General features: G+C 68.6%; 51 protein-coding genes and 1 riboswitch (1 of these 52 only partly in view). Of the genes, 22 read left to right on the top strand and 29 right to left on the bottom strand.

What is annotated here, in order from left to right; all coding sequences use genetic code 11:
- The 4 genes from AB8K43_RS10910 to AB8K43_RS10895 form a co-directional block, all read right to left on the bottom strand.
- Positions 1 to 743 carry the 5' portion of an ABC transporter permease gene (locus tag AB8K43_RS10910; protein ID WP_370894226.1) on the bottom strand. 85 nt of this gene lie to the left of the window's left edge, so the window shows 743 of its 828 coding nt (coding positions 1–743); it begins with the start codon at positions 741 to 743; its stop codon lies off the left edge, out of view.
- A complete protein-coding gene (locus AB8K43_RS10905; RefSeq protein WP_370894225.1) occupies positions 740 to 1,555 on the bottom strand; it encodes an ABC transporter permease in 816 nt (271 codons plus the stop codon). The genes AB8K43_RS10910 and AB8K43_RS10905 overlap by 4 nt, the downstream gene beginning before the upstream one ends.
- Positions 1,556 to 1,668: 113 nt before the next feature.
- Positions 1,669 to 2,595 carry an ABC transporter ATP-binding protein gene (locus AB8K43_RS10900; protein ID WP_370894224.1) on the bottom strand — a complete coding sequence of 309 codons (927 nt, stop codon included), beginning with the start codon at positions 2,593 to 2,595 and terminating at the stop codon, positions 1,669 to 1,671.
- Complete coding sequence (locus AB8K43_RS10895) at positions 2,592 to 2,831, bottom strand: DUF3046 domain-containing protein (protein WP_370894223.1); 240 nt, start codon at positions 2,829 to 2,831, stop codon at positions 2,592 to 2,594. The genes AB8K43_RS10900 and AB8K43_RS10895 overlap by 4 nt, the downstream gene beginning before the upstream one ends.
- Before the next feature lie 164 nt (positions 2,832 to 2,995).
- Here AB8K43_RS10895 and AB8K43_RS10890 point away from each other — a divergent pair, with 164 nt between their 5' ends.
- Positions 2,996 to 4,015: a nitrilase-related carbon-nitrogen hydrolase gene (locus tag AB8K43_RS10890; RefSeq protein ID WP_370894222.1), complete on the top strand. Its 1,020-nt coding sequence runs from the start codon at positions 2,996 to 2,998 to the stop codon at positions 4,013 to 4,015.
- A 20-nt stretch (positions 4,016 to 4,035) separates the two neighbouring features.
- A complete protein-coding gene (locus tag AB8K43_RS10885) occupies positions 4,036 to 5,070 on the top strand; it encodes an agmatine/peptidylarginine deiminase (RefSeq protein WP_370894272.1) in 1,035 nt (344 codons plus the stop codon).
- Positions 5,071 to 5,074: 4 nt separating this feature from the next.
- On the opposite strand, the gene AB8K43_RS10880 is transcribed toward AB8K43_RS10885, so the two are convergent.
- Entirely contained in the window at positions 5,075 to 6,355 is a 1,281-nt protein-coding gene (locus AB8K43_RS10880) for a DUF4921 family protein (RefSeq protein WP_370894221.1), read from the bottom strand.
- Positions 6,356 to 6,417: 62 nt separating this feature from the next.
- Between AB8K43_RS10880 and AB8K43_RS10875 the strand changes: the two genes are divergently transcribed.
- The 4 genes from AB8K43_RS10875 to AB8K43_RS10860 all read left to right on the top strand — a co-directional run bounded on the left by AB8K43_RS10875 (position 6,418) and on the right by AB8K43_RS10860 (position 13,497).
- Positions 6,418 to 7,311, top strand: coding sequence for an SDR family NAD(P)-dependent oxidoreductase (locus AB8K43_RS10875; RefSeq protein WP_370894220.1), 894 nt, complete (start codon positions 6,418 to 6,420; stop codon positions 7,309 to 7,311).
- Complete coding sequence (locus AB8K43_RS10870; protein WP_370894219.1) at positions 7,308 to 7,859, top strand: carboxymuconolactone decarboxylase family protein; 552 nt, start codon at positions 7,308 to 7,310, stop codon at positions 7,857 to 7,859. Before AB8K43_RS10875 ends, AB8K43_RS10870 begins: the two co-directional genes overlap by 4 nt.
- 90 nt (positions 7,860 to 7,949) lie before the next feature.
- Positions 7,950 to 12,635: an ATP-dependent helicase gene (locus tag AB8K43_RS10865; protein WP_370894218.1), complete on the top strand. Its 4,686-nt coding sequence runs from the start codon at positions 7,950 to 7,952 to the stop codon at positions 12,633 to 12,635.
- On the top strand, positions 12,628 to 13,497 hold the full coding sequence (locus AB8K43_RS10860) for a DNA-formamidopyrimidine glycosylase family protein (protein WP_370894217.1): 870 nt from the start codon (positions 12,628 to 12,630) through the stop codon (positions 13,495 to 13,497). The genes AB8K43_RS10865 and AB8K43_RS10860 overlap by 8 nt, the downstream gene beginning before the upstream one ends.
- 55 nt (positions 13,498 to 13,552) lie before the next feature.
- Here the strand turns inward: AB8K43_RS10860 and AB8K43_RS10855 are convergent, their stop codons facing one another.
- The 7 genes from AB8K43_RS10855 to AB8K43_RS10825 form a co-directional block, all read right to left on the bottom strand.
- Positions 13,553 to 14,557 (bottom strand): hypothetical protein, encoded by a 1,005-nt coding sequence (locus AB8K43_RS10855; RefSeq protein WP_370894216.1) that lies wholly within the window; start codon positions 14,555 to 14,557, stop codon positions 13,553 to 13,555.
- A 44-nt stretch (positions 14,558 to 14,601) separates the two neighbouring features.
- Complete coding sequence (locus tag AB8K43_RS10850; protein WP_370894215.1) at positions 14,602 to 14,895, bottom strand: helix-turn-helix domain-containing protein; 294 nt, start codon at positions 14,893 to 14,895, stop codon at positions 14,602 to 14,604.
- A 59-nt stretch (positions 14,896 to 14,954) separates the two neighbouring features.
- A complete protein-coding gene (locus AB8K43_RS10845) occupies positions 14,955 to 15,452 on the bottom strand; it encodes a CinA family protein (RefSeq protein WP_370894214.1) in 498 nt (165 codons plus the stop codon).
- Between the two features lie 4 nt (positions 15,453 to 15,456).
- A complete protein-coding gene (gene pgsA, locus AB8K43_RS10840) occupies positions 15,457 to 16,083 on the bottom strand; it encodes a CDP-diacylglycerol--glycerol-3-phosphate 3-phosphatidyltransferase (RefSeq protein ID WP_370894213.1) in 627 nt (208 codons plus the stop codon).
- An 80-nt stretch (positions 16,084 to 16,163) separates the two neighbouring features.
- On the bottom strand, positions 16,164 to 17,579 hold the full coding sequence (gene rimO / locus AB8K43_RS10835) for a 30S ribosomal protein S12 methylthiotransferase RimO (RefSeq protein WP_370894212.1): 1,416 nt from the start codon (positions 17,577 to 17,579) through the stop codon (positions 16,164 to 16,166).
- A 192-nt stretch (positions 17,580 to 17,771) separates the two neighbouring features.
- A complete protein-coding gene (locus tag AB8K43_RS10830; RefSeq protein WP_370894211.1) occupies positions 17,772 to 18,476 on the bottom strand; it encodes an ion channel in 705 nt (234 codons plus the stop codon).
- Between the two features lie 42 nt (positions 18,477 to 18,518).
- Entirely contained in the window at positions 18,519 to 18,914 is a 396-nt protein-coding gene (locus AB8K43_RS10825; protein ID WP_370894210.1) for a hypothetical protein, read from the bottom strand.
- Positions 18,915 to 19,150: 236 nt separating this feature from the next.
- Between AB8K43_RS10825 and AB8K43_RS10820 the strand changes: the two genes are divergently transcribed.
- Entirely contained in the window at positions 19,151 to 20,173 is a 1,023-nt protein-coding gene (locus AB8K43_RS10820) for a TlpA family protein disulfide reductase (RefSeq protein WP_370894209.1), read from the top strand.
- Positions 20,174 to 20,182: 9 nt separating this feature from the next.
- Here AB8K43_RS10820 and AB8K43_RS10815 read toward each other — a convergent pair whose 3' ends face one another.
- From AB8K43_RS10815 to AB8K43_RS10800, 4 genes are all read right to left on the bottom strand, one after another.
- Complete coding sequence (locus AB8K43_RS10815) at positions 20,183 to 22,960, bottom strand: DNA translocase FtsK 4TM domain-containing protein (protein ID WP_370894208.1); 2,778 nt, start codon at positions 22,958 to 22,960, stop codon at positions 20,183 to 20,185.
- 176 nt (positions 22,961 to 23,136) lie between these two features.
- A complete protein-coding gene (locus AB8K43_RS10810) occupies positions 23,137 to 23,589 on the bottom strand; it encodes an HIT family protein (RefSeq protein ID WP_370894207.1) in 453 nt (150 codons plus the stop codon).
- The gene (locus AB8K43_RS10805; protein ID WP_370894206.1) at positions 23,573 to 23,788 is read right to left on the bottom strand and encodes a hypothetical protein; all 216 of its coding nucleotides are present in this window, start codon (positions 23,786 to 23,788) and stop codon (positions 23,573 to 23,575) included. Before AB8K43_RS10805 ends, AB8K43_RS10810 begins: the two co-directional genes overlap by 17 nt.
- A 57-nt stretch (positions 23,789 to 23,845) precedes the next feature.
- Positions 23,846 to 24,874, bottom strand: coding sequence for a nucleotidyltransferase domain-containing protein (locus tag AB8K43_RS10800; RefSeq protein ID WP_370894204.1), 1,029 nt, complete (start codon positions 24,872 to 24,874; stop codon positions 23,846 to 23,848).
- A gap of 244 nt (positions 24,875 to 25,118) precedes the next feature.
- A riboswitch (SAM riboswitch) is annotated at positions 25,119 to 25,236 on the top strand.
- Between the two features lie 44 nt (positions 25,237 to 25,280).
- Here AB8K43_RS10800 and AB8K43_RS10795 point away from each other — a divergent pair.
- Together AB8K43_RS10795 and AB8K43_RS10790 are read left to right on the top strand one after the other, a co-directional pair.
- Entirely contained in the window at positions 25,281 to 26,705 is a 1,425-nt protein-coding gene (locus AB8K43_RS10795; RefSeq protein ID WP_370894202.1) for an aminotransferase class V-fold PLP-dependent enzyme, read from the top strand.
- A gap of 305 nt (positions 26,706 to 27,010) precedes the next feature.
- Complete coding sequence (locus AB8K43_RS10790; RefSeq protein WP_370894201.1) at positions 27,011 to 27,700, top strand: hypothetical protein; 690 nt, start codon at positions 27,011 to 27,013, stop codon at positions 27,698 to 27,700.
- 84 nt (positions 27,701 to 27,784) lie between these two features.
- On the opposite strand, the gene AB8K43_RS10785 is transcribed toward AB8K43_RS10790, so the two are convergent.
- Positions 27,785 to 29,473, bottom strand: coding sequence for a ribonuclease J (locus tag AB8K43_RS10785; RefSeq protein ID WP_370894199.1), 1,689 nt, complete (start codon positions 29,471 to 29,473; stop codon positions 27,785 to 27,787).
- Positions 29,470 to 30,369 (bottom strand): 4-hydroxy-tetrahydrodipicolinate synthase, encoded by a 900-nt coding sequence (gene dapA, locus AB8K43_RS10780; RefSeq protein ID WP_370894197.1) that lies wholly within the window; start codon positions 30,367 to 30,369, stop codon positions 29,470 to 29,472. Before dapA ends, AB8K43_RS10785 begins: the two co-directional genes overlap by 4 nt.
- 149 nt (positions 30,370 to 30,518) lie before the next feature.
- Here dapA and AB8K43_RS10775 point away from each other — a divergent pair, with 149 nt between their 5' ends.
- Genes AB8K43_RS10775 through AB8K43_RS10760 form a run of 4 tightly spaced genes read left to right on the top strand, consistent with a single transcriptional unit; the run spans position 30,519 to position 33,837 of the window.
- Positions 30,519 to 31,328: a thymidylate synthase gene (locus AB8K43_RS10775; protein WP_370894195.1), complete on the top strand. Its 810-nt coding sequence runs from the start codon at positions 30,519 to 30,521 to the stop codon at positions 31,326 to 31,328.
- Positions 31,325 to 32,317, top strand: a complete 993-nt coding sequence (locus AB8K43_RS10770) for a dihydrofolate reductase (protein WP_370894193.1) — start codon at positions 31,325 to 31,327, stop codon at positions 32,315 to 32,317. Before AB8K43_RS10775 ends, AB8K43_RS10770 begins: the two co-directional genes overlap by 4 nt.
- An 18-nt stretch (positions 32,318 to 32,335) precedes the next feature.
- The gene (locus AB8K43_RS10765) at positions 32,336 to 32,962 is read left to right on the top strand and encodes a SatD family protein (protein ID WP_370894191.1); all 627 of its coding nucleotides are present in this window, start codon (positions 32,336 to 32,338) and stop codon (positions 32,960 to 32,962) included.
- The gene (locus tag AB8K43_RS10760; RefSeq protein ID WP_370894189.1) at positions 32,959 to 33,837 is read left to right on the top strand and encodes a hypothetical protein; all 879 of its coding nucleotides are present in this window, start codon (positions 32,959 to 32,961) and stop codon (positions 33,835 to 33,837) included. The genes AB8K43_RS10765 and AB8K43_RS10760 overlap by 4 nt, the downstream gene beginning before the upstream one ends.
- A 45-nt stretch (positions 33,838 to 33,882) precedes the next feature.
- On the opposite strand, the gene AB8K43_RS10755 is transcribed toward AB8K43_RS10760, so the two are convergent.
- Together AB8K43_RS10755 and AB8K43_RS10750 are read right to left on the bottom strand one after the other, a co-directional pair.
- Entirely contained in the window at positions 33,883 to 34,848 is a 966-nt protein-coding gene (locus tag AB8K43_RS10755; RefSeq protein WP_370894188.1) for an SMP-30/gluconolactonase/LRE family protein, read from the bottom strand.
- A 133-nt stretch (positions 34,849 to 34,981) separates the two neighbouring features.
- On the bottom strand, positions 34,982 to 35,818 hold the full coding sequence (locus AB8K43_RS10750; protein WP_370894186.1) for an FAD-binding oxidoreductase: 837 nt from the start codon (positions 35,816 to 35,818) through the stop codon (positions 34,982 to 34,984).
- A 31-nt stretch (positions 35,819 to 35,849) separates the two neighbouring features.
- Between AB8K43_RS10750 and AB8K43_RS10745 the strand changes: the two genes are divergently transcribed.
- The 6 genes from AB8K43_RS10745 to AB8K43_RS10720 all read left to right on the top strand — a co-directional run bounded on the left by AB8K43_RS10745 (position 35,850) and on the right by AB8K43_RS10720 (position 41,233).
- Positions 35,850 to 36,596 carry an enoyl-CoA hydratase-related protein gene (locus tag AB8K43_RS10745; RefSeq protein WP_370894185.1) on the top strand — a complete coding sequence of 249 codons (747 nt, stop codon included), beginning with the start codon at positions 35,850 to 35,852 and terminating at the stop codon, positions 36,594 to 36,596.
- Positions 36,593 to 37,300 carry an N-acetyltransferase family protein gene (locus AB8K43_RS10740; RefSeq protein ID WP_370894183.1) on the top strand — a complete coding sequence of 236 codons (708 nt, stop codon included), beginning with the start codon at positions 36,593 to 36,595 and terminating at the stop codon, positions 37,298 to 37,300. Before AB8K43_RS10745 ends, AB8K43_RS10740 begins: the two co-directional genes overlap by 4 nt.
- Positions 37,297 to 38,082: an AzlC family ABC transporter permease gene (locus tag AB8K43_RS10735; protein ID WP_370894181.1), complete on the top strand. Its 786-nt coding sequence runs from the start codon at positions 37,297 to 37,299 to the stop codon at positions 38,080 to 38,082. Before AB8K43_RS10740 ends, AB8K43_RS10735 begins: the two co-directional genes overlap by 4 nt.
- Positions 38,079 to 38,393 (top strand): AzlD domain-containing protein, encoded by a 315-nt coding sequence (locus tag AB8K43_RS10730; protein WP_370894179.1) that lies wholly within the window; start codon positions 38,079 to 38,081, stop codon positions 38,391 to 38,393. The genes AB8K43_RS10735 and AB8K43_RS10730 overlap by 4 nt, the downstream gene beginning before the upstream one ends.
- A 24-nt stretch (positions 38,394 to 38,417) precedes the next feature.
- Positions 38,418 to 39,203 (top strand): 4-hydroxy-tetrahydrodipicolinate reductase, encoded by a 786-nt coding sequence (gene dapB / locus AB8K43_RS10725; RefSeq protein WP_370894177.1) that lies wholly within the window; start codon positions 38,418 to 38,420, stop codon positions 39,201 to 39,203.
- A 1,025-nt stretch (positions 39,204 to 40,228) separates the two neighbouring features.
- Positions 40,229 to 41,233, top strand: a complete 1,005-nt coding sequence (locus AB8K43_RS10720) for an IS30 family transposase (protein WP_370894271.1) — start codon at positions 40,229 to 40,231, stop codon at positions 41,231 to 41,233.
- Between the two features lie 155 nt (positions 41,234 to 41,388).
- Here AB8K43_RS10720 and AB8K43_RS10715 read toward each other — a convergent pair whose 3' ends face one another.
- Both AB8K43_RS10715 and rpsO read right to left on the bottom strand, forming a co-directional pair.
- Entirely contained in the window at positions 41,389 to 43,866 is a 2,478-nt protein-coding gene (locus tag AB8K43_RS10715; RefSeq protein WP_370894175.1) for a polyribonucleotide nucleotidyltransferase, read from the bottom strand.
- 180 nt (positions 43,867 to 44,046) lie between these two features.
- Positions 44,047 to 44,316: a 30S ribosomal protein S15 gene (rpsO, locus tag AB8K43_RS10710; RefSeq protein ID WP_370894174.1), complete on the bottom strand. Its 270-nt coding sequence runs from the start codon at positions 44,314 to 44,316 to the stop codon at positions 44,047 to 44,049.
- A gap of 223 nt (positions 44,317 to 44,539) precedes the next feature.
- Between rpsO and AB8K43_RS10705 the strand changes: the two genes are divergently transcribed.
- Together AB8K43_RS10705 and AB8K43_RS10700 are read left to right on the top strand one after the other, a co-directional pair.
- The gene (locus tag AB8K43_RS10705) at positions 44,540 to 45,781 is read left to right on the top strand and encodes a class I SAM-dependent methyltransferase (protein WP_370894172.1); all 1,242 of its coding nucleotides are present in this window, start codon (positions 44,540 to 44,542) and stop codon (positions 45,779 to 45,781) included.
- A 105-nt stretch (positions 45,782 to 45,886) separates the two neighbouring features.
- Complete coding sequence (locus AB8K43_RS10700; RefSeq protein ID WP_370894170.1) at positions 45,887 to 47,341, top strand: sugar porter family MFS transporter; 1,455 nt, start codon at positions 45,887 to 45,889, stop codon at positions 47,339 to 47,341.
- Positions 47,342 to 47,542: 201 nt separating this feature from the next.
- Here the strand turns inward: AB8K43_RS10700 and AB8K43_RS10695 are convergent, their stop codons facing one another.
- On the bottom strand, positions 47,543 to 48,490 hold the full coding sequence (locus AB8K43_RS10695) for a type IV toxin-antitoxin system AbiEi family antitoxin domain-containing protein (protein WP_370894168.1): 948 nt from the start codon (positions 48,488 to 48,490) through the stop codon (positions 47,543 to 47,545).
- 330 nt (positions 48,491 to 48,820) lie between these two features.
- Between AB8K43_RS10695 and AB8K43_RS10690 the strand changes: the two genes are divergently transcribed.
- The gene (locus tag AB8K43_RS10690) at positions 48,821 to 49,651 is read left to right on the top strand and encodes a universal stress protein (RefSeq protein ID WP_370894166.1); all 831 of its coding nucleotides are present in this window, start codon (positions 48,821 to 48,823) and stop codon (positions 49,649 to 49,651) included.
- A gap of 244 nt (positions 49,652 to 49,895) precedes the next feature.
- On the opposite strand, the gene lpdA is transcribed toward AB8K43_RS10690, so the two are convergent.
- The 6 genes from lpdA to AB8K43_RS10660 form a co-directional block, all read right to left on the bottom strand.
- Entirely contained in the window at positions 49,896 to 51,287 is a 1,392-nt protein-coding gene (lpdA, locus tag AB8K43_RS10685) for a dihydrolipoyl dehydrogenase (RefSeq protein WP_370894164.1), read from the bottom strand.
- 98 nt (positions 51,288 to 51,385) lie between these two features.
- Positions 51,386 to 53,500, bottom strand: coding sequence for a M14 family zinc carboxypeptidase (locus AB8K43_RS10680; RefSeq protein WP_370894163.1), 2,115 nt, complete (start codon positions 53,498 to 53,500; stop codon positions 51,386 to 51,388).
- Between the two features lie 124 nt (positions 53,501 to 53,624).
- Positions 53,625 to 54,050 (bottom strand): nucleoside-diphosphate kinase, encoded by a 426-nt coding sequence (ndk, locus tag AB8K43_RS10675; RefSeq protein ID WP_370894162.1) that lies wholly within the window; start codon positions 54,048 to 54,050, stop codon positions 53,625 to 53,627.
- A 15-nt stretch (positions 54,051 to 54,065) separates the two neighbouring features.
- Positions 54,066 to 54,440: a DUF4233 domain-containing protein gene (locus AB8K43_RS10670; protein ID WP_370894160.1), complete on the bottom strand. Its 375-nt coding sequence runs from the start codon at positions 54,438 to 54,440 to the stop codon at positions 54,066 to 54,068.
- Positions 54,441 to 54,493: 53 nt separating this feature from the next.
- Positions 54,494 to 55,267 (bottom strand): isocitrate lyase/phosphoenolpyruvate mutase family protein, encoded by a 774-nt coding sequence (locus AB8K43_RS10665; protein WP_370894158.1) that lies wholly within the window; start codon positions 55,265 to 55,267, stop codon positions 54,494 to 54,496.
- A gap of 35 nt (positions 55,268 to 55,302) precedes the next feature.
- Complete coding sequence (locus tag AB8K43_RS10660) at positions 55,303 to 56,703, bottom strand: folylpolyglutamate synthase/dihydrofolate synthase family protein (RefSeq protein ID WP_370894156.1); 1,401 nt, start codon at positions 56,701 to 56,703, stop codon at positions 55,303 to 55,305.
- Positions 56,704 to 56,773 lie beyond the last annotated feature (70 nt).

The raw sequence follows: 56,773 nt of genomic DNA, 5'->3' as shown, positions 1-56,773 counted from the left end.
AGCAGATCCCAGCTCACCTCACCGAGGAGCAGGCCCCGCTCGAGCGCCACGCCGTGGTAGAGCGGCGTCGCCATGACGATCGGCTGGACCCAGTCCGGGTAGGTGGCGAGCGGGAAGAAGGTCGCCGAGAAGAGGAAGAGCGGCTGGATCGCGAGCATGATGTAGTCGAAATCGACCCAGTTGCGCATGAAGGTCGTCGCCCACATCCCGACCCCGGAGAAGGCCAGTCCGATGAAGGTCGCCGCCGGCACCGCGAGCAGGGCCCACCACGACTGCACGACCCCCACCGCGACGGCGACGATCAAGAACATCGAGGCGTAGAGCGCGCCGCGCAGTTGCGACCAGAGGATCTCGCCGACCGCGATATCGCGCGGCTCCACGGGCGTTGCGAGCATCGCGTCATAGAGCTTGGCGTAGCGCAGCTTGAAGAAGACATTAAAGGTCGAGTCCATCACCGCGCCGTTCATCGCCGACGACGCGAGGAGCGCGGGCGCGACGAAGGCCGCGTAGGTGACCTGGGCTCCGGTGTCGGTCGTGACGTACGGGATCAGCGCGCCGAGACCAAGGCCGAGCGAGAAGAGGTAAAAGACCGGCTCGGCGAAGCCGGTGAGCAGCGCCACCCAGCCGCGCCGGAAGGCGACCACATTGCGACCGAAGACGGCCGCCGCGAGGCCCAGACCAAACGGGGGCACGAAGTGGGCGCCGCGCACCGGCGCGCTGGTGTCTTTCACGGGCGCGCTCATACGATCAGCCGCTTCTTAAACCCAGTGAGCGCAAACCACACCCCGCCGGCGACGAAGGCGATGAGCACGAGGAGATGCAGCCAGAGGATGCCGGAGTCGCTGCCGCCGAGAGAGGCCGCGCGGCTGAGTTCCACCCCGTGCCAAAGAGGCGTCGCCCAGGCGATCGGTTGGAACCAGGTGGGCAGTTGAGCGACCGGGAAGAACGCCCCGGAGAAGAGCATGAGCGGGGTGACGACGAGGCGGTAGAGGACGTTGAAGCCGTTATCGCTCTTCAGGCGGGCCGAGAAGCCGAAGATCGGGGCCGCGAAGGCCAGGCAGGTGAGCGTGCCGATCGGGATACAGAGCAGAGCCCACCACGACCCGAGCGCCCCGAAGGCCGCGCAGATCGCGACGAAGACCGTCGAGGCGACGAAGCCGTGGAAGCCGACCACGAGGAGTTGGCCGAGCACGATGTCGCGGATTCGCAGTGGCGTGGCGAGCATCGAGTGGTACATGCGATTCCACTTAAAGAGGCCGTAGACCGGGTAGGTCGACTCCCCCACGGCGACCATCATCGCCTGGACGGCGACCATCGCGGGCGCGACGTACATCAGGTACGGGACGCCGTCGATCCCGCCAGCTGCTCCGTCGACGAGGCTGCCGAGCGCAACCCCCATCGCGAGGAGGAAGAGCAGCGGCGAGAGGAAGCGCGAGAAGATCGAGCCGCGCCAGGTCCGGGCGTAGACCCGCCAGTGGTATTCGGCGACGACGCGCAGGCCTTCGCCGAAGGGGAGGCTGCGCGGCTCCCCCTTCACCTCCGTCACGGCCTGCACCCGCGCGAGTCTGCCACGGCTCTCGCGGACGCCGCGACGCGGAAGCGGCCATCGGGCGCGGAAATATCCCCGCCCGATGACCACAACCCCGTCCCTCGGCGAAGGGGGACCCGCTAGTCGATCAGCGAGCGCCCGGTCAGGTGGAGGAAGACATCTTCGAGGGTGCTGCGCCGCACCAGCGCCGAGACCGGTTCGAGGCCCCGGGCGCGCGCGCGTTCGAGGGCGGCGTCGCCGTCGTCGGCGTAGACAAAGACCCGATCGGGCAGGGTTTCGGCCCGCTCCCCGATCCCCTCCACCAGGCCCGCGACCTCAAGATGATCCTCGACATCGAGTCGCAGCTCGAGCACCTCGCGAGTCGAGTGCTCGGCGATGAGGGCCCGCGGGGAGCCCTCGGCGACGATCCGGCCGTGGTCCATCACGACCAAGCGGTCGCAGAGTTGCTCGGCCTCGTCCATGTAGTGGGTCGTGAGGATCAAGGTGACGCCGCTCCTCTTCAACCGGAAGAGGCGATCCCAGAGGATGTGCCGCGCCTGCGGATCCAGGCCGGTCGTCGGCTCGTCAAGGAGCAGGATCTGCGGATCGTTGATCAGCGAGCGCGCGATCGTGAGGCGCCTCTTCATCCCGCCGGAGAGGGGTTCGACCCGCGAATGCCGCCGCTCGGTGAGTTGGGCGAAGTCGAGCAGTTCCTCGGTCCGGGCGCGCACCTGGGCCTTCGGCAAGCCGAAATAGCGTCCGTAGATGAGCAGGTTCTCCTCGACCGTGAGGTCCTCGTCGAGGTTGTCTTGCTGTGGGCAGGATCCGATCTGCGCGCGGATCGCCGGGCCGTCGGTCCGCGGGTCGAGGCCGAGGACGCGCAGTTCGCCGCTACTCGGTGGTGAGGTCGCGGCGATCATCCGCATCGTGGAGGACTTGCCGGCGCCATTGGGGCCGAGGAAGCCGAAGGCCTCGCCGGGCGCGACGTCGACGTCGATCCCGGCGACGGCGGTGAAGTCACCGAACCGCTTGGTGAGGCCCCGCGCGGTGAGGAGAGGCTCGCTCACGGGAGGTCCTTCGGCACGGGAAGGGGGTCACGGTCGCGTCCGAGCCAGCGCTCGCGCGGGACCTGGAGGTCTTCGACGAGCGCCAGCCACACCTCGCGCGGCGGTACGCCCTCGGCGAGCGCCTGATCGACCGTGCGGTCACCGAGTGCGGACAGGTGGTGGCCCCGGGCGAGGGTCGGCGCTTCCTGCGCTCCGAACTCGTCCTCCATCAACACCCAGAACTGGCTGATCCGCACCGCCCGAGTCAACCACGCCCGTCCCGACTTTGCTTAAGCACGTCCTCGATGCCGACCCTGGAGGGTGAGCACCTAGGCGGTGCTTAAGCAAAGTCGGGAGGAAGGGGGTAAGGAGGGGGCGGAAGGGAGCGCGCGTGACCCCCTTCGTGGCATGCTCACGATTTGTGAAGCTGATCACCTCCACCGATGTCCCCACCTCCCTGGCCCGGGTCGAGGACCCGCAGCGCCCGACCGTGCGGATCGGGCTGATCCAGCACCGGTGGCGCGAGGACCGCACCGAACTCATCGAGGCCCTGCGCGACGGGATCCGACAGGCCGCCGAGGCCGGGGCGCAGATCGTCTTCCTCCCTGAAATCACCCTGCTGCGCTACCCCGCCGACACCCTCCCGACCGGCACCCCGTCGCAGATCGCGGAGTCCCTCACCGATGGCCCGACGATCACCTTCGCCCGCGACGCCGCCCGTGATTTCGGCGTCCACGTGCACACCTCCCTCTACGAGCGCGCCGATGCCGCCGACGGCGATGACGTGGTCGACGGGCTCGGCTACAACACCGCGGTCGTGGTCTCCCCCGACGGCGAGGTCGTCGCGAGGACCCGCAAGACCCACATCCCGGTGACCGCCGGGTACTACGAGGACAAGTACTTCCGTGCCGGGCCCGCTGCGGGCGCCTACCCAGTGCACGATGTGGCCCTCGGCGAAGGGGGCGAAGTGCGCCTCGGCCTGCCGACCTGCTGGGACGAGTGGTTCCCCGAGGTCGCTCGCGCCTATTCCATCGAGGGCGCCGAGGTGCTCTGCTACCCCACCGCTATCGGCTCCGAACCCGATCACCCCGAGTTCGACACCCAGCCCCTCTGGCAGCAAGTGATCACCGGCCACGCGATCGCGAACGGGCTCTTCATCGTGGTCCCCAACCGCCTGGGCGCCGAGGGCCTCATCACCTTCTACGGCTCGAGTTTCGTCGTCGATCCGTACGGCCGAGTGCTGGTGCAGGGTCCGCGGGACGAAGAGGCGGTGCTGGTGACCGATCTCGATCTCGCCCAGCGCAAGGATTGGCTGGACCTCTTCCCCTTCCTCTCGACCCGACGCCCGGACTCCTACGACATCCTCACCGAACCGATCCGCCCGGAGCATGTGCGCATCGACCCCAACGCCATGACCCACGGCACCGAGGTCGAGCGTTGATCGACGCGCCGGACTGGCGGATGCCCGCCGAATGGGCGCCGCACGAGCGGACGTGGATGGCGTGGCCGAGTGCTGGGTACACCCTCGGTGACACCGACGAAGAGGTCGAGTCAGCCCGCCGCACCTGGGCTGCCGTGGCTCGGGCGGTCGCCGGTTTCGAACCCGTCACCGTGGTCGCGACGCCCGATGACGCCGACCTCGCGCGCCGCTACCTGACGGAGGGCACGGACACCCCCTTCGCCATCGAGATCGTCACCGCTGCCCTCGACGACGCCTGGATGCGTGACATCGGGCCGAGTTTCGTCCTTGGACGCGGCGGCGAGCTCGGCGCGGTCAACTGGGTCTTCAACGGTTGGGGCGGCCAGCACTGGGCGAGCTGGGAGCACGACGCACAGATCGCGACCTTCGTCGGCGAACAGGCCGGCGCCTCGGTGATCGACTCCCCGCTCGTCAATGAAGGAGGCGGCATCCACGTCGACGGAGAGGGCACGGTGCTGCTCACCGAGACCGTGCAACTCGACGCGGGCCGCAACCCGGGCATGTCCCACGCCGAGGTCGAGGCCGAGCTCGAGCGCACCATCGGCGCGACCACCGCGATCTGGCTGCCGCGCGGGCTGACCCGCGACTACGACGAGTTCGGCACCCGCGGGCACGTCGACATCGTCGCCTGCTTCAGCGAGCCCGGCACGGTGCTGCTGCATTGGCAGGAGGACCCCGACCACCCCGACTACGAGGTGAGTCGCGCGGCCGAAGAGGTTTTGCGCGCCTCCCGCGACGCCGCCGGGCACCCCCTCACCGTGGTCAAGGTCGCCGCACCGCGCACGCTGGCCGATGACGAGGGCCCCGTCGACTGGTCCTATATCAACCATCTGGTCTGCAATGGCGGCGTCGTGGCGTGCGTCTTCGACGACCCGAACGACGAGCAGGCCCTGGCCACCCTGAGCGCCGCCTACCCAGGGCGCCGGGTCGTGGGCGTCGACGCTCGCCCCCTCTTCGACCGCGGCGGCGGCATCCACTGCATCACCCAGCAGCAGCCTCTTCGCCCCCTGACCTAAGGGGTCAGCGGGCGATGTCGAGGTCGCCGAGCGATCCCTGACGCTGGAGTTCGCGCAGGCGGCGCGCCACCCGATCCCGCAGGGTCCACGGGTCGATCGTGTTGAGGTAGATGCGGGTACCCCCTTCGAAGCCCGCGAGCGTCGAGATCCGCCACTTGAGCACCGCCCGCAGCGGCATGTCCTCCGCCACGTCGCGAGGCTGGTGGTGCCACTCCTCGTTGCACGGGACTGCTGACCCGGTGGCGGCATGAGCCGCGTGGAGCAGATCGGAGAAGTCGCGGCGCACCTGCTGCGACAACTCCCATGGCCGGCCCGGGACGCTGGACCACACCTCGATCGCGGGATAGCGATGACCCACTCCGGCGGTCATCACGGCGTGCTGGTTCCGCGCGATCACGAGGTCGTGGGTCGCGGCATAGCGCGGGCCCCACCGGTCGTAGAGATTGGGTTCGCTGCGAAGTCGATCGATCTGCACCTGAAGGTCGGGGCCGTGATCGTCGACGGCGACCAGTTGCTTGTGCAGGTGGTCGAAGGAGGCACCGGCCGGGCGGAGCCAATTCTGGAAGACCGAGACCTGCCGCGCATACGGATTCGCGGCGTAGAGGTGTTCGAGCGCGTGGATGGTGAGGCCGATGTACTGGTCGTGCTCGTCGGGGGTGAGGGTCCCCGATGAGGCGAGTTCGTCGTCGTAGGCAGCCCCATCGACATAGTGGCGCCGGGCGACAACGACATCGTGGCAGCCGGCAAACAGGCCCATCGTTCGCTCCCCCAGGTCCTGCCCGTCCCAGTCCTCGGGGCGCTCCCCCGCCGCGCGCATCCTCGTGCGCACCAGGGCATCGAGGTGGGCCCTACCCGCGCTGGAGGCGAGATAGGCGCGATGGCGACGTTGCGCGGCCGGAGTCGGTTCGTAGCCGTGATTGAGCCGCCAGTACTCGTACGAGACGATCTCGAAGAGGTTCGGGAAGACCCGGAACTCGGCGAGGGTGTCGAAGAGGCGCTCCGCTGGCACCCCGTCCAGCGCGGTGAAACGCTCGCCGCGGCGCACGATCCGGCGCCGCTCGGGCGTGGTCTCCAGGTACCGGCGCGAGCAGAAGGCGCACCACCGGCCATCCTGAGCCGGGTCAAGGCGCTCGCGCGCTTCGCGAGGGGGCGCCAAGGGGCGGTTGGCACGCCCCGGCACGGTCCACACCTGGGTCCCGGTGAAGGGGTTCACCTGCTTGACCGTCCCATCGGCCATCCGGGTCAGGTGGGGCCCGGCCCAGGGCACCGACGGCTCGTGGCTCACACCGACCACCGTAGTCGCGAGCGCAACGCCGACCAGCGCAGATGCAGCAGTTACTCTCCGGTATGGCACGTTCACCGCAGAACGCACGACCACTTGCCCCCAACCCCAAGTACACCGACCACCTCACCGGTCGGCGGGTGCTCATCACCGGAGCCGCTCGCGGTATCGGCGCAGGACTGGCCGATCTGCTCACCGCCCACGGAGCCCAGGTAGGCCTGGCCGGCCTCGAACCCGAGCACCTCGCCCAGGTCGCCGCCCGCAACCACGCCCCGTGGCGGGAGTGCGACGTCGCCGATGCTGAAGTGGTGCAACGCGCGGTCGACGAGGTGGTCACCGAGCTTGGCGGGCTCGACATCGTGGTCGCTAATGCCGGGATCGCCAAGCAGCTACCGATCATTGGCGGGCAGGACGGCGTGATGGAGGCCCACCTCGCCGTCAACACTCTCGGCGTCTACTACACGTTGCGCGCCGCGGGCCCGCACATCAGTCACCCGCGCGGGTACGCCCTCTGCACGGCGTCGCTCGCCGCCGCAGTCCACCTCCCCCTGCTCGGCGCCTACTCGGCCAGCAAGGCTGCGGTCGAGGCGATCGGCAACACGCTGCGCCAAGAGATCAAGCCCACCGGCGCCAGGGTCGGGGTCGCCTACTACGCCGAGCTCGATACCGATATGACGAGCCGCGGCTTCGCGACCGACGCGGGCCGCAGGTTGACGGGCGGGAAGACGATCAGCGGCGTGGCCCCCTTAAGCGTGGGCCTGCGCGCTCTCGAGCGCGGCATCGCCCGCCGCTCGCGCCGGATCGGCGCCCCATTCTGGGTCCCCGCGGTCGTCCCCCTTCGCCACGTCGCGCAGCGCGTCATCGAGCTCAAGCCCCTGCCCGACCTCGCTGAATCCTTGGAGATCGCCCGCACCGAGCAGGTCGAGTTCACGACCGCTCAGCCGAGGGAGCGTCGATGATCGCGCGGATCGCCCCGGGATCGCTCCGGGACCTCGGGCCAGCGCGATGGGCCTTCGCCCGCGCCGCTGGCCGGGTCATGGGGACCGAGCCGCCCGCGATCTTCACCACGCTCGGCCGGACGAAGGGGGTCTTCACCGGCTGGTTGCACTTCGCTGGACGTCTCATGCCCTTCGGCTCGTTGGCGCGCCGCGAGAGTGAACTGGTGATCCTCGTGGTCGCGCAGGCTCGCCGGTGCCGCTACGAGCAGGAGCACCACCGGATGCTCGCCCGACGGGCGGGGCTGACCCCGGCCGAGATCGAGGCGCTCCTTGGTGGGCCAGCCGTCAGCACCTTCACCATGCGCGAGCAGATCCTGCGCGAGAGCGCCGAGGCGCTGGTGGCCCGCAAAGATCTCACCGACGAGCAGTGGTCCCGCCTTCGATCGGTGACGAGCGAGCGGGAAGCCATCGAGCTCCTCCTGCTCGCCGGTCACTACGACATGCTCGCGACGGTGCTTACGACCCTGCGGGTCGAGCCCGATCGCCCGCGCTCACTCCCCACGAACTGACCGGGCCTCGGGCGAATCGGTGAGGACCGTCATTACAACCCCGGGCCGATCCCGACCGCTTGTCGGTGCTCGGTGGCAGGCTGTCCGGTGATGACCGACTCCGACGACGTGCTGACCCGCTTCTCCCCGGCGACCGCCGCGTGGTTCCGCAGCAGTTTCGCCGCGCCCACGCAGGCCCAGGCTGGGGCGTGGGACGCGATCAGCGCCGGCCGCCATACCCTCGTCGTCGCCCCGACCGGCTCCGGTAAGACCCTCTCGGCCTTCCTCTGGGCCCTCGATCGACTGGCATCGACGCCCCCGCCGGAGGACCCGATGGCGCGTTGCCGGGTCCTCTACGTCTCCCCGCTGAAGGCCCTTGCCGTCGACGTCGAGCGCAACCTGCGCGCTCCCCTGGTCGGGATCGGACACGCTGCCCGGCGCCTCGGTCTGCCCGTCCCCGATGTGCAGGTCGCGGTGCGCTCGGGCGATACCCCGGCCAAGGAACGCCGAGCCTTCGCCAAGGCTCCGACCGACGTCATGATCACGACCCCGGAGAGCCTGTACTTGATGCTCACCTCGAGCGTCCGCGAGGCGTTGCGCGGGGTCGAGACGGTGATCATCGACGAGGTCCACGCGCTCGCCGGGTCCAAGCGCGGCGCCCATCTCGCCCTGACCCTGGAGCGCCTGGACGCGCTGCTTCCATCCCCTGCGCAGCGCGTCGGGCTGTCGGCGACGGTTCGACCGGTCGACGAAGTCGGCCGCTACCTCGCTGGTGGCCGGCCCGTCGAGGTCGTCCAGCCGCCCTCGGCCAAGGAGTGGGAGCTCGAGGTCGTCGTGCCCGTCCCCGACCTCGCCGAACTCGGGCAACCGACCGGTGACTTAAGCGGCCTCGCCGCCGGAGAAGAACCCCGCGCCTCCATCTGGCCGCACGTCGAGCAGCGCGTCGTCGACCTCGTCGAGAGCCGCCGCTCCACGCTCGTTTTCGTCAACTCCCGCCGCACCGCCGAGCGCCTCACGACCCGGCTCAACGAGATCTGGGCCGAGCGGCACGCCGAGACCGACGAGGACGAAGGGGGCGAGCCGACGCCCATCGACGGGATCATCGAGCCCGCGAAGCATCGCCCGCCCGCCGAGATGATGGGCCAGGCCGGAGCAAGCGCCGGTGCCCCGCCGATCCTTGCTCGCGCCCACCACGGGTCGGTGAGCAAACCGCAGCGCGACGAGATCGAAGAGGAACTCAAGGCCGGACGACTGCCGTGCGTCGTCGCGACCTCGTCGTTGGAACTCGGGATCGATATGGGCGCGATCGACCTCGTCGTCCAGATCGAAGCGCCCCCGTCGGTCGCCTCAGGTCTGCAGCGGGTCGGTCGTGCGGGCCACCAGGTCGGCGCGGTCAGCCACGGGGTGGTGATGCCGAAGTACCGCGGCGACCTGCTCGTGAGCGCCGTGGTCGTCGAGGGGATGCGCGCCGGGACAATCGAGTCCATCGAGGTTCCGAGCAACCCGCTCGACGTGCTCGCCCAACAGATCGTCGCCATGTGCGCGATGGATGACTGGACCGTCGAAGAGGTGCACGCGCTCGCCCGGCGCTCAGCCCCCTTCGCCGCCCTCCCGCTGCCGGTCCTTCACGCCACCTTGGACATGCTGGCGGGCCGATACCCGTCGGAGGATTTCGCCGAGTTACGGCCACGGATCGTCTGGGATCGCACCGTCGGGACCCTCACCGGGCGACGCGGTGCGCAACGCCTCGCCGTGACCAGCGGCGGGACGATCCCCGATCGCGGGCTCTTCGGGGTCTTCCTCGCCGGCGGCGAGGGCCCGGGCCGCCGGGTCGGCGAACTCGACGAAGAGATGGTCTACGAGTCGCGCGTCGGCGATGTCTTCACCCTCGGCACGACCTCGTGGCGGATCGAGGAAATCACCTACGACCAGGTCCGCGTCACCCCCGCTCCGGGCCAACCGGGGCGGCTGCCCTTCTGGCACGGCGACCAACTCGGCCGCCCCGCCGAACTCGGCGCCGCCCTCGGCCAATTCGTGCGCGAAGTGGCCGTGCTCGATGACGAAGGGGGTCGCGCTCGCCTCGCCGCCGCCGGGCTCGACACGTGGGCGGCCGACAACCTGCTGACCTACCTGCGCGACCAGCGCGAGGCGACCGGCGTCGTCCCCGACGACCGCCGGATCGTCGTCGAGCGCTTCCGCGACGAACTCGGCGACTGGCGGGTGGCGATCCACTCCCCCTTCGGCGCACCCGTCCACGCCCCCTGGGCCCTGGCGATCAGTGCCCGGATGCGCGAGCGCTACGGCGTTGACGTCCAGGCCATGCACGGCGATGACGGGATCGTGCTGCGCCTGCCGGACCTGGATCTCGGGTGGGACGAGGTGTGGGAGGAGCCGAGCGCGGACACCCCTCGCCCCCGGACCGCACGCGACCTGGGCCAGGAGATCGTCGAGTTGATCCGGCTCGAGCCCGACGAGGTCCACGATCTCGTGACCGAGCAGATCGGGGGCTCCGCGCTGTTTGCCTCCCGGTTCCGCGAGTGCGCGGCGCGAGCGCTCCTGCTCCCCCGCCGCCGCCCGGATCGGCGCCAGCCGCTGTGGCAGCAACGCCAGCGGGCGGCCTCGCTGCTCGAGGTCGCAAGTCGTTATCCCGACTTCCCGATCGTGCTCGAGGCCGTGCGCGAGTGCGTCCAGGATGTCTTCGACGTCCCGGCCCTGACCCAGCTGATGCGCCAGATCGACGGACGCGAGATCAGCCTCGTCGACATCGAGAGCCGCACGCCCTCCCCCTTCGCTCGCTCGCTGATGTTTGGCTACGTCGCGCAATTCCTCTACGAAGGGGACTCGCCGCTCGCTGAGCGTCGAGCGGCGGCGCTCACCCTCGACCCGACGCTGCTCGCCGACCTGCTCGGACGTGGCGATCAGGTGGCCCTCGCCGACCTGCTCGATCCCGACGCGGTCCGCACCACCGAAGCCGAGCTCCAGCACCTCGCGCCGAGCCGACATGCTCGCGACGCGGAGGACCTGGTCGACCTGCTTCGGGTCCTCGGACCGCTATCCCTCGCCGACCTACGCGCCCGCTCGCGCGATGACGTCGAGGTGCCTGCGGCCCTGGCCGGCCTGGAGGACAGCCGCCAGATCATCCCCGTCCGGATCGCTGGGGAGGATCGCTGGGCGGTGATCGAAGATGCCGGTCGGCTGCGCGATGCGCTCGGGACGGCGGTCCCGCCTGGGGTCCCGCAGACCCTGCTGGACCCGGTCGCCGATCCGCTGGGTGATCTCGTGGCGCGCTATGCCCGCACGCACACCCCCTTCACCGTCTCGGACGTCGCGACCTGGCTCGATCTCGGGCCGGCGGTCGTCCAGGATGTCCTGCGCCGGCTCACCGCTGACGGACGGCTCGCGACCGGCGACCTGCGTCCTCCTGACCTGGGGGGAGGGACCGGCGCCGATTACTGCGACGCCGAGGTGCTGCGCATGCTCCGGCGGCGCTCGCTCGCCGCGCTGCGCCAAGAGGTCGAACCCGTGGCCGCCGAGCGCCTGATCCAGTTCCTGCCCGCCTGGCAAGGAGTCGGTTCTCGGATGCGCGGAAGTGACGGACTGCTACGCGTCATCGAGCAACTAGGCGGGGTTCCGCTGCCGATGAGCGCCTGGGAATCACTGATCTTCCCGGCGCGCCTCACCGATTATCAGCCGAGCACCCTGGACGAACTCATCACCACCGGCGAGGTCCTGTGGGCCGGCCACGGGGCGATGCCCGGCGACGACGGGTGGGTCTCCTTCCACCTCGCCGAGACCGCGGAGGTCACCCTGCCGATCCCGCAGGTCGAGGATCTCGATGAGACCGCGCGAGAGATCCTGGCCGCACTCGACGGCGGCGGCGCCTACCTCTTCCGCAGCCTGGCGGACGGCCTCGGGAGCACCGACGACACCCGCCTGAGCGACGCCCTATGGGATCTGGTGTGGCGCGGAGTGGTCACGGGTGACAGCGGGGCTCCCTTACGGGCGATGCTTCAGGGCGGTCGCACCGCCCACCGCCGCCAACCGGTCGCGGCCCCGCGCGGTCGCTATGGCGGCCGGCCACGTCTGGGACGGGTCAGTCTGCCGAGTCGCACCGGACCTCCGCGGACCGCCGGTCGGTGGTCCCGACTGCCGGTCGCTGCGACCGAACCGACGGTTCGGACCCACGCCCTGGCCGAGGGTCTGCTCGACCGACATGGGGTGCTTACTCGGGGCGCCGCGACAGCCGAGGAGGTCCCCGGCGGCTACGCGCGGATCCATCGGGTGCTGAGCGCCGCCGAAGAGGCAGGGCAGGTCCGCCGCGGCTATTTCGTCGAGGGATTGGGCGGCTCCCAGTTCGCCACCGCCGGGGCCGTCGACCGACTGCGGGCCGACGGGGGACGGGGCGACTCGCCCGACGCTGGCTCCGCGATCGTGCTCGCGGCCACCGACCCCGCAAACCCCTTCGGCGCAGCACTCCCCTGGCCCGACCGGCCCGAAGAGGGCGGTCACCAGCCGGGACGCAAGGCCGGAGCCCTGGTCATCATCGTGGCGGACGCTCTCGTGCTGTACGTCGAGCGCGGCGGGCGGACGGTGCTGACCTGGTCCCACGACCCGCAGACACTGACCGTGGCGGCCCGCGCGCTCGCGCAGTTGGTGCACTCTGGGCGCATGGCGCGCCTGACCGTCGAGCGGATCGACGGCTCTGCTGCGCTCGGCTCGGAGCACCCGCTCGCCGCCGCCCTCACCGAGGTGGGTTTCCATGCGACGACGCGCGGACTGAGGCTGCGCCGTGCCTGAGGGCGACACGCTCTGGCGCACGGCGCGGCGGCTCAACTCCGCCCTCGCCGGCGAGACTCTGGAGCGCGCCGACCTGCGCTGGGGCAATCTCGACGGCGCCGTCCTGCGAGCAGACGTGACGACCGAGGTCGTCGCCCGCGGCAAACACATCCTGCACCGGACCGCGGGCGGGTGGACGCTGCACAGTCACCTGCGGATGGAGGGCCAGTGGCGGGTCGCGGCACTGGGATCGAGCGCCGAGGCCGCCGCCCTTCGGCGCCATACCTTGCGTGCCGCCGTGGGCACCAGCCAGTGGACGGCGCTCGGCCTGCGTCTTGGCATGCTCGACCTTGTGCGCACCGACCAGGAGCACCGCCTCGTCGGTCACCTCGGACCCGATGTCCTCGGCCCGGACTGGGACGCCGCGCAGGCTGCGGCCAACCTCGCCGCCGCTGGCGCCGCAGCATCGGAACTGACCATCGCCGCGGCTCTGCTGGACCAGCGGCTCCTTGCTGGGGTTGGCACCTACTGGGCGAGCGAGGCCCTCTTCATCCTGCGAATCCACCCCTGGCGGCCCGTGAGCGAGATCGACGCGGACACCCTGCTGACCCTCACGACGAGGATCCACACGCTCATGTCCCGCGGCGCCCGCAACGCGATCCAGTCGAGCACGGGCCTGTTCCAGCCCGGCGCGACGAGTTACGTCCACGGTCGCTCGGGGCGTCCGTGCCGCCGGTGCGGGACCACCGTGCGGGTGGCGATGGCTGGGCAGGCACCGCGCGAGCGGACGATCTTTTCCTGCCCTACCTGTCAGGGTGGTTTGGCCCCCACCGACGACGGTCGCCCGCAGCGCCCCCTCGGCTCCTCCCCCCGGCGCTCCTAAGATCCCACCCCGCGGCTATGACCCGGAGCCGGCCGAAGGGGGCGAGCCGAGGACGCTAGAAGAGGAAGCCGGTGGCCTCGGGCACGGCGGAGTGCAACACGACCTGCGGGTCGCCGCCGTACTGATCTTCCCCTCCCGATTGGAGGTCAGCGGTGATCACCGAACCATCGACGGCGATATTCGTCGGGGTCATCTTGCTGCGCCCTGGCTGCTTGGTCTCTAGCGCGGTCTTGACGGCCTCGACCGACCCATCGGTCGCTACGCACACCCGCGAGGACATCTCACCCTTGGCCTTCGTCTCGGTCACGAGCGCGATCGCCGTCACGTGATCCGGCACATTCACCCCGGCTCGCGCACTATCCGGGACAGCATGGAGCGTCACGACTAGGGGGCGCTCCCCGATGCACGGACGGAGGTCGCTGGCCCCCGTGTCACCGAAGAGGTCACCCCGCCCGCGCTCGAAGGTCGGCGCGCGGGGCGCGCCCTGCGTTGAGACGAAGAGGTCGTCGGTAAGCTCCACCCGGGGGCCGGGCACCGGACCCTCCCCGCCGGAGACGACATCCCCCGAGCGGGTCATGCCACACTCGCCGCCTGTCCAGGACGCAGCCACCGTATCGAAGAGCTCTTGACCTGGAGCGACGATCCCCGCGCGCAGCGTGACAACCGAGTAGGTAGCGGAGGGGATGAGCCCGGCGCGAAGGTCGTCCCTGTCCGCTCTGCAGGTTCCGGACGAGCGAGCCACTTCGTTTGGCATGGCGAGGTCGAGCAGGGTCGGGCCCAGGTCCAGGTCACTGGCCTGATCCACGTCGAAGGACTCGCGGTACTGGGCCAGGTCGACGTATCGGAAGGACACTCTGCCGTTGAGGGAGACAGCCTCCCAGTCCATGGTCTCGACGGCCCGCTCGAAGGTCGTCCCACCAACCTTCTGATCACCGCCGCGCGACATCATCACGAGAGCGACCCCGGCGATGAGTGCGACGAGGACCGTCCCTCCCGCGATGATCCCCGCGATGAGCGGCAGCGAGCTGTCCTTCTGCGCGCGTGGCTGACCAGCAGTCACGGATCCCCCTGGTGTTTCGTTAACTGTTAGCGGCCCGTCGCCCCTTACGCCGCAGAAGCCTCCGCGGTCGCGGCGCGAACTGGAAGGGCGACCGGAGCGGTCATGGCTTCGATGCGCCGGGCGCGTCCGGCGAGGTCGTGCAGCACAACCGACATCGGCAGGTCGAGGGCCAGGCAGATCGCACCGAGCATCTCCGAGCTGGCTTCCTTCTCTCCCCGCTCGATCTCGCTCAGGTAGCCAAGGGACACCGAGGCCTGGGCGGCGACTTCGCGCAGGGTGCGTCCTTGTGCCTTGCGGTATTCGCGCAGGACCTCGCCAAGTTCTTCCCGGAACAACATCGCTTGTTAGGCCCTCCCTTCGCGCCTCGCACCGCTTCGCCTGGTGTGACCTACGGTACCTAACCGCCTCGGCGGGATGCGCTCGACCCGCGCAGGACATCTCGCACCAGGTCGATCGCCGCGGCCGCAGCCTGGGCCCGCACCGCTGCGCGCTCGCCGCTCAGCGCGAGTTCTTGCACCTGCTCCCCCTTCGCCCCGGCGACCGCGAGGAAGACCGTCCCGGCGGGGTGACCTTCGGCCGGACCGGGCCCGGCGACACCGGTCGTCGCGACCCCGATGTCGGCACCGACAGCGCGGCACACCCCGTCAGCCATCTGCGCCGCGACCCGCGGGTCGACGGTCCCCACCGCGCCGACCAGCGCGGCATCCACCCCGAGGAGATCGACCTTGACCGCGGGGTCGTAGGCGACGATCGCGCCTCGGAGTACGCGAGAGGCTCCTGGCACCGCGACGAATCCCGCAGCCACGAGCCCGCCGGTCAGCGACTCGGCGCACCCGAGGTGGAGACCCTCGGCCCGCAGCGCCTCGATCACTTCGCTCGCTGAATCGTCAGCCATGGCGCTAGTGCCCGCGCTCGGCCTCGCGGGCGCGCTTGCGGGCCGACCGCTCGCTCGTCTGACGTAGCACCGTCGCCTTGAGGATGTAGTCCACGGCGGTCACCAGGGTCACGATCACGGCGAGCGCCAAGACGATGTATCCGATCGCCTCCCACAGCCCCGACCACGGCAGCACCCACAGCGGCGCCATCAGGATCCCGAGCGCCATCGCCTGCAGGAAGGTCTTCACCTTGCCCCCGCGGCTTGCGGGCATCACGCCATGGCGGATCACCCACATCCGCATGAGCGTGATCCCGAGTTCGCGCGCGAGCACGACGATCGTGACCCACCAGGGGATGATCGCGATGAGCGACAGGCTCACGAACGCGGCTCCGGTCAACGCCTTATCCGCGATCGGGTCGGCCACCTTGCCGAAGTTCGTGACGATCCCGCGTTTGCGGGCGATATCGCCGTCGATCCGGTCGGTGAAGATCGCGACATTGAAGACCGCCCAGGCCGCCCACCTCGATGCGGCATCCTCGCCGCCCGCGCGAAGCAGCAGCCAGACGAAGAGGGGGACGAGCAGGATCCGCAGGACGGTCAGCGCATTCGGCAGGTTCCACGGACTCGGTTCGATGGCCGCTGTGCTCACGCCCGGAGCTGGTTCACCGGGCTGAGCTGCGCTCGCTGGCCGCTCCGACCCCCTACCGGCGCCGCGGGGTTCGTCGGTCGTCACGCGCGGACCTCAGCGACGAGGTCGATGCCTTCGGTGTCCATGACGGTGGCCGGGACGAATTCTCCGATCGAAGGGGGCTCGCTCCACCCCAGGAGCACGGTGACCCCATCGACATCCGGCCCCTGATGGGCGGCCCGGCCGATCACGTCGCCGGTCTCCGGGTCGTACTCCTCGACCAGCACGATGACGTCTTCGCCGACGCGCTCGGTAGCGCGTTGGGCGGTCAGCTCTTCGACGAGCGAGGTGAGACGCTCGACGCGCTCGGTGATCACGTGGGCGTCCAGGTGGCCGTCGAGGGACTCCCCTTCGGTCCCATCCTCATCGGAGTACCCGAAGACCCCGACGACGTCGAGGCGGGCGCGGGTGAGGAAGTCGATGAGTTCCTCGACGTCGGCTTCGGTCTCTCCAGGGAAGCCGACGATGACATTGCTGCGGATCGCCGCGTGCGGCTGGCGCTCCCGGATCCCGGCGATCAGGTCGAGGAAGGCCTCGGTCCCCCCGAAGCGGCGCATCCGGCGCAGGAGGCTGCTCGACGCGTGCTGGAAGGAAATGTCATACCAGGGCATGACGCCGTCGGTCGCCGCCAGCGTCTCGAGGAGTCCGGGGCGGATTTCGGCGGGCTGCAGGTAGGAGACGCGGACCCGCTCGATGCCCTCGATCGCGGTCAGCTCGGGGAGCAGCGCGCTCAGCAGGTCCAGATCGCCGAGGTCCTTGCCATAGGACGTGGAGTTCTCGGAGACGAGGAAGACCTCGCGCACGCCCTGCTCGGCCAGCCAGCGGGCCTCGGCGAGGACATCGTTCGGGCGGCGCGAGACGAAGGAGCCGCGGAAGGTCGGGATCGCGCAGAAGGCGCATCGCCGGTCGCACCCGGAGGCGATCTTCAGCGGCGCCCAGGGGCGGTCGTCGAGGCGAGCCCGCGGCAGGTCGCTGGCCCCATGCCCGGGGACGGCAACCCCCTTCGCGTCGGCGGCGTCGGCCCGCTCGAGCGGGGTCAGGGGCAGAAGGGAGCGGCGGTCCCGTGGGACGTGTGACTCGACCTGGCCCCCGGCGAGGATCTCGCCGAGGTGGGTCGAGAGGTCGGCGTAGGAGTCGAACCCCAGGACGGCGTCGGCCTCCGGCAGTTCGGTGGCGAGCTCGGCGCCGTAGCGCTCGGCCAGGCACCCGACGGCAACGACCGCTTGGGTGCGCCCCCCTTCGCGCAGGCCATCGGCCTCGAGGATCGCGTCGATCGAGTCCTTCTTCGCCTGCTCGATGAAGCCGCAGGTGTTGATCACCGCGACATCGGCCTCGGCCGCGTCATCGACGAGGTCCCAGCCGGAGGCCGCGAGGCGTCCGGCGAGCTCTTCGGAATCGACCTCATTGCGGGTGCAGCCCAAGGTGACCAGGGCGACGCTACGGGTCGAAGGGGACATGCCCTCACTCTATGTGGCGCTGCCCGAAAACGTCGGGCCCGGTCCCCGTCGGAGCACCGGAGCGGCCGCTGCAAGCGGTGGGCGGCCGATTACGCCGACACGCCGGAACTCACCCCGCGTGTCGGCGACTCAAGGCCCGGGGAACGCCGACACGCCGGAACTCGCCTCGCGTGTCGGCGTAACCGGTCGGTCTCAGGTGCGGCGCATCGCCGACATGGCAACCAGGCGCGAGATCACCATCGCGATGTAGAAAACGCCCGCGATCTGCTCGATCATCACCACGGCCCGGGCATGGGGACGCAGGGGGATGATGTCGGTCGAGCCGACGCTGGTGAGGTTCGCGACCGACCCGTAGAGGATCTCGTGGAAGCTCACCCGCAGATCCCCCGCGTAGTTCGTAAACGAGCCGGGCCAGATCTCCTGGATCGCAATGAAGGTATAGGCGAACGCGAAGACGAAGACCGTGAAGGCGGCGCCGACGGCGAAGAGTTCGTCCTTGGTGACGAAGCGGTCCGCGAAGATGTACTGCACGAGCGCGTAGCCGGTATAGAAGTAGAAGAACGACAACAGCAGGTGGGCGATCACCACCACGGGCGTGTTCTGCGGATCGATGACGCTCCACACCTCCAGCACGATGGCTGGAAGGGCGATGAAGAGCGCGAGGCGGGTCAGCGCTGGCGTCGAGCGGACCGTCCACACGGCGAGGGTGAGCGCCGCGAGGCTGAGACCGGCAAAGATCGCCCGGGCATGCTGGCGGCCGTCGAACCAGGGCATCAAGACGATGATGAACATCTGCATCAGCAGCAGCACCGCTGAGGGTTGCTTGCGCACCAGCGCCATCGCGTAGCGGCGACCCGTGAGTTTCTCATCGAGTTCGTACCACTGCTTGGACGCCATGCCCGCCACTCTAGAGTCTTCGCCCCGGTCTCGACCGGACCGTCAGCACGTTGGGGTCATCGATTGAATGAGGCGGACTAACCGGTCGACACGACGCCTCGTGACGTGCCACGGGCGCTTCGCTGTCCCGAGAATCGTGCGGATCTCCACCAGGTCGCGGCAGTGGCGGGGGGAGAGGTCGGCGCTCGCCGAGGAGAGCTCGAGGGCGGCCATGGGCAGATTCATCGTGAACGGCCCGACGAGCGGTTGTCGGCGCAGGAAGGATGCGAGGGACTCGTCGCTATCCCCGAGCGCCGCCGGCAGGTGCTGTCGAACGATGCGGTCGAGGGTGTACCAGGCCCATTCTGTCGGTGAGGTTGACGACATCTGCTCGCCGGAGCAGTTGCCCCGATCGGGGCCGTGGTCGGACGAGGAGCCGCCGGATGCGCGGGACTTCACGGTGACTATGCGGTAATGGGCAGCCTGCCAAAGGGCCATTGTGTGTCCCCGACCTCCCGTTTATTGGTGTTATTGCTCAGCGGATTTCGCCAAGAAGAGACAGTTTGCGCTACTTCAGTCTGCAATGGGGCTTTGGGGGTCAGTGGCCTTTCCCACGATCGCCTCCTCCCGAGCCGCCGCGCCCCCTCCCCTCGTGGGCGCCGCGGGGCATCGAGCCTCGCCGTTAGGCTGATGAAGTGAGTCACGGCCCCCTTCTTTTACCCACCCTGGTCATCGCCGCGGTGCTGATCTTCAGCGCCGTCGCGAAGTTGCGCCATCGTCAGCCGGCGCAGGACGCCTTCGTTTCACTCCGCCTGCCGACCTGGCTCAGCAACTCCCCCGTCCCGCGGTACCTCCCGATCATCGAGCTGATCTTGGCCGCCGGGCTGCTTCTGCTCCCACCTCCCGCATCGGTCGTAGTGGCCGCCGCGACGATGCTGCTGATGCTCGGCTACCTCCTGGTCGTCGTGCGGGCGCTGACCTTCGACGAGCCAGTCACGTGCAACTGCTTCGGCGAACTCGGGTTGGGCCTGGTCACGCGAGCCACGGTGTGGCGCAACCTGATCCTGGTCGTCCTCTCGCAGTTCGCGGTCTACTCGGCGATGACCGGCGCGATCCTTCCCCGGCTCGCTGCGGCTCCGGGCGTGACCTGGCTCTGGCTGGCCCTGACGATCGCGGTCGCCGCCGTCGCCGTCTTGATCTTCGGCACCCCGGGACGCTCCGCTCGCGAGATCGCCTACCTCGATCAGGACGGGGACGAGGCCGAGCTTGATTACCTGCGCCAGGCGATCCCCTTCGGCGTGCTCAAGACCGAGAAGGGGGACAACGTCACCCTGCAACACCTCGTCGTCGAGCGCGCGTGCCTGCTGATCTTCGTGAGCTTCGGCTGCGGCGGCTGCCAGCGGATCACCCCGCAGGTCGAGGGCTGGGCCGAGCAACTTGACCCGGTCAGCGTGCGGGCGGTGCTCTATGGGGAGCCCGAGAACTACTACGAGGGCTCGCAGCCCCTGCCTTCCGACCTCGTCCTCTTCGACCCCAACGGTGTCGTCGGACTCACCTTCCAGGTCGGCACGCCGAGCGCGGTGCTCCTCGGCGCGGACGGGATGCTCGCCGGTGGTCCGGTGATTGGTGAAGAGGCGGTGACGACCTTCGTCGCCGATATCCGCGAGCAACTTCACGCCACGCTGGGCCCCGAAGAGGTCAGCGAGGACGCCAGCTAGCGCGCGTCCCTACTCGCGGCCGGTCAACCCCCAGGCGTCCTCATCGGGGTCGTCGTCGACGGGGATCTCGGTGCCGATCGGGTCGGTGGCATACCGGTCGGGCGAGGCCGACGAGGTGAGGTCCACCTCTTCGGTCGACTGCTCGGTCGGTGCGGGAGGCGGCGGCTCCTCCCCCTTCATCAGGGACAGGATCCCGGCGAGGTCATCGGGGCCAACGAGGACCTCGCGGGCCTTGGACCCTTCGGACGGGCCGACGATCCCCCGGGATTCGAGCAGGTCCATCAACCGGCCCGCCTTGGCGAAGCCGACGCGCAGTTTGCGCTGGAGCATCGACGTCGAGCCGAACTGGGTGGTGACGACCAACTCGGCGGCCTGGAGCAGCACGTCGAGGTCATCACCGATGTCATCGTCGATCTGCTTCTTGGGCGCCTCGGCGACCACGTCCTCGCGGTAGGTCGGCTTGAGCTGCCCGGTGACATGCCCGACCACTTCGTGGATCTCGGACTCGGTGACCCACGCGCCCTGGACGCGCATCGGCTTGCTCGTGCCCATGGGGAGGAAGAGGGCGTCACCTTGGCCGAGGAGCTTCTCGGCGCCGGGCTGGTCGAGGACGACGCGGCTGTCAGCAAGCGATGAGGTGGCAAAGGCCATGCGGGAGGGGACGTTGGCCTTGATCAGACCGGTCACGACATCGACCGACGGGCGCTGGGTCGCGAGGACCAGGTGGATCCCCGCCGCCCGTGCGAGCTGGGTGATCCGCACGATCGAGTCTTCGACATCTCGCGGCGCGACCATCATCAGGTCGGCCAACTCGTCGACGATCACGAGCAGGTACGGGTAGGGGGCGATGACGCGCTCGGACCCTTCGGGCGCCTTGACCTTGCCCGCGCGCACCGCCTTGTTGAAGTCGTCGATGTGCTTGTAACCGTGGTTGGCCAGGTCGTCGTAGCGCATGTCCATCTCGCGCACGACCCACTGGAGCGCCTCGGCGGCCTTCTTGGCGTTGGTGATGATCGGGGTGATGAGATGCGGGATGCCCTCGTAGGCGGTCAGTTCGACGCGCTTGGGGTCGACCAGCACCATGCGGACCTCGTCGGGCGTGGCCCGCATGAGGATCGAGGTGATCATCGAGTTGACGAAGGAGCTCTTACCCGACCCGGTGGCGCCGGCGACGAGGATGTGGGGCATCTTCGCGAGGTTGGCGATGACATATCCCCCTTCGACGTCCTTGCCGACGCCCATCACCATCGGGTGCTCGTTGTGCCGCGCGACATCGCTGCGCAGGACATCGCCGAGGCAGACCATCTCCTTGTCGGCGTTCGGGATTTCGATCCCGATCGCGGACTTGCCGGGGATGGGGCTGAGGATCCGGACATCGGCCGAAGCGACGGCGTAGGCGATGTTCTTCGACAGGGCGGTGACGCGCTCGACCTTGACGCCGGGGCCGAGTTCGACGACATAGCGGGTGACCGTCGGGCCGCGGTGGAAGCCGGTGACCTGCGCATCGATCCCGAACTCGTCCAGGACATTGGTCAGGGCAGCGACGACGCGGTCATTGGCCTGGGAGCGCGCCTTGTGGGGGGCGCCGTGCTTCAGGGCCGCCGAGTCGGGCAGTGCGTAGGTGACATCGCCGGCCAGGGCGAGTTGCTCGACCCGCTGGGGCAGTTGCTGCGTGGGCGGCGGCTGAAGGGGGGCATCGCTGGCTGGGGTCGCGGCCGCGGCGCCCGGGGCGAGGACGCCCGGGGCGGTGGGGCGCTTCTCGCCGGGGCGCGGGCCGGGCTGCGCTGGTTCGGCGCTCGACGCGGTCGGGTCCGAGGTGCTGTCGAGGATCTCGTCGAGATCGCCGCCAGCCCGCTTGCGTCCCTTGCGCGGGCGGGCCGGACGCTGACCCCCTTCGACGATGGCGGCCTGCTCGTAGGGGGTGTCGCCGTCGCGCTCACCGGACACACCGTCGTCGTAGTCGCGGCGGCGCCGACGGGCTCCGCGCAGGGCGGCGGCCGCGGGGTCATCACTCGCGTCGTCGGGCTCCTGGCCGGTGATGGCCGCGCGCAGATAGGCCAGGCGCTCGGGCAGCTGGTGGACCATGGTGCCCGCCAGCAGCAGGAGCGCGAAGATCGTGAGCAGGATCAACAGGATCAGCGTCGGCGTCGTGGTGAGCGCGGTCGCGAGCGGATCCGAGGCGAGGAAGCCGATGATGCCCCCGGCGTCGCGCATCCCGTCGGCGCCGGCCGGGGGCTGCGGGATCCCGGCGGCCAGGTGAGTGAGGCCGCAGGCGGCGAAGATCAGCAGGGCGGTGCCGAGGCCGTATTTGGTGTTGGCGGCTTCCTCCGACGGCGCGCGCATCAGGCGGATGCCAGCGAAGAGGAGGATCAGCGGCAGCGCGTAGGCCACCCGCCCGAAGGTCCCGGCCGCCACGGCGTGGATCACATCGCCCGCGGCACCCGAGAGGCCCCACCACTCGCGGGCCGCGACGACAACAGCGATCGCGACGAGGAAGAAGCCCCACCCGTCGCGGCGGTGGTCCGGCTCGGGCGGCGAGTCCTGCTGCCCGGCGCGGCGAACGGTCGATCCTGCGGCACCGGCGATCCCCAGCCACGTGCTGCGCAGGGCGCGAAGAGGGAGCGGCAGCCCTCCGCCCTTCGCCTCGGCCTTCTTAGGCGCGCTGCTGGTGGACGGCTTGCGACCCGAGGGCCTGGTTTGGCTGGAACTGCGACCCGTCCCCCGCCCGCTCGAGGCGCGGCTGGTACCAGCGCGAGAGCGCGACGACGTGGAGGGACGAGTAGCCATGCTGGCAGATTAGGCCAAAGTCACCTCAGACACACGTGTCACACGCGCATCACCGGCAACTAGCCTCGCCGCCCCTTCGGCCGCGACGTCGCCTTCCGTGGAGGACTCTCCCCCTTCCGGCGTGGAATTCCCTCCAACGGAGCACCCCCGGGCCCATGGCCTGCACGGGACAGCGGTCAACCGCTCATCAAGCGGATCCTGAGCCGCTTCATAATGTCCGCTCGGGCATCGGCGGACAACTCATGACGGGGACGGGTGTCTTGCCATGGGGCATTGTGGGGAAGGGGCTCGATCTCGGGTCTGCGAGGGATCACGTGGGCGTGCACATGGGGCTCCTGGTTCCCAAGGATGGCCACGTTGACCCGGGCGACACCCTCCTCCGATCGCAGCGCACGCGAGACCACCTGGATGTCGCGCATGAAGCGCGACAATTCGCCCTCGGTCAGCTCTTCAAGATGATCTCTGTGCTCCTTCAGCGAGACGATCGCTCGGCCCGGGAAGCGTCCGTCGTCATAGAGACCGACGACCGAGACACCCAGACTGACAATGGGGCTCCATAGGGTAAACCCACAGGTAAGACATGGAGCCGTGGTGACCTCGTCGGCCCTCGTCTCAACTAGCACTGACATGAAGACGCATCCGGAGGTGGTCGGCCGCCGACAGTGCCAAAGAAAGATCCCAGCGTGGTGCTTCCATCATGCGGTGGACAGCACCACTCGACACGTTGAGGCCGTCAGCCAACTCGTCGATGGACTCAGGATTTTCATCGAGACGCTTGATAACCGCGCTGCGGATCGAGTCCCCTAACTGTCTCGTCGCATCGTTCATACTGTCCATCACCTCTCTTGCGATCGAACATTTGTATCGCATGTGTCTGACAACGCTCTAGAAGACGAGCAACGCACGCGTCCTCCCCTGCAACTCGCCGAAGAAGAAGAGGGACTCGAGGTGCGATTGGAGGTCTTGCGCTTGACGCCTCGCCTGCTCGAACTCTTCGACGGCGGCGCCGTCGGAGCGCCCTCGCCGCACCGCGTCGCGCCACTCAGCGTTCCCGCTGGCCTTGAGGAAGTAGTCCACAACAGCGATGACACCCTCGATTGCTTCCCTTCCCTTGTCGTCGAACCTGCTGTAACCCTGCACCAGTCGCTCCAGTGGCGTCATCGCGAACTGCGCACGAAGGTCATCGGCGGTCGCTTTGTGCCAGCCATCGAGGCCGCAGGTCACGAGCGACATGAGGGTCCCGGCGAAGACCACCTTGCGGCTGATCACAAGCTTGAGATACCGCAGGCCTGAGACTTGCTCGCCATCGCGGGCCTTCGCCTGGTAGTCGACGCTTAGCGTCCTCCAGTATCGAACTACGTCGTTGAGCAGGAAGCGCGGCGCCTTGTCGGGGTCCGACGCAGGCTTGGGTCCAACGTGGAGGTACCTCTCCAGTGCAGCACTCACCACTTCGGCATGCACCTCGGAGTCCATCAGGCTCGTCGACTCCTCAAGCAGGAGCATTCTGCGCGTCAGGGAGTGGTTCGTATCCGCCTGCAGCCCGATCTGATCGATCATCTCGAAGGCACCAACCGCGGTCCCGAACAACCCGGAGGCCCCGGGCTGGCGCACGTCGTGGCCTGCACCTGTCCCCCAGTCACGGCGTATCGCGTCCGCTCGCTTTAACAGATCGATCGTGGCGCGGGGATCTCGAGGCAATTCTCGTGCGAGAACGAGGTAATCGAAGTCACTCTCTGCAGTCATCTCTCCCCGCGCCAGTGACCCGAAAGCCACAACGTCGAGCCCACCTCCTCGGTGGGACCGGAGCGCCTCGCGGGCTGATTCAAGGCGTTGCGCTGAGGTCGCGCGGGACTGGGCAACTGAGGGGAAGCGACCCGACGCGATGAGGCGCTCAAGCTCCGTCTCATCGCCCATAGATCAACGGTACGGGGCCCAGGGCCCCGGCGGAGCCTTTCCACACTCCCCTCTGGCGTGGAATTCCCTCCAGCGGAGCACCCCCGGGTCCGCTGTCGGATCGGGCAGCCTCCGGGTGACGGTGGGAACGCCCGGATTCCCGGGCGCTCCCACTGTCACCCAGTCACCGTGGATCTCATCCGGTGAGATAGTCCGGGCCCGGCGTCGACAAGGGCCCGGTGGGGTGGGCTATGTTTCCGCCCAAGGTCATGAGTGCCAGCATCAAGCCCCGGCTTGCTGGTCGGCAACCCTCCTTCCGCGGTGGGGTGCTCCGGGTGACGACCTGGCCGGCGGGCGCAGTGCTCGCGCGGCAAGCGCGGGCTCGTGAGTGACACCTCGGGTCCCAGATCGGACCAGGAGTAGCGCCATGTCAGTGGCTCACGACACCACCGCCCTTCGCTCGACGGCCGCGCCCAGCCAGGACACTGCGTCGGCTGAAGCCCGCCCCTCGGCGCACTCTGGCGCGCCCCAGGCTCACCTCCAGGTCGCCGCCCCGTCGCTGGTGCCATCGACTCTCGCTGCGGGCCTGACCTGCCGTGCCCTCGATGGCCGAGTCGTCGAACACGCCAATCTCGACCACGCGGCATCGGCACCCGTCCTCGCCGCGGTGAAGCAGGCCGTCGACATCGCGTCCCAGACCTATGCGTCCGTGCACCGCGGCAAGGGCTACGCGTCGCAGATCTCCAGCGGCTCCTACGAGGCGGCCCGCGAAGAGGTCGCCCGCTACGTCGGCGCGCGCGAGGACGACATCGTGATCTTCACGCGCAACACGACCGATTCGATGAACCTGCTGGCCCGCGCGCTTCCGACGGGCACGGTCGTCTTCGTCTATGACTCCGAGCACCACGCGACGCTCCTGCCCTGGCCGCAGGCTCAGACCGCCCGCCTGCCGGTCCCCTACACCGTGCGCGACGCCGAGGTGAGCCTCGAGGACGCGCTCTCCACCATCCCGGCCGAGCACCGGCTGGTCGTCCTAACCGCGGCTTCGAATGTCACCGGCGAACTCTGGCCGCTCGAGCGCCTCACCCGGATCGCCCGGGACCATGGTGCGCGGGTCGTCATCGACGCCGCGCAGTTGGCTCCGCACCGCCCCGTCGACCTCGAGTCGCTGGGCGCCGACTGGGTCGCCTTCTCAGGACACAAGCTCTATGCCCCCTTCGGCGCCGGAGTGCTCGCGGGCCGTCGCGACTGGCTGGACCGCGCGGAGCCCTATCTCGCGGGTGGTGGTGCGACGCAGGAGGTTTCGCCACTGCGGACGAGTTGGCATCGAGGTGCGGCGCGGCACGAAGGGGGAAGCCCCAACGTCCTCGGCGCGGTCGCCCTCGCTGCCGCGTGCGCGACCTTCCGCCGCCATGGTGAGGCGATCGAGGCCCACGAGAGCGCCCTCTTCGCTCGCTTGCGCGAGGGGCTCGCGGGGATTGACGGCGTGCGCACGTACAGCATCTTCGGTGAGGACCACGAGCGAGTGCCCGTGATCACCTTCACGATCGAGGGCCTCGAAGCGGACCTCGTCGCCACGGCCCTGTCCCTCGAGCACGGCATCGGCGTGCGCGATGGCCGCTTCTGCGCGCACCTGCTCGTCGACGAATTGCTGCGGCGGGAAGGGAGCGACGCTCCGGCTGCGGTCCGCGTGAGCCTTGGCCTCGGCAACCGCCTGGAGCACGTCGAGCGACTTATCGCGGCCGTTCGTTCTCTGGCAGCCAACGGCCCGTCGCGCCGCTACACCCGCGACGCCGAGGGCGCCTGGCGCGCCGACGGCCACGAAGTCGTCGCTGCCCCGTCCCCCTGGTAAATGCGGGTAACGCACCGTGGGTCCCAGAAACTCTCCGCGCGCTGCCCTTCGCTCTGGAGACTTCCACCCAGACAACCTACAGCCCGACACTGGATGATGGACGAGATTGTTACTGGGGAGTCGGGGTCGGGTCCGATTGTGTTACCGTGAAGCGTTGGCGGAATAGTAGCGAGCCTACTCTGATGCGCCCCCGTAAGTTGTCTACACTCAAGGACAGAATGGACATGTCTAGAGGACAAGCGCACGTCGCTGCGGCTTCACGTCCCATCTCCCGACGCTCTGTCGCTAAGGGCACCGCATGGTCGTTGCCGATACTCGCCTTCGGTGCAGCGGCACCCACCTTCGCCGCCTCTCTTCGAAAAGACCCTGGCATCAACGGTTGGGTTCGAAACACTCCTCGATGGCAGGGCGGGTGCGGTTACACCTTGGAGGTCGACTCGACCATAAACGGGGTAGGTCCCGATGGCGCTCCTTATGGCCTCTATGTCTATGACATCACCGACGACTCCGTCATCGCAGATCCGAAGATTACCTACTGGATCATCGGCAACCAGACCGCTGCCTGGACCAACCGAAGCGGACACTCCTCGTGCTGGGAGTACGAGGGTCGAGGGGCTTCGGCGAGGAAGGCCGACGGATACATCTACACGCCGTACACTTGGACCTACAACTGCGCGCTGGACCCCGAAGATCGGCAGACTGATGCTTTGGGTGTCGAGCGGCTCTATCTCGGCGGCTTCCACGTCCAAGCCTCCTTTACCCAGGGTTTTAACTGGTGTCGCAACGTGACCTACTGGACGCAGCGGTTCATCACGATTGACCCCGACGGCCCAAACAGTCCGCAACCAGCCGAGGAGCTCACGTTCGAACGACGCAACGGCACTCTCGGCCCATTCCGGAGCGGGGCCCGCGCCCAGCGGATGGATGTGGAAAAGACACCCTCCACCCGTTCCGCAGAGTCCGCGGCACCGAAACTGACGAGCGAACCGTCCTGATTCGCAGATCTCGATGACGCGCCCACCGGTGCGATTAACACCGGTGGGCGCTTTTATCTCTGCTCCACACTCGCTAATCGAACCCTACGCCTCGATGACGACCGGGATGATCATCGGGCGGCGGCGGATCTTGCCGCCCACCCAGCCGCCAATCGCCCGGCGGATGACCTGCTGGAGCGCGTACACATCGGTCGCCCCCTTCGAGGCCGCCTCGTCGAGCGCAGCAACGATCTTCGGCCGCACCTGGTTGAAGATCTCGGCGTCCTCGGCGAAACCGCGCGCAGTGATCTCCGGGCCGGCGACAACCTTGCCGGTCGTGGAGTCGACCACCACGACAACCGAGACGAAACCCTCGTCGCGCAGGATTCGCCGGTCCTTCAGCATCTCCTCGTCGGCCTCGCCGACCGAGGACCCGTCGACATAGACGTATCCGGCAGGGACGGCGCCGACGATCCGAGCCCTTCCGTCGATCAGATCGACGACGACGCCGTCTTCGGCGAGCGGGATGTGATCAGGGTGGACACCGGTCGCGACCGCGAGGTCCCGGTTCGCGACAAGATGACGCCACTCCCCGTGCACCGGCAACACATTGCGCGGCCGCACGATGTTGTAGACGTACAACAACTCACCAGCGGCTGCGTGACCCGACACGTGGACCCGCTCGCTGCCACCGCTGTGGACGACGTGTGCGCCGAGGCGCATCAGACCGTTGATCACCCGCCAGACCGACCCCTCATTCCCGGGGATCGGCGAGGACAGCAACATGATCGTGTCGTCCACGCCGACGTCGATGCGGTGGTCCCGGTTCGCCATCCGGGCCAGCGCCGCCATCGGCTCGCCCTGGCTCCCGGTGCAGATCAGCACCACCTTGTCGTCGGGCAGATCGCTCAGCTTCTTGACGTCCACGAGCACGCCGTCGGGCACGTGCAGGTGACCGAGTTCAGCGGCAATCTTCATATTGCGGACCATCGACCGGCCGACGAAGGCGACCTTGCGGCCCGCCTTCTGCGCAGCGTCGAGCACCTGCTGCACCCGGTGCATGTGCGAGGAGAAGCACGCGACGATGATCCGCCGCTCGGCGTGCCGGAAGACCTTGTCGATCGCCGAGGAAATGTCGCGCTCCGGCGGCACGAACCCAGGCACGGTCGCGTTGGTCGAGTCCGTAAGGAAGAGGTCGACCCCTTCCTCCCCCGCTTTGGCGAAGGCGCGCAGGTCAGTGATCCGGCCGTCGAGCGGGAGCTGATCCATCTTGAAGTCGCCGGTGTGCAACAGGGTCCCGGCCTCGGTCCGCACGAAGACCGCGAGCGCATCGGGGATCGAGTGGTTGACCGCGATGAACTCGCAGTCGAAGGTCCCGAATTCCTCCCGCCCCCCTTCGCGCACCCCGAGGGTGAAGGGGGTGATCTTGTGCTCCTTGAGCTTCGCCTCGACGAGCGCCAAGGTCAGTTGCGAACCGACCAGCGGGATATCCGGCTTGTGCGCGAGCAGATAGGGCACCGCCCCGATGTGGTCCTCGTGCCCGTGGGTCAAGATGATGGCCTGGACGTCATCGAGACGATCCAGCACCGACTCGAAGTCCGGCAGGATCAGGTCGACGCCCGGCTGATGATCGTCGGGGAAGAGGACCCCGCAGTCGATGATGAGCAGTTGCCCGTCGTGCTCGATGACCGTCATATTGCGGCCGATTTCGCCGAGGCCACCGAGCGGGGTGACGCGCAGCGCCCCCTTCTCAAGCGGCGGCGGCGTGGCGAGGTCCGGGTGGGGGTGGCTCACAGCAGACCCGCTTCACGTAGTCCGGCGCGCAGGATGTCGAGGTGCTCCGGCGGACCCTCCACATAGGGCAGCCGCACGCTCGCGTGCTCGATGACCCCCAACTCGACGAGCGCCGCCTTGGCCATGATGGCGCCCTGAGAGGTGGTCATCAACGCATCGACGGCGGGGATCAGTCGGCGGTGAATCTCCCGCGCGGTCGCGACGTCGCCCGCGTCCATCGCCGCAACCATCTCGGCGTACTGGCGGCCCGCGACGTGACCCACGACCGAGACGACGCCGGTCGCCCCTTCGGCAAGCAGCGAGAGGTTTTGCTCGTCGGCGCCTGAGAACCACAGCAGGTCGGTCGCGGCCATCACGTGACTGGAGGCCCATGGCTGCCCCTTGGCGTCCTTGACCGCCGTGATCGTCGGCTCTGCGGCCAGCTCGATCAGCGTCTCCGTGGTGAAGGGGGTCCCCGTGCGCCCCGGGATGTCGTAGAGCATGACCGGCAGGTCGGTCGTGCCCGCGACGGTGCGGCAGTGCTCGATCAGTCCGGCCTGAGTGGGCTTGTTGTAGTACGGCGAGATCAGCAGGAGGGCGTCGGCGCCGGCGTCCTGAGCGCGGCGGGCCATGTCGACGCTGTGAGCGGTGGCGTTAGAGCCGACGCCCGCGGTGACGGCGGCGCGCCCAGCGGCGGTCTGCGCGACGAGCGAGACCATTTCGATGGACTCCTCGGCGGTCAGGGTCGGCGACTCCCCCGTCGTGCCGTTGACGACGATCCCGTCGTGCCCGAGATCGAGGAGGTGCTCGACGACGGCCTTCGCCCCCTTCGCATCGATCGAACCGTCGGGACGCATGGGGGTGACCATGGCAGTAATGACCCGGCCGAAGGGGGTGTGCAGGCTCGCCTCAGACATGGGATGAGGTTACCTGCCCGCAACCGCGCCCGTGGTCTCGTGCCGGGGCAATCGCCACCGGACGCACTAATAACCGCGTCCGGTGTCGATAGGCGCGTCACCGGCGCTGGCGGGCCGGGTTGTCCGGACCAGTTGCTAGCGTCGCCCGTATGCGTCAATACCTTGATCTGCTCGAGCACGTCCGCGACCACGGGGTCGAAAAATCCGACCGCACCGGCACGGGGACGCGCTCGATCTTCGGGTACCAGATGCGCTTCGATCTCGCGGACGGTTTCCCCGTCCTGACGACCAAAAAACTCCACCTGCGCTCGATCATCGGTGAACTGTTGTGGTTCCTGCGCGGCGACACCAACATCGGCTGGCTGCACGAGCGCGGCATCACGATCTGGGACGAATGGGCCGACGCTGACGGCGATCTCGGGCCGGTCTACGGACACCAGTGGCGCTCCTGGCCCACCCCGAGCGGTGAGCGGGTCGACCAGATCGCTCGCGTCATCGAATCGATCAAGACCAACCCCGACAGCCGCCGCCACATCGTCTCGGCGTGGAATGTCGCCGAGGTCGACGACATGGCGCTGCCGCCGTGTCACACGATGTTCCAGTTCTGGGTCGGCCCTGGGCGCGAAGGGGGTCCGCCGCGCCTGTCGTGCCAGCTGTACCAGCGCAGCGCCGACGTCTTCCTCGGCGTCCCCTTCAATATCGCGTCCTATGCGCTGCTCACGATGATGGTCGCCCAGCAGACCGGCCTCGAGCCCGGCGAATTCGTCCACACCTTCGGCGATGCCCACCTCTACCTCAACCACCTCGAGCAGGCCGACCTTCAACTCAGCCGCACGCCCGGCCCCCTTCCGACGATGCGCATCGCCGCGCGAGAGAGCATCGATCAGTACGAGTTGGAGGACTTCGAACTGGTGGGGTACGACGCAGCTCCGTCGATCAAGGCACCGATCGCGGTATGACCACCGACCGCCCCGTCGAGGACGCCCTGCGTGGGCGGGTCCCCCTCACCGCCGCGTCCTACGCCGTGATTACCCGCGGCGACGGAATCGATGGCGAGGTCCTGTTGCAGTTGCGCTCGGCCACCGACTTCATGGACGGCTGGTGGGCGTGCGGCGCCGCCGGCCACATCGAGGACGCCGCAGCCGCTTCGGTCGCCCTCGCGACCGAAGTGCGTGAGGAACTCGACGTCGAGGTCGTGACCGCGCGCCCGCTGACGGCGCTGCAGCGAGGCTGCCTGATCTCACCGCTCGAGCAGCGCGCCGACTACTTCTTCCACGTCACCGAACTCTCCGGTGAGCCCCGCCTGGCCGAGCCCGACAAGGCCGCTGAGCTGCGCTGGTGGCCGCTGCGCTCCCTTCCCGATCGGGTCGTCCCGCACGAGCGAGTCGTCATCGAGGCGCTGGTGCGCGAGCTCGAAGGGGGTGAGGTGGTCCCCTCGATCATCGAGGTCGGGTTCGACCAGCACCTCACGCTCGTCGCGGCGATGGGGACGAACCGCGCGATCGGCGTCGACGGCGGTATGCCCTGGCATCTGCCAGAAGACCTGCGCCACTTCAAAGAGGTGACGATGGGTGGCGTCATGGTGATGGGTCGGCGCACCTGGGATTCGATCGGCCGGGCCCTACCTGGGCGCACCACCATCGTCGTGACCAGTGACCGCTCCTGGTCGGCGCCGGGGGCGGAGGTGGCCCACTCCCTTCCCGAAGCCCTGTCCATCGGTGGAGATCGGGAGGTCTTCATCGTCGGGGGCGGCGAAATCTACGCCCAGACCATCGGGGTCGCTTCCGCTCTCGAGATCACCCATATCGACGCCTCCCCCGAGGCGGAGGTCTTCTTCCCCGAGATCGACCCGGGCACCTGGCGCGAGGCGGCCCGGGAACCGCGCGACGGGTTCGCCTTCGTCCGGTACGAAAGGATCCCCCTTCACCCCTTGCCCAGTGAAGGCTAATCCTTCATAGTGAATGGAATGAAGGCTGTGGCTTCACTTCTTGGCGATGTAGTGGGCTCCCGCGAGGCGCCCGACCGAGCCGCGCTCCACCGCGGCCTGGTCGAAGCGATGGAGCAGTCCAACGCGGACCGCAGCCCCATCGATCCGCTCCACCTGACCGTCGGGGACGAATTCCAGGCCGCCTACACCACGGTCGGTGAGGCGATCGGAGCAGCTGCAGATCTCCAGCACCGGCTCCGACCGGACATCGATGTGCGGATCGGCATCGGCTGGGGAGGGATCACCCGGCTCGACGCGACCATCCAAGACGGGCCCGCCTGGTGGTCTGCGCGACGAGCCATCGAAGAGGCGAAGACCCTCGCTCACGAGCGACCGACCGCCCATGTGCGGGTGCGATATCAGCGCGAAGACCCCAGTGGCCCGCCAGAGTCGGCGATCAACGCGGCCCTCGACGCTCGCGACTGCCTGATCGCGAGGATCCGCCCCCGGGCTGCTCGGATCCTGCACGGTCTCGCCAGGGGTCATTCGCGCAGTGAGATCGCCGAACGCGAAGGGGTGAGCGCCTCGGCGATCTCCCAACAGATCACGACCAACGACCTGGAGACGATCCTGCGCCTTGACGCCGCCCTGGAGGAGGTCACGTGACGATCCTTGCTGCTGCGCTCGTCGCGATTGGGGTCGCTGACCTCATCCCACGCCGTCGCTACGCCCTGACGGCTGCCCTCGCCGCGCTGCTGGTGGTAACCGCGCTCGTCACCCCTCACTCGGTCGCTAGCTGGGTGGTCCTTGCAGTGGAGGTCGCCGGCGTGACGGCGTGGATCCTCCTGCGGACCGTCCCGCGGGGCCGCGAATGGCTCCCCCTCACCGTGCTCGGCGCCACCATCGCCACCCCGGTGCTTTGTGCTCCGTGGATCTCGGTCAGCAGGTCCGCACTCCTGGATGACCTTTTGAGCGGTGGCCAGGGCCCCTGGCGGTGGTTCGAGGCTGATCGGGCAATCCTCGTCGGTAGCCTCTTCCTCACCATGCTCGCGACCGGCAACACGATCGTGCGCCTCGTCCTCGCTGCAGTCGGGGCCACTCCCCCGGAGCGCAGCCATCGGCCTGATCCGAGCAAGACACTCAAGGGTGGACGCATCCTCGGCCCGCTCGAGCGGGTCTTCATCCTCGGACTCGGCCTCGCCGGACAGTTCACCGCTGCCGGACTGGTAATCGCCGCCAAAGGACTGATCCGCTGGCCAGAACTGACGGCTCAAGCCGACCCGCACCACGTCCCACCCGGCCCGGCTGCACACGGCGAGCCAGATCCGTGCCCGCCCGAGGCCGCAGCGGCGGGGCCTTCGATCGGTCCAGACGAAGAGGCAAGCGTCGCCCCCTTCGCCCAGGCCGTGGCGGAGGAGGCCGCGCCCGCGGAGCCGCCGGTGCGGCGCGCGAGCATCGAAGACATCACCGAGTACTTCCTCGTCGGCAGTTTTGTGTCCTGGCTCGTCGCTCTCACGGCCTTGGTCATCGCCCACCCGTAGAGTCGCGCGACCTCGCCGCGGAGGGGACGAAGCGCTGGGGCCGGTTCAGGGAAGGGGGATCACCGCGACGGCGGGCTCGACGAGGCTGCCGAGCCAGACCTGGCCGTCGTGTTCACGCACGCCCGTCGCCATGTGCCAGTCGCTCGCGTCGGCGGTGAGGTCGTGCACGAGCGTCCCGTCGCTGGTGTGCGCCAGCGCTCGGACGGTGCGCTTCGGCGAGGGCTTGAGCGCATCGGGCAGGTGCAGGGCGAGCGAGCGGAGCCTCGACGGACCGGCCTGAAGCCGCGTCAGCACGGGATCCGGCGGAGAGGCGATCGCGCTCCAGATCAGCCCGTCACTGCCGCGCGCGATGTTGTCCGGGTACCCGGGCAAGTCGTCGGCGAGGAGCTCGCTCGCGGTCGGCTGCGTCGGCTGGCCCTGGCGACCACGGCGAGTACCAGGGAGCGGCTCACCCCCTTCGAGCCTGACCCGGCGGATCCGACGCAGCGCCGTCTCGGCGACGTAGACCTCGCGCTCGTCCGCGGACAAGGCGACCCCGTTAGCGAAGGCGAGCCCGTCGAGGATCGTCGTGACCTCACCGTCGGGACTGCGACGGAAGAGGCGGCCCGAAAGGGTGTGCGAGACGAGATCGTTCTTCCACTCCGCGACTCCCCAGTGGCGGGAAGAGTCCGAGAAGTAGATTGTCCCGCCGTTCGCCACCGCCGCGTTGTTGGTGAACTTCAGCGGGACGCCATCGACCTCGGTGACGAGCTCCTCGATCTCTCCTGAACCCGTCTCGAGCGCGAGCAGTCCGCGCTCGGCGTCACAGATCAGGAGGCGGCCATCCGGAAGCCACTCCAGGCCCAGCGGGCGTCCACCGGTGAGCGCCACCCGTTCGCTGTGCCGTCCGTCCGGGGTGACCGCGACGATCGCCCCGTCCAGACAGCCAGTCCAGACTCGACCATCGGGACCGATCAGGACGTCTTCTGCTCCGGGACCCGGAACCGGGAGGACTCGCAGGCTTGTCGTCATGCCCTGCAAGGTATGACCCCACCCCCTCCGAGCGGAACCCCCTTCTCAAAGGATGTATAGCGCCGTCACCGGCGACTACGGGATACATCGACCTAGCGGGCGTTGACCCCCAATACATCCACTCGGGCGAGCGTCAGGTGGGCTCAGCTGCGGCGGTGAAGACCTCTGTGTGCAGGTTCGCGGGCTCGACACCGTCGCTCCGGAGCCACCCCTCCACCGCGGTGACCAGCCCGGCGGGCCCGCAGACCCACCAGTGATCCGCTGCGCTGGCTATCGGCCCCTGCCCACCACCAGCGATCGCTCCCGTCATCCCGTCGACCCCAATCAACTCCGCCAGGCGCTCTCTCGTCAGCCGCCCGGCCACGGATTCACCCGCTGGCGCCGCCCGCGTCCAGATCGGCCGCACGGTGAGATCCCTCGGGCAGCGAGACTCCAGATCGAGCAGGTCAGCGAGGCCGATCGCGCAGAGCGGGTCCCGGTGCGACAGGATCACGGTGATCCGGTGGCGGGCATCCCGCTCCAGCAGGTCGGTCACCACCGACATCACCGGCGTCACCCCCGAACCCCCAGCGATCGCCACGTGTCGCTCCCCAACGCCCGAGTGGTCAGCGAGGACGAAATCTCCCATCGGCGGCAACACCTCGATCACATCACCGACTCGCACCTCGTGGACGAGCCAGGGCGACATCCGGCCGCCAGGGACTTCAGAGGCGGCGATCTGCAGCGTCTGGGTCGCAAGCGCCTGCGCGGGAGAGAGATAGATCGAGTACGACTGGCGCACCTCTTCCCCCTTCACCACCGCACGCAGCGTGACGTACTGCCCGGCCCGGAACCGCAAACAGGTCGAGCGCAAACTGTCCGGGACCTCGAAGGTGAGGACCACGGACCCGGGGACCGGGTGGCGCACGCCCGACACCGTCAGGGCGTGGTAGCGAGGCGGTGGGGCCGAAGGGGGTACGAGCAGGCTCATCGCGACCAAGGCTGCCACCTATGCTGAACCGGTGCCTACCGACCCCACGACCTCGCCGATCACGACCGAGCTGAACGAGCGCGTCGCCACCATCACGATCAACCGGACGCATCGCCGCAACGCCCTCGACCTCACGAGCCTCAATCTGCTCCACGATGCGGTGGTTGCTGCGCACGAAGGGGGTGCGCGCGCGATCATCCTCACCGGAGCGGGCGGGCATTTTTGCGCCGGGGCCGACCTGACCGAACTCGAGGACGTCTCCTTCACTGAGCGCCTCGCTGTCGTCTTGGACCACCTCGCGACCCTCCCGATCACCACGATCGCCGCGATCTCTGGGTCGTGCATGGGACTTGGGATGCAACTCGCCGTCGCGTGCGATCTGCGTGTCGTCGCCGACGACGCCCGCTTCGCCGTGCCGGTCGCCAAGTTGGGCCTCATGGTCGACGCGTGGACGGTAGACCGGGTCATCCGCTTCTTCGGCGAAGGGGCAGCGCGCCTGATGGTGCTGACCGCTGAGGTGTTGGACGCCGAGGACGCGTGGCGGCTCGGTTTCGCCCAGCGTCGCGGTGGGCTCGATGTTGCGCAGTCGCTCGCTGCGCAGGCCGTCCCGCTCGCGCCGCTCAGCCAGTCCGGGTCGAAGATCGGCTTCGACATCCCGGCCGGTGGCGATCACGGTCCGTACGTCGAGGCCTTCCATCGCGCCTGGGCCAGCGAGGACCTCGCCGAAGGGCAACGCGCTTTCGGCGAGCGGCGCCAACCGGTTTTCCAGGGCCGATGAGCGGGCCAGCCACCCCCGGGCAGGGGCACGACCACGGCCAGGGCCACCGGCACGAAGCGGGACTTGACTCGGATCGTGGGCCGAGCGCCGATGCCAGCGTCGGGAAGGCCGGCCTGAACGACCTGCCCGCGCTCGGCATCGTCCAGGCCGCCGTCTGGCAGGAGGCGTACGACGGCATCGTGCCGCCAGAGGTGCACGCGGCCTTCCAGCCGGCGGCGTTCGCTGCGGGGTGGCGCGAGTCCGTCAGCAATCCGCCACCCGGGGTCTACGAACTCCTGGTCGCCCGCGCTGGCGGACAGGTCGTCGGCTTCGCCGCGATCGCCCCAAGCCAAGACCCCGACGCGGGCCAGACGACCGGAGAGATCATCGCCCTCGGGGTCCATCCCCACGGTCGGCGCCAGGGACACGGCTCTCGCCTGGTCAATGCGTGCGTCGATCGCCTTCGTGAGGCGGGCGCCGAGCATGTCGCCGCCTGGGTCCTCGTCCCGCATGAACAGACCCGCGCCTTCCTCGCTGCCGCTGGCTTGACCCCCGACGGGGCGTACCGGGACCGCGTCGTCTCCCCAGATGGCGCCACCGCCCGCGAAGCCCGGCTCGTTGCCCACATCGGCGCGGCTCCTGACACTCCGGCGCCTCAGTCACCCGGCGCACCCCCTTCCGCCGGCCCCTCCCCTCGGTCCGACTCACCCCCTTCGCCCGAGTGACCCTGACTGCCGCGCAACGCGACGCCCGTCGGCAAGGGCTGTCCGTCGGGGTTGCGACTGGGGCGTACGGCGTGAGTTTTGGGGCGCTGTCGGTCGCGGCGGGGTTCGATATCGCGCAGACGATGGCCCTGTCGCTGCTGCTGTTTAGTGGCGGGAGTCAGTTCGCGATCATCGGGATCGTCGGGGCTGGGGGTGGCGCGGGCTCGGCGATCGCGGCGTCGACGCTGCTCGGTGTGCGTAACGGCCTGTATTCGCTCGAGACCTCGCGGATCCTGCGTCCGCGAGGCTGGCGGCGCCTGGCCGCGGCTCATCTCACGATCGACGAGTCGACGGCCGTGGCGCTCGGTCAGGAGGAACCCGCGGCGCAGCGGACGGGCTTCTGGGTGACCGGTCTCGCCGTCTTCGCGCTGTGGAATCTCATGACGCTCGCGGGCGCGGCGCTCGGCAGCGTGATCGGCGATCCCCGTACTTACGGCCTCGATGCCGCTGCGGCGGCGGCCTTTTGTGCGTTGCTCTGGCCGCGTTTGCGGACGATGGACGCGCGGCTCGCGATGGTGATCGCCGCGCTGATCGCCGCCGGATTGAGCGGTGTCCTGCCCCCGGGGCTACCGGTGCTCGCCGCGACCGCGGCGGCCGTGCTGATTGGTTCGCTTCGCCCCCACCGAGATGGACCCAGCCCGCACGACGCGTCCCCCGGGACCGACATCGCGCACGGACGACAGGTCGGTGGGCCCGACGCCCGCGGACTCCCCCACCTCGACGGGGAGGATCCGACGCCATGACGCTGTGGATCACCGTGCTGGCCTCGTGCGCCCTGGCCTACGCGCTGAAACTCGCGGGCTATCTCGTCCCGCCATCGCTCGTCGACGGACCGCGCCGGTCGTCGATCATCAGCCTTCTGCCCGTGGCCCTGCTGACGGCGCTGGTTGTGGTCCAGACCTTCGGTGGAAGCGGGGGCGTCCTGGTGGTCGATGCCCGCGTCGCCGGGGTCGCGATGGCGCTCGTCCTGCTGGCGCTCGGGCGGGGCTTTATCACGGTGGTGGTCGCGGCGGCCGTCGTCACCGCTGGCCTGCGCGCCCTTGGCTGGGGATAGCGCCACCCCCTTAGGCTTGGGCGGGTGACCGAGTCGACACCTGCCGCCCCCACCCCTTCGAGCACCTCCAGGATCAAGGTGGCCGTTATTGGCGCCGCCGGGCGCATGGGCTCGGAGGTCTGTCGAGCCGTCGACGAGGCTCCGGACACCGACCTCGTCGGGCGCTACGACGCGGGCGATGAGCTGGCTGACCTTGGCGGCGCCGATGTCGTCGTGGAGTTTTCCGTCCCGAGCGCGAGCCCAGACAACGTCGCTTACTGCGTGTCGAAGGGGGTCAACGTCGTCGTTGGCACCACCGGCTGGACCGAAGAACGGCTCGCGACGCTGCGCGATCAGGTCAGCGCGGCGCCTTCACCAACCGGCGTCCTGATCGCCCCGAACTTCGCGATCGGCGCGATCCTGATGATGCAGTTCGCTCAGCAGGCCGCCCGCTTCTATGAGTCGGTCGAGGTGATCGAGTTGCATCATCCGCGCAAGGTCGACGCTCCGAGCGGCACCGCAGCCCGCACCGCCGAGTTGATCGGATCAGCCCGGGCCGAGGCCGAGCTCGGGCGGATCCCGGACGCCACCGAGGACGATCCGGACGGCGCCCGCGGCGCCCGGATCAGCGGTGTCCCGGTCCACTCAGTGCGGCTGCGTGGGCTGGTCGCCCATCAGGAGGTGCTCTTCGGCGCTGAGGGCGAGCAGCTGACGATCCGGCACGACTCCTTCGACCGGGTGTCGTTCATGCCAGGAGTGCTGGCCGGGGTGCGCGCAGTGGCGGACCATCCCGGTGTCACGGTCGGCCTGGAGCACTATCTCGGCCTGTAACTCGCCCGGCGTCCCGCTGGCACGGCGCTGATTCGCCGACACGCCGGAACTCACCCTCCAAACCTGCATTCCCCGCCCGGCCAAACGCCGACACGCCGGAAGTCGAGCGCCCAACCGACATTTTCGCCCGCGTCCAGAGCCCGCCCCGGTCCCTAACGCCGACACGCCGGAACTCACCCTCCAAACCTGCATTCCCAGCCCGCCCAAACGCCGACACGCCGGAACTCGGGCTCTAAACCGACGAAACCCCACCCCCGGCTAGGCGCCGACACGCCGACAGACGCGCCAACCAGTTCACCTTCCGTTCACCTTTGGGCTATAGTGAGATGAACGCAAGATGAACAGGAGGTGTCCGATGACCGTAACGACGATAACCAAGCCGACCCGCACCCCGCGCATGACCTGCACCTGGGTGCCCGTACGCGGCGCTGACGGCCGGACCCGCATGGAGATGCGTTGGACGGTTCCCACCGCCAAGCACTCCCGCCACGCGGCCTAACGCTTTCGCAAGACCCTGCGGCGACTATCCGCCGCACCCGCCCGCTTCCCAGCGCGGCGCCGAAGGGGGCCTGCTCACCTTCGGTTCACATGGTCCTCGCAACACCTCGATATGAGGAGTTGCGAGGACCATGTCTGTTTTGGAGCCAAGGCGTCGGCCGGTTCGGGTTGATCGGGATCTGATCGAGCGGATCGTGGGGGTGTTCGAGGAGTCGGGCTCGGTGGGTGCCGCGGCGCGTGAGGTGGGGTGTGCGCACTCGACGGCGCGACGGGTGCTGGTCGGGGCGGGGTTGTTCCCTCAGGAGCCGCAGCCGTTGGGTAAGCCGCAGGCTCGGGCGTTGTTCGATGAGCTGGTCGGGCAGGGCGTGCACCACTTGCAGGCGGCGCGTCGGGTCGGGGTCAGTGTGAGGACTGGGTCCTACTGGATGCGGGGGATTCGTAGGAGTCACGGCCTGCGGATTTACCCGGATGGGCGCGTCACCGGACACCGCTCGGGCCAGGCCGCTAGGAAGGGGCCTGTGAGCGTCATGGACGAGGTTGTCGGCACGGGCCGGTTGTTGTCGTTGCAGGACCGGATCACCATCGCTGACGGGCAGGTAGCGGGGTTGTCCGCCCGGGCTATCGCGGCCCGGTTGGGTAGGCCGGCGTCGACGGTCACCCGTGAGCTGGCCACGTATCGCGACCCAGACACCGGCCGGTACGCCCCGCACCGGGCGCACCAGCGCGCGGCCCGGTCCCGGGCCAGGCCGAAGGCGTCCAAGCTCGCCCAGGACGGGCCGTTGCGCAGCTATGTGATCGACGCGTTGGCTCGCAAGCTCTCACCAGAGCAGATCAGCCACAGGCTCGTGGTCGACTACCCGCATGAGGAGGCCATGCGGGTGAGTCACGAGACGATCTACCAAGCGTTGTACTTCCAGGCCCGCGGCGGCCTCAAACGCGAGGTGCAGGCCGCGCTACGAACCGGCCGGGCGGTGCGCAAGCCGCAGGCCCGTGGGGTACGCCGCCCGAGGTTCGTCGACCCGATGATCATGATCAGCGACCGCCCCGCGGTCGTGCAGGACCGGGCGGTCCCGGGCCACTGGGAAGGTGACCTGATCATCGGGCAGAACTGCGCCTCCGCGATCGGGACCCTGGTCGAACGCACCACCCGGTACGTGATGCTGCTGCACCTGCCAGCCACGCACGACGCGATCACCGTGCGTGACCAACTCGTCGCGGCGATGAACACCCTGCCAGCGCACCTGCGTGGCTCGCTGACCTGGGACCAAGGAGCCGAAATGGCAGCCCACGCGAGCTTCACAACAGCCACCGACATGCCCGTGTACTTCTGCGACCCCGCCTCACCCTGGCAACGCGGATCGAACGAAAACACCAACGGGCTGCTGCGCCAATACTCCCCCAAAGGCACCGACCTCAGCGTCCACAGCCCCGCCGACCTCGAACACGTCGCCCAAGAACTCAACGCACGACCACGAAAGACACTCGACTGGGCAACCCCAGCCGAGCGCCTTCGTGATCTACTCACCAACTAGACAAACCACACGGTGTTGCAACCACCACGTGAATCCGCCCACCACCCATGTGAGCAGGCCCCCTTCGCTGTCCTCACCCGGCGAAGGGGGTGGGATGCGAGAGCCCGGGCCGCACGCGCTGTGCGTCCGGCCCGGGCTCTCGCTACGGAATCAGATCAGTCGTCCGAGGACTCAGGTCCACCGTCGTTGCGGGAGCCACCCTCGGACTCTCCGCCGCGCTCGGCGTCGCCGTGGTCGTTGCCCGAGTGGTCGTCGCCACCGCGGCGACGGCGACGGCGTCCACCGTCACGGCCGCCTTCACGACGCTCACCGCGGTCGCCACGCTCGCCGCGACCTTCACCGCGGTCACCGCGCTCGCCACGGCCTTCGCCGCGCTCACGACGCTGACCGCGCTCCTCGCGGGCCTCGGAGGCAGCGGCCTCATTGGCCGCCTGCTGCTCTTCGGTCAGCACCGCAGCCAGCGAGAGCTTGCCGCGCGGGTCGATCTCCTTGAGCTCGACCTGGACCTTCTGGCCCACGCCGACCACGTCATCGACGGAGTCGATCCTCTTGCCACCGACGAGCTTGCGCACCTCGGAGATGTGCAGCAGGCCGTCCTTGCCGGGCAGCAAGGAGACGAACGCCCCGAAGGTCGTCGTCTTCACGACCGTCCCGAGGAAGCGCTCGCCGACCTCCGGCATCTGCGGGTTGGCGATCGCGTTGATCGCGTTACGCGCAGCGTCGGCGGACGGGCCATCGACCGCACCGATGAAGACGGTGCCGTCGTCCTCGATGCTGATGTCGGCGCCGGTGTCGTCCTGGATCTGGTTGATCATCTTGCCCTTCGGGCCGATGACCTCACCGATCTTGTCGACCGGGACCTGGACGGTGATGATCCGCGGGGCGGTCGGGGCCATCTCGTCCGGAGCGTCGATGGCCTCGTTCATCACGTCGAGGATGTGCAGGCGCGCGTCGCGAGCCTGGGTCAGCGCGCCAGCGAGCACCGAGGCCGGGATGCCATCGAGCTTGGTGTCGAGCTGGATCGCGGTGACGAACTCGCGGGTTCCGGCGACCTTGAAGTCCATGTCACCGAAGGCGTCTTCGGCGCCGAGGATGTCGGTCAGGGCCGCGTACTCGGTCTGGCCGTCGACCTCGTCGGAGACCAGACCCATCGCGATGCCCGCGACGGCGGCGCGCAGCGGCACACCGGCGTTGAGCAGCGACAGCGTGGACGCACACACCGAACCCATCGAGGTCGACCCGTTGGACCCGAGGGCCTCGGAGACCTGACGGATCGCGTAGGGGAACTCCTCGCGCGGGGGTAGCACCGGCATGAGCGCACGCTCGGCGAGGGCCCCGTGGCCGATCTCGCGACGCTTCGGCGAACCGACGCGACCGGTCTCACCGGTGGAGAAGGGCGGGAAGTTGTAGTTGTGCATGTAGCGCTTCTTGGTGATGGGGCTGAGCGAGTCGATCTGCTGCTCCATCTTCAACATGTTCAGCGTGGTGACACCCATGATCTGGGTTTCGCCCCGCTCAAACAGCGCCGACCCGTGCACGCGCGGCAGGACCTCGACCTCGGCGCCGAGGGCGCGGATGTCGGCGAGGCCACGGCCGTCGATGCGGACCTTGTCGCGCAGGATGCGCTGGCGGACCAGCTGCTTTTGCACGGTGCGGAAGGCAGCAGAGAGCTCCTTCTCGCGACCGGCGAAGGGGGCATCCTCCGCACCAGCGAGGTCGGCGATCAGGCCGTCCTTGATCTCGGAAAGGCGGTCCTCACGCTCGGCCTTACCAGCGATCGTCATGGCCTTCGCGGTCTCGTCAGAGACGGCCTTCTCGACAGCCTCCAGCGCGTCCTCTTCGTAGTCGAGGAAGCGCGGGAACTCCTGGACCTCCTTGGCGGAGCCAGCAGCCATCTCGGCCTGCGCCTCGCAGAGGACCTTGATGAACTTCTTGGACGCCTCGAGGCCCTCGGCGACGACCTCTTCGGTCGGGGCGGTCTTGCCCTGGTTCTTCACGAGGTCCCAGGTGGCCTCGGTGGACTCGGCCTCGACCATCATGATCGCGACGTCGTCACCGACGATCCGCCCGGCGACGACCATGTCGAAGGTCGAGCGCTGCGCGTCGGAGAAGTTCGGGAAGGCAACCCACTGGCCGTCGATGAGGGACACGCGGGTCGCGCCGATCGGACCCGAGAAGGGCAGACCGGAGATCTGGGTGGACGCGGACGCAGCGTTGATCGCGAGCACGTCGTACTGGTGGTCGGGGTGGATCGACAGCACCGTGATGACGACCTGGACCTCGTTGCGCAGGCCCTTAACGAAGGACGGGCGCAGCGGCCGGTCGATCAGGCGGCAGGTGAGGATGGCGTCGGTGCCGGGACGACCCTCGCGGCGGAAGAAGCTGCCCGGGATGCGCCCCGCGGCGTACATGCGCTCTTCCACGTCCACCGTGAGGGGGAAGAAGTCGAAGTGTTCCTTGGGGTGCTTGCCAGCGGTCGTGGTCGACAGCAGGCAGGTCTCCCCATCGAGGTAAGCGGTGACCGCTCCGCCGGCCTGCTTGGCTAGGCGTCCGGTCTCGAATCGGATGGTACGGGTGCCGTAGGCGCCGTTATCGATAACGGCCTCGGCGAAGGTGATCTCTGGACCCTCCATGGGCCCTCCATTTCTCTTAAAGCGATCTACGCGCATCGTCGTTGTGCACGCAGCGTTTTCATCGGGTGGCCCGTTGCTGGGCCGGGGCGAAGGGGGCTGATCCCCCTTCTCGTGGGAGCGAAGGCCCCCACATACGCGAAGAAGCGGCTCCCTTTGATCGGGAACCGCTCTTCACGACACTTATCGGCGCAGACCGAGACGCTTGATCAGCGAGCGGTAGCGCTCGATGTCGGTGGTCTCGAGGTAGCGCAGCAGGCGGCGACGACGACCGACGAGCAGCAGCAAGCCGCGGCGGCTGTGGTGGTCGTGCTTGTGCTCACGGGAGTGCTCGGTGAGGTCCTTGATGCGCTGGGTGAGGAGCGCGACCTGCACCTCGGGGGAGCCGGTGTCGCCCTCGGTGGTGGCGTACTCGGCCATGATCTGCTTCTTGACATCAGCGGTCAGCGGCATGCTGCGACACTGCTCCATTTCTTGGTTTCGTTGCGCGGCGCGCCCGGGCTGGTTCACCGGGGCTCTCTTGACCCGCGGCCGTTCGTACGGCGGGGTCAAGGTTACCGGACGGCGGGGTCCGCGCCCTAATCGTCACCGACCCGAGCGCACCATCGCTGCGTCGAAGGGGGCAGGCTGGGGACCGATGACCTCCACCGTATCGAGATTTGGGAGCACGACCGACGTGACCGAAGCCCCCCAGCCCGCCGCCCCCGCCATCGAAGCCGCCCTCTCCCCTGTGCTGCGCGGCCCCCTTCCCGTGCGCCTCATCGCCTGGGATGGGTCGGCGGCCGGCCCGCCAGATGGTCCGACCGTGCACGTGCGCAGCCCGAGGGCGCTGCGTCGTTTGCTCTGGTCCCCCGGCGAACTCGGCGCGGCCCAGGCCTTCGTGACCGAAGAGGTCGATGTTGACGGTGATCTCGGGGCTGCCCTCGACGCGGGACGCGCCGAGGTGGCGCGGCGCGGTCTCGGCCGACCGAACCCGGTCGACCTGGCGCGCACGGTGGTCGGTCTCGGGCGCCTGGCCCGTGAGCATGGGGCGATCGGCGGCCCCCTTCCTCCGCCGGATAGCCAGGCCGTGCTGAAGGGGCGGCGGCACAGTCGCGAGCGGGACCGGCGCGCGATCAGCCACCACTACGACGTGACGAGCGATTTCTATCGGCTGATCCTCGACCCGCACATGGCCTACTCCTGCGGCTGGCACGAGAGTCCGGAGGTGACGCTCGAGCAGGCCCAGGCGGCCAAGCTCGAGCGGGTGTGCCGCAAGGTGGGACTTCAGCCAGGGCACCGCTTCCTCGACGTCGGCTGCGGGTGGGGCAGCCTAACGCTCTGGGCCGCCGAGCATGTGGGGGCGCAGGTGACCGGCGTGACGATCTCCGCCGAGCAGCGCGACTACATCGAAGGGGAGGTCCGTCGCCGCGGCCTGGGCGATCGGGTCGAGGTGCGCCTGCAGGACTATCGCGAGATCCGTGACGACGGCTTCGACGCGGTCGCCTCGCTCGAGATGGGCGAACACGTGGGCCAGGCGAACTACCCGAGTTATGTCGACGTCCTGCGGCGCTCCGTCCGGCCGGGCGGCCTCGTCTTGATCCAGCAGATGTCGCGGCGGAGTCGGCCGGGCGGGGGCGCCTTCATCGAGTCCTTCATCGCCCCCGACATGCACATGCGTCCGCTCGGCGAGACGATCGAGCTGATCGAGTCCGGCGGCCTGGAGGTGCGCGGCGTCGAGGCGATGCGCGAGCACTATGTCGCGACGGTCCAGGGCTGGCGTGAGCGCTTCGATGCCAATATCGAGGCGATTCGCGAACTCATCGGTGACGAAGGGGTGCGCGTCTGGCAGTTGTATCTCGTGGGCGGCCAGCAGGCCTTCCGTGATGGCCGCATGGGTGTCGATCAAATCGTCGCGCGCCGACCTCACGAGATGTGACTCTTCCCCGACCCCCTTCGGCGGCGCTAGGTTAAGGCTCCACCGCGCCGCCGGGGTGGGCGCAGGGCCCGCTTCGCCGGCTCGCCTCAGGGCAGGGAGCGTGCCATGACCAGTGCACCAGCGTCCGCAGCACCAGCCGGGTTCCACACGGCCAAGGTCATCCAGCTCGCCACCGTGGCGGCGCTCGGCGGCTTCCTCTTCGGCTTCGACACGGCCGTGATCAATGGCGCCGTCGGCGCGATGCGCGAAGACTTTGCGCTCAGCTCGGGGATGACCGGTTTCACGGTGTCCTCCGCACTGCTCGGCTGCATGGTGGGCGCCTATCTCGCCGGGCGGCTCGCAGACCGGATCGGGCGAATCCGCGTCATGGTGATCGCAGCCGTCCTCTTCACCGCGTCGGCGCTGGGGTCTGGGCTCGCCTTCGGACCCGCGGACATGATCTTCTGGCGCATCCTCGGCGGGATCGGAGTCGGTGCGGCCTCCGTGATCGCCCCGGCGTACATCGCCGAGATCTCCCCCGCCCAGATCCGCGGACGGATGGGCTCGCTCCAGCAACTCGCCATCGTCATCGGCATCTTCGTCGCCCTGCTCTCTGACTACGCGATCGCCGCCGCCGCGGGTGGGTCGAACGAGCCGCTGTGGTTCGGCATGGACGCCTGGCGCTGGATGTTTATCGCCGAGGTCATCCCGGCGGTGATGTATGGCGTGCTCGCCTTGACGATCCCCGAGTCCCCGCGGTACCTGATCAAGCTCGGTCAAGAAAAGCGGGCCCGCGACGTCCTCGCCCAGGTGCTCAGTGACGGCATCGAGGTACGGATCCGCGAGATCAAACGCACGATCGTCCAGGACAGCCGCTCGACCTTCGCGGACCTCAAGCGGTCTGGAGGCGGCCTGCTACCGATTGTCTGGATCGGCGTTGCGCTCTCGGTCTTCCAGCAGTTCGTCGGGATCAACGTGATCTTCTACTACTCCTCGACGCTCTGGCAGGCCGTCGGATTTACCGAGTCGGACGCGCTCGCCCAGACCGTCATCACCTCGGTCACTAATATCGTCGTCACCCTCGTTGCGATCGCGCTCATCGACAAGATCGGCCGCCGCCGGCTGCTGCTGATCGGCTCGGTCGGGATGACGCTCACCCTCGGCACGATGGCGTGGATCTTCGCGCGAGCGCCGATGGTCCCTCAACTCGATGAGGCCGGTCGGGAGGTGCTCGAGGACGGGGTGCGCGTGCTCTTGCCGCAACTCACCGACACCTCCGGCCCGATCGCCCTCGTCGCGGCGAATGCCTTCGTCGTCTTCTTCGGCATGTCCTGGGGCCCAGCGGTCTGGGTGCTGCTCGGCGAGATGTTCAACAACACCATCCGCGCTTTGGCTCTCGGAATCGCAGCGGCGGCGCAGTGGCTCGCGAACTTCGTCATCTCGACGACCTTCCCCCCGATGGCCGACGTGGGTCTGTGGTTTGCCTACGGTTTTTACACCCTGGCCGCCCTCGTCTCGATCTTCTTCGTTTGGAAGTTCATCCCCGAGACGCGCGGCATCGAACTCGAGGACATGGCCTAAGGCGGTCCTACACGTTCGTGGTGCGTCGCGCGCGTCCGGCAAGTACGTACGCAATGGTGCCCACTGCTGCTGCCGACCGCGACGGCAAGCGCGAAGCCGGCCAACCCCGCCACCACAGTCAAGGAGGGATGGAGGCTTGAAACGTGTGAAGCGGGTGGGGTGATCGCCCCATCTGACTCACACCTTGTGGTCGTGCTGGGGTCAGGCCACGCCAGGAACTCGGGCCGGGCACCTCGGCCCGCACGGGCGAAGCGCTCCGCGAAAGCCTCGGGAGCGCAGTGTGAGGAAGAGGTCGACGGCGAGCTCGCACCTGCCGTAGACGATCTCGACGTGGCCCGCCCGGAGCGTGACTCTGCCCGCTCGCGCCGCCCGGCGGTCCCGTCGGCGGTCGTCTTGAGCCGACGCTCCCGTGTGGAAGAGGACACCGTCGCACTCGAGGATGACGCCAAACTCCGTCCACTCGGCATCGCGCCGAAGGAGCTCGCCCGGGCCACCCGCCCGCGCCTGGAGCGTCGGTTTCGGCAAACCGTGAGCGAGGACCACTCCGGTGATGGCCTCGTACTCGAGGACGCTCTCAACTCCCACGATGATTGGCTCGAGCGCCGTCATGATCAGCGCTCGATGCGCATACCGCCCGCGACGCCCGAGCGCGTCGAGCACCTGATGCGCGGTCACCGCCGGGCTGTGTACCCAGCGCGCGAGCAGATGCACGATTTCCCGCCACTGACTTGGGCTGTACTCAGCGCAGCTATCGAGCACCGTGGTTGCCGCCGAGGTCACTGGGAGACCTCGGCGGTGGACGACCTCCATCGCGCGCCGCCGTACAACTCGCGTGCCCGTGAGTCGGCGCACCTGGCGGCCGGTGACCGCGCCCGAGATGATCGCCGGGGGTGCGGTCAGGACACCATGGAGGTAGGCGGCGCTGTCCCCGGTCAGCGCTCCACCTTCTCCGAGGCGCAGCACCAGCGCGTTAGCTCGCGCCATCCAGGTCATGGGTCCCGAGTACGCATAGAAGATCCCGGGGGCGATCCGGGTCCATTGACCGTCGGTTACTCGCCATCGGATGGCCTCAATGCTCATGCCTGCCATGCGAGCCTGCCGGGTTGCGATGACGCCGTGTTGACGCCGAAGCAGGGTGGGCAGATCCATCGACATACTCTGCCCAAGCTGCCAGACCCACATCGGGACTTATCCACAGGGCGCGGGGCCTCAGCGCTTAACGTGTGGATTGGATGGGGTGATCACCCCATCCGATCCACGCGTTCTTACCCCGGGCCAGGAGAGATTCCGCCGCCTTCGCTCGTGGGCCGGTCACTGCTCCAACTGCGCGACAGGGGTGTCAGGGAATGAAGGGCGTTCGCCGCGCAGGCGATGGGACTCGCCGGTAGTCGGTGGCCTAGGCTCAGGGGGGACATCCTTGACTGGCACAACGCCGGTGAAGGCACCGATCTACGAGCAACAAAGGGGCTGCGAGTAACTGTGACTGAAGGACACATCGTCGTCGGAGTCGATGGATCGAACGATGCCCGCCGAGCGACCACCTGGGCCCTCAGTTGGGCCAAGGCCGCTGGGATTCCCGTCTCGTTGATCGTCGCCGAGCCCATCCCACCGGGCCGCACGCCCGACTCCCCCGGTCTCGGCGAGAAGGCCCAGGCCACGCTCGACGAGGAGATCGCCCACTTCGCGGGCGCTGCCGATGGTGTCGAGGTCAGCGGTGAGGTGGCGATCAGCCATCCCGTGACTGCCCTCGTCAACGCCAGCCAGAGCGCGGGTGCGGTCGTGGTCGGTACGCACGGCAAGGGTGGCTGGAAGGGCACTCTCGTCGGGAGCGTCTCCGGCAACGTCGCCGCCGCGTCGCACAGCCCGACGGTCGTGCTGCCGACCGGGGCACCCGGCACCTACGACCCGGAGGGCGCGATCGTCGTCGGCTACGACGGATCCGAGGCCGCCTCCGAGGCCGCTGCGCTCGCGATCGAGGCTGCCGCGGCCGAAGGGCGGGTCGTGCGCCTTGCCCAGGCCGACACCGGGGTGAGTTCTCCCGATGAGCCGCTCGAGAACCAGGTCGCCGAGCTGCGCGAAGCGAACCCCGGGGTCGAGATCGAGTTGATCAGCGAGCGCACCCAGGCCGTCGAACTCCTCACCGACCTCTCTCGTGACGCGGCCTTCGTCGTCGTCGCGAGCGCGGGTCACGGTGGCGTTCCGGGCTTCCTGCTCGGGTCGACGACGCGGGCGCTGGTGCAAAGCGCGCAGTGCCCGGTCCTGGTCCTGACCCGGCGCTCGGAAAAGCTCTGGCCCCTCGCGACGTCCTAGCGCGGGGCGCGGACGCGGTAAAAGTCATGGGACGCGGAAAGATCCGCGTCCCATGACTTTTTCCCCGCCACGAACGAGCGAAGGGGGCCAGCCGCGCGGCTGGCCCCCTTCGCTCGTTCGTGGCGGGGGAAAAGTCATGGGACGCGGAAAGATCCGCGTCCCATGACTTTGTCCCCGCCACGAACGAGCGAAGGGGGCCAGCCGCGCGACTGGCCCCCTTCGCATCGGGGTCGGGCAGAGACGATCAGAAGTTGATCATGTGCCCGACGATGCCCTCGACGGACTCCTTGACGGCCTCGGAGAGGGTCGGGTGCGCGAAGACATTGCGCGCCACCTCATCGGCGGTGAGGTCCCACTTCTGCGCGAGCGTGAGGACCGGCAGCAGTTCGGTCACATCGGGGCCGATCATCGCGGCACCGAGGATCTCGTTGTGCTCGGCGTCGGCGATCACCTTGACGAAACCGACGGTCTCACCAAGGCCCGCGGCCTTGCCGTTCGCCGAGAAGGGGAAGGTCGCCGTCTTGACGTCGTACCCCTTCTCCTTGGCCTGCTCCTCGGAGTAGCCGAAGGAGCCGATCTGCGGGTGGCAGTAGGTCGCCCGGGGGACGAAGTCGTACTCGACCGGCATGGTCTCGGCGCCGTTCATGTGCTCGGCGGCGACGATGCCCTGCGCCTCGGCGACGTGGGCGAGCATGAGCTTGCCGGTGACATCACCGATCGCATAGACATTGTCGACATTGGTGCGGCAGTACTCATCGATCGCGATGGCGCCCCGGTCGGTCGTCTCGACGCCGATCGCGTCCAGGCCGTATCCCTCCAGGCGCGGGGAGAAGCCAATGGCCGAGAGGAGTCGGTCCGCCTCGAGCGTCTGCTCCTCGCCGTCCTTGCTCACCGTCACCTTGACGCCGGAGCCGGTGTCCTCGACCGACTCGACCTTGGTGCTGAGCAGCACCTTCACGCCGAGCTTCTTGTACTGCTTCAGTAGCTCCTTGGAGACGTCGGCATCCTCGGTGGGGACCATCCGGTCGAGGAACTCGACGATGGTGACGTCGACGCCGAAGTTCGCCATGACGTAGGCGAACTCGACCCCGATCGCCCCCGACCCGGCGATGATGACCGAGCCCGGGAGCTGGTCGTCCAGGATCGCCTCTTCGTAGGTCACGACGTTCTTGCTGACCTCGACCCCGGGGATCATCCGAGTGACCGCGCCGGTCGCGATGATCAACTTATCGAAGGTCAGCTCGCGGCTCTCGCCATCATTGAGCTCCACGGTCATCGAGGTCGGCGAGGTGAGCGTCCCCCACCCATCGATCTCGGTGATCTTGTTCTTCTTCATCAGGAAGTGGACACCCTTGACGATGCCCGCCGAGACCTGGCGGCTCCGCTTGTGCGTCGGCTCGTAGGACATCGTGACCTCGCCCTCGATGCCGTACTTCTTCTTCTCGTGCGTCAGCGTGTGCGCGAGATCGGCGTTCTTGATCAGGGCCTTGCTCGGGATACACCCGACGTTGAGGCAAACCCCGCCCCAGTACTTCTTCTCGACCACCGCCACCTTCAGCCCGAGCTGAGAGGCGCGAATCGCCGCGACATAACCACCTGGACCGGCACCGAGCACCACAAGATCAAAGTCAGCCATGTGGATCAGCCTAATGGCTGGTGTGATCTAGGGCGCATGGGCATACGAGAAGGGGGTGAGGCACCCCTTGGCGCCTCACCCCCTTCGGCCCGTACTGGCTACTTCTTGGAGCCCTTCTTGGGCTTCTGGCAAACGTTGCCGACATCGACGGTCTGGCCGCGGTCGACGACGACCTCGCGGGTCGCGAGGACCCGGTCGCGCTTGTCGACACACGAGAGGGTCCACGACTCCTTGATCCCGGTCTCGATCTTCGGGTCGGGAGCGAGGAAGCGCACCTCGCCGGTCCAGTCCTCGGCGGCGTTGCCCCCTTCGTAGTTCTCCACCACGACCGTGTACTGACCGGGCTTGGGGTCGATCAGCACCGCGACCTCGGGGTTCGCGAGGCTCGCCGCCGAGCCGACGGTGTTGCCGTCGGCGTCAAGGATGTAGACATCCCAGTCGGCGCCACCGGGCCACCCGACTCGGACCTCCGCCTTGGCGTTGTCGTACTTCGGCATGCCCTCGATGGTGAAGGTGGTCCGCTCGCTCTGGCCGACCGCCGGGGTGCCCTCGGGGTTGGTGAGGGTGATCGTCGGCTGCTGCGGCGCCAGCGCGTCGCGACCCCAACGCCCCGCCACGAGCGGCCGGGTCGAGGGGTTGACCGCCCACCGGAAGTTGCCGGTCTTCGGGTCGAGCGCGGAGGTGAGCGTGTCGGCGTAGGTGATCGGTTCACCGACCACGCCGCCGGGCTGGATGACCGGCGAGGTCTGGCTGGTGAAGGACTTGCTGAGCAGGAGCCGGCGCGAGGCCGGGGCCTTCCCGACGATCGTCGAGTGGTACTTCGGGTTCATGTTCGCTTCGGCCATCCGCAGGTAGGCCTCGCGGTTGCCGCCCTTCCCGGCGCCGGCGGCAGGCGCCTTGCCGAGATACTCGGCGACGACCGCGTCCTCGTAGGCCTCATGGAAGCCGTTCGGGCTGATCTCGAAGGTGAAGCCGAGCCCGCCAGTGATCCAGTAGCTCCAGTCCTCGGTCGAGCCGGAGGTGTCGTAGAGCTGGTAGGACGCCTGGTTGGTGTACCCGTTGGCGTTGGTCATCGACTCGCCGAGAGCCTTGTAGAGCGGCTCATCGGGCGATGCGCCGGTCGAGGCGATCGACGGCGGGCGCAGCACCAGGTTGGAGTACGTGTGGTTGCTGATCAGGCCCGTCACCTGGCGCGAGCTGATGAGCTTGCGCATGTTGTCCGTCTCCGGCTCGCTGCCCGGACCGTCTCCGCGGAAGGTGTCGCTGCTCCAGGTCGCGCTGGCACCCGGGCCACCCCAGAATCCGGGGAAGTTGCGGTTGAGGTCGGTGCCCCGCAGACGCCCGGCAGGGTTGTCATCGCAAGTCCCACCGCGGAAGCGCTCGGGCGTCGCGCTGGAGATCGAGCAGTTCTTGCGCTTCATCTCGTAGTCGAACTGAGAGAAGTTGCCAAGGGGCTCGGCCGAGCGCGAGACGTGGAACCCGTCGGGGTTGACGACGGGGACGAAGATGACCCTCTCGTTCTTGACGATCTTGGTGATCCGGGCATCCCGCCCGTAGCCCTGCAGGAGGTCGTAGGCGAACTCCATCGTGTGATCGACGGTCGGCCACTCGCGGGCGTGGATGGCCCCCATCATGACCAGGACCGGCTTGCCATCTTCGATGTTCTTGGCGTCGGTCGTAACCTCGAAGCCGCGCACCGTGCGGCCGTCGACGGTGCGGTTCGGCAGGGTGAAGGTGCGCACGAGGCCCGGGTAGCGACGGGCGAGCGCATCGATCTCGGCGTTGGTCTCGTCGAGGGTGCGGTAGGTGGTCCGTCCGCTGGGTAGGCCAGAGCGGGTGACCCGGCGGTCGTAGGCGCGGTCCTTGGCACGGTTGGTGCGCACGGTCTTGGCGAGGTCGGCGTCCTTGACCTTCCACGAGAGGCCAGCATCGCGCAGCTTCTTCTCGTCAGCCTTGCTGTGCAAGATGACCTGGAGGCCCTTCGGCGTCACCTTGCTCGTCACGTCCAGGCCGAGGCCCGCCACCTTGGTGCGGGCCTTTTGCGAGGTCACCTCGACGGTGACGAGTTTGGTCGTGTAGTCGTCATCGGCGCTGGTCGTCGGGGCCGTCGGCGCGGCAGGGGCGGACGCGCCAGCGAAGGTGGGGGTGGCGGCGGCCAGTAGGGCCCCGCTTAAGACGACCGCGGTGGCGGCAGCACGAGTTCTGGTGACCATGGGGTGTCTCCTCCGACAGGGGTGCCATCGATCGATGGCCGGGCGCCCCGAGGCTACTGTGACTTAGGCCACACTGGGGAGTTTTTGACTCGCCGAGCGGCGAGCGGTCACCCCCTTCATCCCGTCAGGCCAGGTCGGGGAACCAGATCGCAATCTCGCGCTGCGCCGCCTCGACCGAGTCGGAGCCGTGGACCACGTTCTTGGTGACGTTGTGGTTCCACTCGCGGCCGAGATCGCCGCGGATCGAGCCGGGCGCGGCCTCGGTGGGATCGGTCGCGCCGGCCATCACGCGGAAGGCGCGGATGCAACTGTCGCCCTCGATGACGATGCCGGCGACCGGCCCGGAGGACATGAACTCCACCAGCGGCTCGAAGAAGGGCTTGCCCTCGTGCTCGGCGTAGTGCGCCTGCAACTGCTCCACCGTGGGCGTGAACACCCCGAGAGCGGCAAGCGTGTACCCCTTCGCCTCGATTCGGCGGATCACCTCGCCGGTGAGGCCGCGGGCGAATCCATCGGGCTTAACCAGGACCAGAGAGCGTTCGATCGTCACGCGCTCACCCTAGCGCTACGTGCTCTTGGCCTTGCGGGCCGCCATCATCGCGTCGACCTGACGCCCCTTGATGACGCAGAGCAGGTAGAGACCGCCGAAAATCAGCGCGATGAGGGCCATCATCGGCACCCAGATTGCGCTCGCCAGGGTCAGCAGTTGCACGATCCAGCCGAGCAAGATCCCGCCCGGGCGGTTCATGAGTCCGGCGGCGATGATCGCGAGGATCGCGACGCCGGTCATGATGAGGAAGGGGGTGCCGGAGTGCTGCACGGACTCGCCCGCGTTGCCTTGGAGGCCCCGTGCGACGAGGGCGCCAAAGAAGATGACGATCGACTGCCCGCCGAGCACGGTCGCGAGCATCCTCCAGGTGAGCTTGCCGGCAGTCTGCATGATGGTGCAGTTTACGCGGCTGATTGCCGGTCTCCGACGCCACGCCCTCCGAGCTAGTTGAGCGGGCGGAAGGGGGGCACCGCGCCGCCCTCGTGGATCGTCGTCACCATGTCCTGCAGGGCGGTCAGCGCCACGCGCTGCGACATCGGGCCGTAGGAGACGCGCGCGACACCGAGTTCAGCGAGTCGGGCGAGGGGTGGGGTCCCGGGCAGTCCGATCAGGGTGAGGCGCTGCGGACCGAGCTCGCTCACGAGGGCCTCGACCTGGGACTCGGTGAGGGGGCCGGGCACGAAGACCACGGGGGCGCCCGCGTCGAGATAGGCACGACCCCGCTCCATCGCGTCGGCGAGGACCTCGTCATCGGAGCGGTCGCCGCGGCGCAAGAAGGTGTCGGTGCGCGCGTTGAGCACGAAGTCCGGCACGCCCTCCGCCTGCGCGGCCGCCATCATGTCGGCGACCTGCTGGGCAGCCTCGGCGACGGGCTTCATCTGGTCCTCGATGTTGGCCCCGACCACACCGATGCCGATCGCGCGGCGGATGGTCTCGGCGGCGTCGCCGTATCCCCCTTCGAGGTCAGCGCTGACGGGCAGGTCGGTGGCCTCGATGATCCGGGCGACCATCGCGAGCATTTCGTCCAGCGGGATGACCTCGCCGTCGGGGTACCCGAGGGTCGCCGCGATCGAATGGCTCGCGGTCGCGAGCGCGACCGTGCCGGGGGTCTCGGTGACGACCTTGGCGCTGATGGCGTCCCAGACGTTGACGACGGTGAGTAGTTCTGGGTCTCGGTGGAGGTCGAGCAGGCGGGTGGCAAGCGCAGCGGAGTCCATGACGATCGAGTCAACCACCTCGCGCCGACACCCCGCTATGCCGGGTCGGCCCCTTCGGCCCCGAGGAGCATCCGGACCTCCGCGGCGGTGATGATCGAGCCGGTCGCGAGCACCGCGCCAGCCACTCCCCCTTCGTCGGCGAGCTCGGCGGCCCGGTCGAGCGCGTCGGGCAGCTCGGGGACGATCGTCACGCGGTGCTCACCGAGGATTTCGGAGGCGATCTCACCGAGGGTCTGCGGCGACATGGCGCGGGCGGAGGTCGTGCGGGTGACGACGACCTCGTCGAGCACCGGGTCGAGCGCCTCGATCATCTCGGCCGCGTCCTTGTCCTTAAAGATCGCGAGGACGCCGACGAGCCGGGTGAAGGTGAAAGAGTCCGCGATCGCCGCAGCGAGCGCCCGCGCTCCGTGGGGGTTGTGCGCGGCGTCGACCAAGACCGTGGGCGAGCGCCGGACGATTTCCAACCGACCGGGCGAGGTCGCGGCGGCGAGGCCAGCCTGAAGGACCTCCTCGGTGATCCGCTGCTCTCCCCCGCCGACGAAGGCCTCGACGGCGGCGATCGCGAGCGCGGTGTTGCTCGCCTGATGCGCGCCATGAAGGGGGAGGAAGAGGTCGGGGTACTCCCCCGTCAGACCCTTGACGCTGATCTGCTGGCCGCCGACGGCGACCTCGCGGGCGGTGACGCCGAAGTCGATCGACTCCATCGCGACGCGGCGCGCGCCGACCTCTTCGGCGCGCTCGACGAGCAACGCCGCGACGTCGGGCTCTTGCACGCCGATCAGCGCGATCCCGTCGGCCTTGATGATCCCGGCCTTCTCGGTGGCGATATCGAGGATCGAGTCGCCGAGGAAGTGCTGGTGGTCGAGCCCGATGGGGGTGATCACGCTGACGTCGGCGTCGACGACATTGGTGGCATCCCACGACCCACCCATGCCAACCTCGATAATCGCGACATCGACGGGGGCGTCAGCGAAGGCGGCGTAGGCGATCGCGACGATGACCTCGAAATAGGTCATCCGCGGTCCCCCTTCGGCCACCGAGCGAGTGTCGACGGCGTCGACGAAGGGGGCCACGTCCTCCCACGCTGCGAGGAATGCCTCGCGGGTGATGAGCTCGCCGCCGATCGAGATACGTTCGCGGATGTCGTGCAGGTGCGGGGAGGTAAACCGCCCGGTCTTGAGGCCCATCTCGCGCAGGACCGACTCGATGATCCGGGCGGTCGAGGTCTTCCCGTTCGTCCCCGTGATGTGGATGACCGGGAAGGTGCGCTGCGGTTCGCCGAGGAGGTCCATCACGGCGGTGATCCGAGCGAGGTCCGGCTCGAGATCGTGCTCGGGAGTGCGGGCGAGGATCGACTCTTCGATCTCGCGCATGCGCTTGCGCAGGTCGAGTTGGCGGGCGGCCTCACGCTGGGCGGCGTCGGGGGCAGGGCTCATGGGCGCGATTGTCTCAGGCCGAGGTCGCCCCCTCCCACCCCCTTCGCAGATGCCCTGGCAAAGGCGAAGG

Source organism: Janibacter sp. GXQ6167 (assembly GCF_041365945.1).
In the GTDB taxonomy this organism is placed as follows: domain Bacteria; phylum Actinomycetota; class Actinomycetes; order Actinomycetales; family Dermatophilaceae; genus JBGFSK01.
Note: the sequence above shows the minus strand (reverse complement) of the source record. Positions and strands in the feature narration are given on the sequence as shown.

What these genes read in the sequence shown, in the direction of transcription:
- AB8K43_RS10885 (WP_370894272.1), top strand. Translation starts at nt 4,036, where the DNA reads ATGCCCGCCGAATGGGCGCCGCACGAGCGGACGTGGATGGCGTGGCCG.
- AB8K43_RS10875 (WP_370894220.1), top strand. Translation starts at nt 6,418, where the DNA reads ATGGCACGTTCACCGCAGAACGCACGACCACTTGCCCCCAACCCCAAG.
- AB8K43_RS10870 (WP_370894219.1), top strand. Translation starts at nt 7,308, where the DNA reads ATGATCGCGCGGATCGCCCCGGGATCGCTCCGGGACCTCGGGCCAGCG.
- AB8K43_RS10865 (WP_370894218.1), top strand. Translation starts at nt 7,950, where the DNA reads ATGACCGACTCCGACGACGTGCTGACCCGCTTCTCCCCGGCGACCGCC.
- AB8K43_RS10850 (WP_370894215.1), bottom strand. Translation starts at nt 14,895, where the DNA reads ATGTTGTTCCGGGAAGAACTTGGCGAGGTCCTGCGCGAATACCGCAAG.
- AB8K43_RS10845 (WP_370894214.1), bottom strand. Translation starts at nt 15,452, where the DNA reads ATGGCTGACGATTCAGCGAGCGAAGTGATCGAGGCGCTGCGGGCCGAG.
- rimO (WP_370894212.1), bottom strand. Translation starts at nt 17,579, where the DNA reads ATGTCCCCTTCGACCCGTAGCGTCGCCCTGGTCACCTTGGGCTGCACC.
- AB8K43_RS10830 (WP_370894211.1), bottom strand. Translation starts at nt 18,476, where the DNA reads ATGGCGTCCAAGCAGTGGTACGAACTCGATGAGAAACTCACGGGTCGC.
- AB8K43_RS10815 (WP_370894208.1), bottom strand. Translation starts at nt 22,960, where the DNA reads ATGGCTACTCGTCCCTCCACGTCGTCGCGCTCTCGCGCTGGTACCAGC.
- AB8K43_RS10810 (WP_370894207.1), bottom strand. Translation starts at nt 23,589, where the DNA reads ATGTCAGTGCTAGTTGAGACGAGGGCCGACGAGGTCACCACGGCTCCA.
- AB8K43_RS10805 (WP_370894206.1), bottom strand. Translation starts at nt 23,788, where the DNA reads ATGAACGATGCGACGAGACAGTTAGGGGACTCGATCCGCAGCGCGGTT.
- AB8K43_RS10800 (WP_370894204.1), bottom strand. Translation starts at nt 24,874, where the DNA reads ATGGGCGATGAGACGGAGCTTGAGCGCCTCATCGCGTCGGGTCGCTTC.
- AB8K43_RS10795 (WP_370894202.1), top strand. Translation starts at nt 25,281, where the DNA reads ATGTCAGTGGCTCACGACACCACCGCCCTTCGCTCGACGGCCGCGCCC.
- dapA (WP_370894197.1), bottom strand. Translation starts at nt 30,369, where the DNA reads ATGTCTGAGGCGAGCCTGCACACCCCCTTCGGCCGGGTCATTACTGCC.
- AB8K43_RS10775 (WP_370894195.1), top strand. Translation starts at nt 30,519, where the DNA reads ATGCGTCAATACCTTGATCTGCTCGAGCACGTCCGCGACCACGGGGTC.
- AB8K43_RS10770 (WP_370894193.1), top strand. Translation starts at nt 31,325, where the DNA reads ATGACCACCGACCGCCCCGTCGAGGACGCCCTGCGTGGGCGGGTCCCC.
- AB8K43_RS10765 (WP_370894191.1), top strand. Translation starts at nt 32,336, where the DNA reads ATGAAGGCTGTGGCTTCACTTCTTGGCGATGTAGTGGGCTCCCGCGAG.
- AB8K43_RS10755 (WP_370894188.1), bottom strand. Translation starts at nt 34,848, where the DNA reads ATGACGACAAGCCTGCGAGTCCTCCCGGTTCCGGGTCCCGGAGCAGAA.
- AB8K43_RS10750 (WP_370894186.1), bottom strand. Translation starts at nt 35,818, where the DNA reads ATGAGCCTGCTCGTACCCCCTTCGGCCCCACCGCCTCGCTACCACGCC.
- AB8K43_RS10740 (WP_370894183.1), top strand. Translation starts at nt 36,593, where the DNA reads ATGAGCGGGCCAGCCACCCCCGGGCAGGGGCACGACCACGGCCAGGGC.
- AB8K43_RS10730 (WP_370894179.1), top strand. Translation starts at nt 38,079, where the DNA reads ATGACGCTGTGGATCACCGTGCTGGCCTCGTGCGCCCTGGCCTACGCG.
- AB8K43_RS10720 (WP_370894271.1), top strand. Translation starts at nt 40,229, where the DNA reads ATGGACGAGGTTGTCGGCACGGGCCGGTTGTTGTCGTTGCAGGACCGG.
- AB8K43_RS10715 (WP_370894175.1), bottom strand. Translation starts at nt 43,866, where the DNA reads ATGGAGGGTCCAGAGATCACCTTCGCCGAGGCCGTTATCGATAACGGC.
- rpsO (WP_370894174.1), bottom strand. Translation starts at nt 44,316, where the DNA reads ATGCCGCTGACCGCTGATGTCAAGAAGCAGATCATGGCCGAGTACGCC.
- AB8K43_RS10700 (WP_370894170.1), top strand. Translation starts at nt 45,887, where the DNA reads ATGACCAGTGCACCAGCGTCCGCAGCACCAGCCGGGTTCCACACGGCC.
- AB8K43_RS10695 (WP_370894168.1), bottom strand. Translation starts at nt 48,490, where the DNA reads ATGGATCTGCCCACCCTGCTTCGGCGTCAACACGGCGTCATCGCAACC.
- lpdA (WP_370894164.1), bottom strand. Translation starts at nt 51,287, where the DNA reads ATGGCTGACTTTGATCTTGTGGTGCTCGGTGCCGGTCCAGGTGGTTAT.
- AB8K43_RS10680 (WP_370894163.1), bottom strand. Translation starts at nt 53,500, where the DNA reads ATGGTCACCAGAACTCGTGCTGCCGCCACCGCGGTCGTCTTAAGCGGG.
- AB8K43_RS10670 (WP_370894160.1), bottom strand. Translation starts at nt 54,440, where the DNA reads ATGCAGACTGCCGGCAAGCTCACCTGGAGGATGCTCGCGACCGTGCTC.
- AB8K43_RS10665 (WP_370894158.1), bottom strand. Translation starts at nt 55,267, where the DNA reads ATGGACTCCGCTGCGCTTGCCACCCGCCTGCTCGACCTCCACCGAGAC.
- AB8K43_RS10660 (WP_370894156.1), bottom strand. Translation starts at nt 56,703, where the DNA reads ATGAGCCCTGCCCCCGACGCCGCCCAGCGTGAGGCCGCCCGCCAACTC.